This window comes from Nocardioides sp. JCM 18998 (assembly GCF_055391535.1).
On the sequence record NZ_AP043886.1, the window covers coordinates 2,772,555 to 2,827,961 of the forward strand.

Here is a 55,407-nt window from a genome sequence, read left to right on the forward strand (position 1 = left end):
GCCAGCGGCCGGTCGCCAGACAGAGGCCCGCGACGATCTGGACGCCAGCGTTGATCTTGACCAGCTTCTCCGGGTCTTGCGGGAGCGGGATGCCCGCTCGCTGGGCGAGCTTGACCAGAGGATCGGTGACCGGCTCGGCCTTCGTGGCAACGCCCTGCGAGTTGCGCAGGGTCTGGATCGGCCCGACCAGGAAGATCGAGGCCATGAGGGGACGCGCGATGGTGCGGCTGAGGCTCATGACGTCCGATTACCCGCCAGCGGCCCCGGGCATGCCCGGGGCCGCCCGCTCACTGTCCGAGCGGGACCCCGTCGGCGGAGTCGCGGTGGAACGTGGTGTCGCCCGGGCGGCTGTCGACGAAGCCCAGCGGCGAGAGGGTGGCGTCGACGCTCCACGACGCTGCGACGTCGAAGTCGAGGTGCACCAGCTCGACCTCACCTGCACCGTCCGTGGCGACGGTGCAGGTGAGGTCGAGCTGCCCGCTCGGCTCGTCCGGGAGCGTGCAGTCGGGCGAGTCGACGAGCGAGTGCGACTGGCCGGGCGCCCACCCGGTGATGCCGCTGATGCGCAGGTGGAACGTGGCGGCGTGGCCGGCCGGGATGCCGGCAGCGCTCAGCCGGACATGCTCGTACCCCTTGACGACGGCCCCCGTGCTGGTGAGCCGGAGGTCCGAGGCGAGCGGTGAGACGGTGACGACCACGGTCCCGCTCGAGCTGCCGCCCCTCCCGTCCGACACGCGGTAGCCGAACGTGTCGGCGCCGGCGTAGCCCGTGTCGGGCGTGTAGGTCGCGTGCCCGCCGGTGCCGATGGAGACGGTGCCGTGGGCCGGCGCGCTGCCGGCGAGGAAGCTGAGGTGGTCACCGTCCGGATCGGAGGCGTGCGCGGCGAGGTCGATCGGCGCCGCCGTCCCGTACGGGGTGGTGACGGTGACCGCCCCGGCCGTGGGGGGCCGGTCCGGCAGGGCACCGAGGTGGACCGTCACGGTCGCCCGGCTGGTGCCGCCGTGACCGTCGTGGACGGTGTAGCGGAAGGAGTCGCTCGTCGCACCGAGTCCCGCCTCCGGGGTGTAGCGGATGGCACCGTGGGCGATCGCCGCCCTCCCGTGGCGTGGCCGGGTCACCGCGGCGAGGGCGATGTGGTCGTGGTTGACGTCGGTGTCATTGCCGAGCACGTCGATCGTGATCGGGGACGGCGTCTGCCAGGCGCTCGCCGCGTGGGCGCCGTCGTTGCGGGCGACGGGCGCGGCGTTGGGCGTACGGACCTTCACCCTGCCAGCGACGGTGCCGCCGTGGCCGTCGGTGAGGACGTAGGAGATGGTGTCGGTGCCGCGCCAGCCGCGGTTCGGCGTGTACGTGATGGTGGTGCCGACCGCGCCGCGCGGCACGGCGACGGGTCCGGCGAGGACGATGCGGCCGGTGAGGGCGCGCGCCGTGGCGCGGTTGATCACGACGGTGCCGTGCGCGGGCGCCTCGACGGTGGCGGAGCTCACGGTGAGCGGGTCGCCGTTCGGATCGGTGGCGCCGCGGGTGAGGTCGATCGTCACCGGCGGGGACGTCGCGACCACCGGGGCGAGCGGAACGCGGATCTGCGGCTGCGTGCCCGCGCCGGATGAGTCAGGTGCCGTGGAGTCCGGTGTCGTGGACGGTGTCGTGGTGGACGGCGTCGTCGGGTGGGGCGGGCTCGCTGAGACCGGTGGCAGGAGGCGTGGGGGCGGGGTGGAGCCCGGATCCGCCGGCGCGCTCGCTGTGCCCGTCGCTGTGCCCGTTGCGGGGGAGCTGACCGTGGGCGTGGCCGTGGGCCGCGAGGCCTCCGGAGCGGCGCCACCGCCATGGGTGAGCGCGACAGCGGCGATGACCGCGCTCGCCGCGACGACACCGGTCGCGCCCGCCACGACCCGGCCGACGGGGTTGTGCAGGATCCAGTCCCGCGTCCGGTCGAGGAGGAGCAGCACGCCGCCCTCGGCCGCGCCGGCCGCGCCAACATGGACGGCCGCGAGATACCCGGCGCCGGCGCCGGCGAGCAGCATCGGGGCGAGCACGGCGCCGAGGTCGTTGTTGACCTCGGCGAGCTCGAGATAGATCGCGCTGCACTCGCGGCAGCCGGCGAGGTGCTCCTCGACCTTCGCACCGTCGCGCTTCGAGATGCCGCCGCGCAGGTAGGCACCGAGGTTGGCACGGGTGGTGGCGCAGGCGTCCTCGGTCGCGTCCTGGGCGTGCATCGAGATGAACGCCTGCCGCAGCCCCTCCCGGGCCCGGTAGGCCAGGGCGGAGACGGAGTTCGCGCTGATGCCGAGCAGCGGTGCGATCTCGGCCGGCTTCTGGCCCTCGACCTCGGTGTGCCACAGCACCAGCTGCCAGCGCTCGGGCAGGGAGGCGAACGCCCTGGCCGCGGCGGCGTTGTCGAACCCCGCGACGGCGGTGTCCTCGAACGCCGTCCCCGGGTCGTAGGTGGAGAGGTCGTCGGTGGTGGTCACGCGGGAACCGGCGCGCATCCGGTCGACATGCAGCCGTCGTACCGAGGTGAGCAGGTAGGCGCGGAACGCGAGGTCGGGTCCGCCGCCCCGCTGCAGCACCGTGAGCACCTTGGCGAAGGCGTCGGAGACCAGGTCGTCGACGTCGCCGGCCGGGACGAGCTGGCGCGCCAGCCGGCGGGCGGCCTCGACGTGGCGTCCGAAGAGCACGCCGTACGCGTCCAGATCCCCGCCCCGGACGGCGGAGATCAGCTCCGCGTCGCCCGACTCGCCGAGGGGCGCCACTCCGGAGGACTGGCCCTGGTGCGGATCACTCACAGCTCTATGACGTCGCCGCGTGAGCGTCATGACGCCGACCGCGCGATCCTGTCGTCCCCCGTCCGGATGGCTCGTGCAGATGATGGTCCGGTCGACGAGCGGGTCGGGAGGAAGTCTTGCGAGAAGAGAGGCTCCCTCACCGCGTCATGACCGTGCCGCTGCTGCGTCTCATCATCGTACGGCGCGACCGCGCCGTACATCCGCATGGATGGGGGAGGCTCGGATGGGGATCTTCGCCCGCAAGCGAACGCCCGCCGGGCCACGGCGCAACGGCGTGGAGCTGACCGAGGAGATGCGGAGCGTGCTCGCTCCGCACTTCGAGGCGGTAGGGGAGGCACTGGCCGCAGCGGCCCCGTCCATCGAGGCGTGCTGGGTGGTGGGACGTACGCATGCGGAGCTGGGCTCCTCCCTCGGGGAGAGCCTCGAAGGGCTGCGCGCCGCCACCCAGCTCGTCGCCGGACGCGACCCGGCCTTCGAGGAGTCGCACGCGCTCTCGCTGGCGTGGAGCGAGTCGGTGCTGGGCTACCTGCACGGGCTCTCCTGCGCCGACCCGCTGACCGGTCTGTCCACCCACGCCCACGTCCGCGAGCGGATCGCCGAGCTCTACCGCGCCGAGTCCCCGCCGCTCACCCCCGTGAGCCGCAGCCACGCCCTGGTCGTCGCCGACGCGGGCATCGCGCTGGACCCGGTCGCGGCGGCGCGCCGTCTGACGCTGGTCGGGCAGGCAGCCCGTACGGTCTTCGCCGGCAGCGAGACCGTCGGCCAGGTCGGTCATCACCGGGTGGTCGTGGTCGCTCCGCGCGCCGACGCGCTCGCCGAGCGGGTCGCGCTGCTGCGCCGGATGGTCGTACGGCAGTCGTCGCGGGTCTGGATCGAGGGTCTGCCCGCCAGCGACGCCTCGGCGGCCGCACTGCTCGACGAGCTCGCTCGCGCCTGACCGGGCCGCGACCCCACTAGTCTGGGCGCATGTGCGGCCGCTACGCGTCCAGCCGGGACCCGCTCGACCTCGCCGATGAGTTCGGCGTCGACGAGTCCTATCTCGCTGCGCCGCTGCCCGCCTCGTACAACGTCGCGCCCACCGACGAGGTGTACGCGATCCTCGAGCGGCCGGCCAAGGAGGAGCGTCCGCAACAGCGCCAGCTCCGTTCGGTCCGCTGGGGCCTGGTGCCGTCGTGGGCCAAGGACCCGGGCATCGGCAGCCGGATGATCAACGCCCGGATGGAGACGGTCGCGGAGAAGCCCGCGTTCCGCAAGGCGTTCGCCTCGCGCCGGTGCCTGGTGCCGGCGGACGGCTACTTCGAGTGGTACGCCACCTCCCAGACCACCGCCAAGGGCAAGCCGGTCAAGCAGCCGTTCTTCATCCGCCCGCGCGACGGCGGCGTCCTCGCGATGGCCGGCCTCTATGAGATCTGGCGCGACCGGTCCGTCGACGACGGCGACGCGCCGGGCGCCTGGCGCTGGACCTGCACCGTCATCACCACCACCGCCGAGGACGACCTCGGGCGGATCCACGACCGGATGCCGCTGATGGTCGAGCCGGACCGATGGGACGCATGGCTCGACCCGGCCCGTCCTGCGGCGCTGACGCTGCTGGAGCCCGCTGCGCCCGGCAGGCTCGAGGCGTTCCCCGTCAGCACGCTGGTCAGCAACGTCCGCAACAACGGCCCCGAGCTCGTCGAACCCCTGCCCCTCTCGTCCGCCGCCGAGGAGTCGCTGCTGTGAGTACCCCGAGTATCACCACGATCGCCACACCGTACGGCGAGGGCCGGCTTGAGGTGCACGAGGCGGACGCTCCGATCGCGACCGCGCTGCTGAGCCACGGCGCCGGCAACGGCATCGAGACCCACGACCTGCGTGCCCTGGCCGCCGCGCTGCCCGCCGAGGGCATCAGCGTTGCGCTCTTCGAACAGCCGTGGCGGGTCGCGGGCCGTCCGATCGCCTCCCCGCCGGCCACGCTCGACGGCGGGTTCGTCGCGGCGGCCGAGGCGTTGGCGGCGACCACGCCGCTGGTCGTCGGCGGCCGCTCCGCGGGAGCCAGGTCCGCAGCCCGTACGGCCGCCGGCCTGGGCGCCGTCGGCTGCCTGGCGTTGGCCTTCCCGCTGCACCCGCCCGGCAAGCCGGAGAAGAGCCGGCTCGACGAGCTGCTGCGTGCCGGCGTGCCGACGCTGGTGATCCAGGGGGAGCGGGACCCGATGGGGCGGCCCGAGGAGTTCCCCGGCCAGCAGGGGGCGGTCGACCTGGTCGTCGTGCCGGCAGCCGACCACTCCCTGCGGGTGGCCAAGACCGGCCCGCTGGACCAGGAGGAGGCCAACGCGATCCTGGTCGAGTCGACGCTGGAGTGGCTGATCCGGGAGATTGTCGGCGCCCGCGCCTGACCGCGGTGCGCGCCTGGTCCCTGACCAGGGAATGACCGGCCGGGGGTCGCTGTTGAGGCAGACATGATCGCCTGCCTCGACCGTCCTGCGGCAACCGCCGCCACTCCGGATCACACCGGCGTAGTCTTGGCCTCGATGTCTGACACCTTCGATGACCTGACCGCCTCGCTCGCCGTGGACCCGGCGACCGAGACGGATGCAGAGCGAGCACTGCGCTTCGAGACGGACGCGCTTCCCTTCCTCGACCAGCTCTACTCGGCCGCGATGCGCATGACCCGCAACCCGGCCGACGCCGAGGACCTGGTGCAGGAGACGTTCGCCAAGGCGTACTCCTCCTTCCACCAGTTCAAGCCCGGCACCAACCTGAAGGCCTGGCTCTACCGCATCCTGACCAACACCTTCATCAACAGCTACCGCAAGAAGCAGCGCGAGCCTCAGCAGTCGATGTCGGAGGACGTCGAGGACTGGCAGCTGGCCCGCGCCGAGTCGCACAGCTCCCACGGACTGAAGTCCGCGGAGACGGAGGCGCTCGAGCACCTGCCCGACTCCCAGGTCAAGGACGCCCTGCAGCGCCTGCCCGAGGAGTTCCGGCTCGCGGTCTACCTCGCGGACGTCGAGGGCTTCGCCTACAAGGAGATCGCCGAGATCATGGAGACGCCGATCGGGACGGTCATGTCCCGCCTGCACCGCGGGCGCCGCCAGCTGCGCGACCTGCTCTCCGACTACGTGAAGGAGTCGGTGGCATGAGCACGCATGCCGAGCACACCCACAGCGAGAGTGCCTACCCCACCTCCGCGGAGTGTGCCGACTATCTCGAGCAGATCGTCTACTTCATCGACAACGAGCTCGACGAGGCGGACTGCTCGGCGGTGCGCGAGCACCTCGACTCCTGCAATCCGTGCCTGGCCAAGTACGACCTCCAGCGCACCGTGAAGCAGGTCGTGGCACGTTCGTGCTCGGAGGTCGCCCCCGGTGAGCTGCGCGCCAAGATCATGCTCCGCCTGGAGCAGGTCCGCGTGGAGATCCGGCGGGACTGACCCAGATTCGCCCTCGGGTCGTCGATTTGAGAGACTGACCCCTGCCCCTCGTGGGCGACTATCGATCCACAGGAGGACACCATGGGCAAGACCGGCCGCAAGCGCCGCGCTCGCAAGAAGAAGGGCGCGAACCACGGCAAGCGCCCCAACGCCTGAGCGCATCAAGCAACCGAGCCCCCGGCCGTCCGGCCAGGGGCTCGCTGCATTTCCGAGCCGGTGTGGCCGCGGGTCGAGACAGGGGCTACGTCGCGGGGCACGAGTGGCCGCACCGACGCGAGGAGGTCGAGCGAGCGCACGCCCGAGCTTGCGCGGGTGTGACCGCGGGTCGAGACAGGCGGGACCCCTCAGCCCTTGCGCAGCTCGGGGTTGCGGCGCCGCAGCACGTCGACCATGACCAGCAGCAGATCCGCGCGTACGGCCGGCGGCTGCGGGCCCAGCGCGAGCTGGAGGTAGAGGCCGCGCAGGAACGCCTCGGCGTTGTCGCGCGCGATCGCACCTGCGTCGCCGCTCGCGCCGAGCCGCGCCACCCAGGCCTCGACGACGGGGAACGGCACCGCGTTGCGGCGCAGCACGGCGATCGTCGCGCGGGCGAGCTGGTCGCTGTCGTGCTGGGGGTAGGAGCCACCCACCGGGGCGAGCACGCGATCGGCGATGACGTCGAGCAGGACGGTCAGCTCCGGCATCGCCAGGTGCGGCGAGTCGGCGAGGGTCGCGAGCGCGCCCGCGCCGTGCGCCAGGGCCTGCGCGGTGCCCTTGCCGGGCACCTGGGAGCGCAGGTCCTGCTCGCGCAGCAGCCAGGTCGCCAGCCGGTCGCCCCACTCGAGCACCTTGCCGCCGGGCACCAGCGGCCGGTCGTTGTCACGGGCGATGCACTCGCGCAGCACCAGTGCCGAGAAGCTGCGCCGGAAGACGGTGTCCGTGCCCGACTCGCCCAGGCCGGCGGTGAGGCCGATGGCCATCCCGTCCCCGAGCCCGGCGAGCAGGTCGTCGTACACGCCACGGGCGATCCACGTCGACAACGTCGGATACGCGAGAGCGTCTCGCATGTCGGGATCGGCGTCGCCAAGCATGCGGGTGAGCTCGGTCGTGAGCTCCACCAGCGGGCGGTCAGAGGGGACACCGAGCCCCTGTGAGCGCACTGCTTCCCAATATGACCCGGACATAGCGACATCCTCTCAGGCCCGGTGAGCTTCCGCGAGCAGGGTCGCGACGCCTCGCTCCGGTCGCCGAGCCGCTGCGCGGCTGGCTCCCTCGCTCGGCAACCACGAGCAAGCTCGCGACGCCTCGCTCCGGTCGCCGAGCCGCTGCGCGGCTGGCTCCCTCGCTCGGCAACCACGAGCAAGCTCGCGACGCCTCGCTCCGGTCGCCTAGTCTCAGCCCCGTGCCGTCGCTGTTCGAGCTAGCCCAGAGCCACACCGACCTGGACGACGACGACGTCGCCTGGCTGCAGCTCCTCATGGCCGACTGGCAGATCGTCGCCGATCTGTCCTTCGCCGACCTCGTGCTGTGGCTGCCGGATCGCGAGGGAAAGGGCTTCTGGGCGGCGGGCCAGATGCGCCCGACCACGGGCCCGACGGCCTACGTCGACGACATGGTCGGCACCTTCGTCCCCGAGGGCCGCCGCCCGGTGCTGGACGAGGCGCTCTCCGCCGGCCGGCTGGTCCGCGAGGGCGACCCGGAGTGGCGTGACGACGTCCCCGTACGGGTCGAGACGATCCCGGTGCGCCGCCAGCAGCGTGTCATCGCGGTGATCAGCCGCAACACGAACCTGCTCGGCGTCCGCACGCCCAGCCAGCTCGAGCTGACCTACCTCCAGACCGCCTCCGATCTGACCCAGATGATCGCCGGCGGCCACTTCCCGGCCGCCGGGCAGCGCAGCGACCATGCCGACACCCCGCGGGTGGGTGACGGGTTCCTACGCGTCGACGCCGACGGCGTCGTCGTCTACGCCAGCCCCAACGCGCTCTCGGTCTACCGCCGGCTCGGGCTCTCGGGCGACCTGGCCGGCTCGTCGCTGGCCGACCTGACGCGGCAGCTGGTGCCGCCGCGCGATCGGCCCGACGAGGAGACGCTGAGCGCTGTCCTCGGCGGGCGCGCCTACCGCGACACCGAGATCGAGTCCCGGCCGGTCTCGCTGATCGTACGGTCGATCCCGCTGCGTCCCCAGGGACGGCACATCGGCGCGCTGGTGCTGGTCCGCGACGTCAGCGACCTGCGCCGGCGCGACCGGGAGCTGGTCACCAAAGACGCCACCATCCGCGAGATCCACCACCGGGTGAAGAACAACCTGCAGACCGTCGCCGCGCTGCTGCGCCTCCAGGCGCGCCGGATCGGCGAGCCGGCCGCGAAGGCGGCACTCGACGAGGCCGTACGACGGGTCGGCTCGATCGCGCTCGTGCACGAGACGCTCAGCCTGCAGGCGGTCGAGCAGAAGGTGCTCTTCGACGAGATCGCCGATCGGCTGGGCGTGATGGTCACCGAGGTCTCCGCCGTGGGCGCGCCCGTCAGGGTGCGCCGCGAGGGGAGCTTCGGTGCGCTGCCCAGCGAGATGGCGACCGCCTTGGCGATGGTCCTCACCGAGCTGCTGCAGAACGCCGTCGAGCACGGCTACGCCGACCGCTCATCGGGCGACGAACCGGGGCGCATCGACCTGATGGTCGCTCGTCCGGCGGGCCGGCTGCTCGTCACCGTGGAGGATCACGGGCGCGGCCTGCCGGAGGGCTTCGACCTGGAGCGGTCGACGAATCTCGGGCTCTCCATCGTCAAAACGCTGGTGGAGTCCGAGCTCAAGGGCACACTGCGGATCGAGCACCGGACCGATGGTTCCGGTGCTCGAGCGGCGATCGACGTACCCCTGGATGAGTGAGGAGGAGCCTCAGACCGTCGAGCGGACGCGTGCGCGGGCGTTGCGGCGCTTCAGCGCGCGACGCTCGTCCTCGGAGAGGCCGCCCCAGACACCGTGGTCCTGACCGGCCTCGAGCGCCCACTGGAGACACTGCTCGCGGACGTCGCAGCGACGGCAGACGGCCTTGGCCTCCTCGATCTGCAGGATGGCCGGGCCGGTGTTCCCGATCGGGAAGAACAGCTCCGGGTCCTCGTCGAGGCATGCAGAACGATGGCGCCAATCCATGGCCGGGGGATCCCTACTTCCTACAAATGTCTGGGTGGCACGGTCAGTGCCTCAGCGTCGCACGGGCGTGTTTGTGAGCGCCTCCGAGTGCGACTGCCAAGGATTCCAATTATTGGAGCGTTAAACAAGGGCTGACGAGCGTGGGATTCCTCACCGCGACGAGGTGGCTCGTAGGCTTGCGCAGTGCCACGCCCGCTCTCTGTGACTGTAGCCGCTGCCCTCGTCGGACTCCAGGGAGTCGCCCTCGCCGTCTGGGGCGTGCTCGTCCTGGTCGACGTCTCGGCGATGTCGGTCAGCACCGCGATCTTCTTCCTCGCCTATGCCGCCGCGCTCGGCATCTGCACCTACGGCCTGCTCCGGCTCGAGTCCTGGTCGCGGGCCCCGATCGTGCTGACCCAGCTGATCACCCTCGGCCTGGCCTGGGACTACCGCAGCACCAACACGCCCGTCTCGATCGGACTCCTGGTGGTCGCCCTGCTCACTCTCGGCTGCGTCCTGAACCCCGCCAGCCTGGAGGCGCTCTCGACCGAGGAGCACGCCGGGGAGTAGCGCTGCGCTCCCGGCGTGCTCGCGTGCGGCTCTAGTCCTGGTCGAGCGCGCTGCGCAGGTGCGCGAGGGTCCGGTTGAGCAGCCGGGAGACGTGCATCTGGGAGATGCCGACCTCCTCGGCGATCTGCGACTGGGTCATGTTGCGGAAGAACCGCAGCATCAGGATGGTCTTCTCCCGGTTGTCCAGCGCGTCCAGCAGCGGCCGGATCGACTCGCGGATCTCGACGTTCTCGAGCTGCTCGTCCTCGGCGCCGAGCGCATCGAGCATCGTCGAGGTGCCGTCGGCGCCGTCCCCGGCGTCGAGCGAGAGGGTGGCGTACGCACTCGCGGACTCCAGCGCCTCGACGATCTCCTCGACGGTGCAGCCGAGGTGCTCGGCCAGCTCGCGCGGCGTGGGGGAGCGTCCCAACAGTTGGGTGAGATGCGCGCTGGCGGTGCCGATCTGTAGGCGCAGCTCCTGCAGGCGGCGCGGCACCCGGATCGCCCAGCCCTTGTCGCGGAAGTGCCGCTTGATCTCGCCGATCACCGTCGGTGTCGCATAGGTGGAGAACTCGACGCCGCGCGCCGTGTCGAACCGGTCGACCGCCTTGAGCAGGCCGATCGTGCCGACCTGGACGAGGTCCTCGTGCGGCTCGCCGCGGTTGCGGAACCGGCGCGCGCAGTGCTCGACCAGGGGCAGGTTGAGGCTCACCAGGTGGTCGCGGGCGAAGCGCCGCTCGCTGTCGCTGCTGTCGGCGGCCTGCAGGATGGAGAAGAGCGCGGCGTTGCGATGTCGGCTCTCCTCGATCGCCGCGCTGCGTGGGACGTTCGCGGCGCCGTCGCCCCGAGACGGATGGGTGGACATGTCAGGCGCCGACGTCGAGCGGCAGCGCCGTCAGCACCAGGGTCAGTGCCACGACGCCGTCGACGTGCTCGATCGCGGTCTCGGTGGCCAGCGTGTTGAGCACCTGCCAGCCGAAGTCCTCCTCCGGGGTCAGCACCGGCTGGTCGGCATCCGCCGAGACGCGAACGGTGATCGTGCCGGCACCGAGCCAGAACTCCGCCGTCAGGTCGGCTCCGTCGCTGGCGGCGGTGAGCACGATCGCGCACGCCTCGCCGACGGCCATGCGGAGGTCCTCGATGTCGTCGAGGGTGAAATCGAGACGGGCCGCGAGACCCGCGCTCGCGGTGCGGAGCACCGCGACGTAGGCCGAGTCGGCGGGGAGGCGCAGCTCCACGTGAGCGCGGCCGGTGGCCCCGAATGCTGTCGACATGGGCGTCATCCTTCCCCACGGGCGGCGTGGATACACCGAACTTGCTTCGAAATGCGCGGATGCCCCGGCCGTTGGCCGGGGCATCCGCATGGCTCTCGAGGAGAGAAGGCGATCAGGCCTTCTTGGTCTCCCAGAAGATCTCCGCGATCTCGTCGATCTTGGCGAGCAGCTGGTCGGCGACGGCGGCGTCCAGCGTGCCCTTGGTGCCGGAGGCGCCCGCGAGCTTGGTGGCCTCGTTGAAGAGGGTGTGGAGCTGCGGGTACTTCTCGAAGTGCGGCGCCTTGAAGTAGTCGGTCCACAGCACCCACAGGTGGTGCTTGACCAGCTCGGAGCGCTGCTCCTTGATGATCACCGCGCGGGTGCGGAAGTCGGGGTCGGTGCTGTCGTTGGCCTTGGCGATGACAGCCTTGATCGACTCGGCCTCGATGCGGGCCTGGGCGGGGTCGTAGACGCCGCACGGCAGGTCGCAGTGAGCCGAGACCTCAAGCGTGGGGGCGAACAGTCGCGCGAACATGCTGGTCCTCTCGTCGTCGAACGGATGCGTTCCGGCTGCGACACTACTCGCGTGTCGCAGCGCTCACTACGGGTACCCCTCTCCGGCCTGGGACTAGCCCGCGTCTCGGGAGAATCGATGCTTCCCACGCTGCGCCCCGGCGACCGGCTGCTGGTGGCCTACCGGCGCGCACCCGCCGCCGGCGGCCTGGCGGTCGCGCGGTTCGCCGACGGGACGGTCGCGGTGAAGCGGGCCGTCGAGGAGCGCGAGACCCGTACGGGCGAGGCGGGCTGGTGGCTGCTCAGCGACAACCCGGAGCAGGGCGTTGACTCCCGCCACCGCGGTGCCGTCCCCGCGACCGACGTGATCGCCGTACCGCTCGCGCGGATCTGGCCGCGGCCGCGGCGCCTCTAGCACGGATGCCGGCCGCCGAGATGTGATCCAGGCCATGAAAGGGGGTCCTCGGCAGATCCGTCGGGCCGTGCCAGACTGGCCGGATTCCCGGAGACGACCTCTCCAGGTGTCCTCCAGTCCCGCGCCTCACCCCTCTGCGCGCCGCCCCGCCCTGAGCCACGAGAAGTTGCGCTGCCATGACTGACACGACCCCTACCACCGGCCACCCCACCGGCCATCCCTTCGCCGGGGACCCCGTCTTCGACCTCCACGTCGGAGGCAAGATGGCGATCGCCGCCTCCGCCTCCGTCAGCGACCGCGAGTCGCTCTCCAAGGCGTACACGCCCGGCGTCGCGCGCGTCTGCACCGCGATCGCCGAGAACCCCGAGCTCAAGGAGCTCTACACGTGGGTGCCGAACACGGTCGCCGTCGTCACCGACGGCACCGCGGTGCTCGGCCTCGGTGACATCGGCCCGGCCGCCGCGATGCCCGTGATGGAGGGCAAGGCGGTGCTGTTCAAGGAGTTCGGCGGCGTCGACTCCATCCCGATCTGCTTGGACACGACCGACGTCGAGGAGATCATCGAGACCGTCGTACGGATGGCGCCCAGCTTCGGCGGCATCAACCTCGAGGACATCTCGGCACCCCGCTGCTTCGAGATCGAGGACCGGCTCAAGGAGCGCCTCGACATCCCGGTCTTCCACGACGACCAGCACGGCACCGCCGTGGTCACGCTGGCCGCGCTGATGAACGCGCTCAAGCTGACCGGCCGCAACCCCGAGTCGACCCGCGTGGTGATCTCCGGTGCCGGCGCCGCAGGCGTCGCCGTCGCCAAGATCCTGCTCGAGTACGGCATCAAGGACCTCGCCGTCCTGGACCGCAAGGGCGTCCTCAACGGCGTGCGCGACGACCTCACCGAGTCGAAGCGGGCACTCGCCGCGCTCACCGCCGACCAGACCGGGCGTACGGGCTCGCTCGCCGACGTGATGGCCGGCGCCGACGTCTACGTCGGCGTCTCGGGCGGCACCGTGCCGGAGGAGCTCGTCGCCACCATGGCGAAGGACGCGATCATCTTCGCGATGGCCAACCCGGACCCGGAGATCCACCCCGACGTCGCGCACAAGTACGCGCGCGTGGTGGCCACCGGCCGCTCGGACGTCCCGAACCAGATCAACAACGTGCTGGCGTTCCCGGGCATCTTCCGCGGCACCTTCGACGTGCGCGGCAGCGCGATCACCGAGGGCATGAAGCTCGCCGCGGCCGAGGCGCTGGCCGCGCTGGTCGGCGACGAGCTGGCCGAGGGCTACATCATCCCGGCGCCGTTCGACCCGCGCGTCGGCCCGGCGGTCGCCGCCGCCGTCGGCGAGGCTGCGCGTCGCGACGGCGTCGCCCGCGCCTGACGGGGCCCTCCACGTTAGGTTGGATCGCATGTTCGCTGTCTATGCCGACAAGATCAGTCGTGAGGACCCGCTCGGCGGGCTGGTGATCGGGGAGCGCCCCGACCCGGTCGCGCCGGACGGCTGGACCACCGTCACGGTGAAGGCCGCGAGCCTCAACCACCACGACCTGTGGTCGCTCAAGGGTCAGGGCCTCCCGGCCGAGCGGCTGCCGATGATCCTGGGCTGCGACGCGGCCGGCCTCGACGAGGACGGGCGCCCGGTCGTGGTGCACGCGGTGATCAGCGACCCGTCGTGGGTCGGCGACGAGACCCTCGACCCGAAGCGCTCGCTGCTCTCCGAGCGGCACCAGGGCACCTTCGCCGACCGGGTGATCGTGCCGCGCAGCAACGTGGTCGCGCTCCCGGAGGGCTACTCCTTCGAGGAGGCCGCGTGCCTGCCGACGGCGTGGCTGACCGCGTACCGGATGCTCTTCACCCAGGGCGGCTGCAAGCCCGGCCAGACCGTGCTGGTGCAGGGCGCCGGCGGCGGCGTCGCCACCGCGCTGATCACGCTCGGCCGGGCCGCGGGGCTCAAGGTCTGGGCGACCTCGCGCGACGAGGCCAAGCGGGCGCGCGCCCTCGAGATCGGCGCGCACGAGGTCTTCGCCTCCGGCGAGCGGCTGCCGGCCAAGGTCGACGCGGTGATGGAGACCGTCGGCAAGGCGACCTGGGAGCACTCCATCCGCTCGCTCAAGCCGGGCGGTGCGCTGGTGGTCAGCGGCACCACGTCGGGCCCCGATCTCGACAACGCGATGCTCACCCACATCTTCTTCCTGCAGCTGCGGATCATCGGCTCCACCATGGGCACCCGCGGCGAGCTCTCCTCGCTGGTCGCGCTGCTCGACGCCACCGGCCACAAGCCGCTCATCGACCGGGTGCTGGCGATGGATCAGGCCCGTGAGGGCTTCGAGGCGATCGCCAGCGGCGACGTCTTCGGGAAGATCGTCCTGACCCGATGAGCCCCTCGACAGGCTCGGGGACCGTCTCGAGGCACCTGATCACCGGCGCCGGCTCCGGGATCGGCCGGGTCGTCGCCGAACGCCTGCTCGCGCGCGGCGACGAGGTCTGGGCGGTCGTACGCGCCCCGGGCCGCGCGCCCGCCGGCTGTGAGGAGGTCGTGGTCGACCTCTCCGACCCGGTCGCGATCGCGAGGCTGGCCCGCTGGCCCGAGTCGTTCGACAGTGTCGTGCACGCCGCCGGCGTGGTCGAGCTGGGCCGGGTCGAGGAGCTGACCGCTTCGGCCTGGCACGCCCAGCTCAACGTCAACCTGATCGCCCCGGCGCTGCTCACCCGCGCGGTGCTGCCGCAGCTGCGCGAGGCTCGCGGCACGGCGATCTTCGTCAACTCCGGCTCGGGCCTGCGCGCCAACCCGGAGTGGGCGGGCTACGCCGCCTCGAAGTTCGGCCTGCGCGCACTCGCCGACGCGCTGCGCGGCGAGGAGCCGCTGCTCCGGGTGACCTCGGTCTTCCCCGGCCGTACGGCCACGCCGATGCAGCAGAAGGTGCACCACCAGGAGGGCAAGGCCTACGACGCCACCCGCTGGATCCGGGCCGAGACGGTCGCCGACGCCATCGTCGGGGTGATCGACCTGCCGCGGGATGCGACGGTGCCGGAGATCAGCGTCCGGCCGAGCGCCAGTTGATCGCGCCGACCAGGACCATCCGCAGGCGCACCCGGATCACCTCGGCGACGGCGGCCTCGCGCGCCTGAGGCGCCGAGACCAGCTCCTCGGCGCAGGCCACCATCAGCGAGACGATGAGGCCGGACAGCGCGGCCAGGTCGGCGGTGGAGAAGGCGCCGGTCTCCGGGAGCCGCGCCAGGTCGGTGGCGAGCTCGTGCTCGCACAGCGCGATCTCGTGCCGGATGGCGCTGCGGACGGCGGCCGGCCCGGCGAGCCGCTCCCGGGCGATGAAGCCGAAGTGCGCGCGCTGGGCGTGCACGTGCTCGGTGAGGATCCGGACCGAGGAGTCGGCGATCCCGACCACGCTCTCGTGGGCGTCGGGCTGGCGGACCGCACGCAGCATCGCGCGCAGGGAGACGAAGGACTCGTCGACCAGGGCCAGGCCGAGGGCGTCGAGGGAGTCGAAGTGCCGGTAGAAGGCGGTCGGCACGACCCCGGCCTCCTTGGCCACGCTGCGCAGCGAGAGCGTCGCCAGGCCCGACTCCTCGGTGAGCTCCAGCGCGGCGTCGAGGATGGCGCGGCGGGTGCGCTCCTTCTGCTCGGCGCGGGACTCGGTCACGGTGGAACTCTAGCCAGTACCCGCCAGAGTCAGTGCACGCCTGTGCACTGAAGTGGCATGAGTCACGCCTCGAACAGTTGCGCCGGCATCGCGCGAGGGGGGATGGTTTCAGTGTACGCATGTACACCGAAACGAAAGGAAGTGCGATGAGCCTGGCCAGCACGCTGCTCCGCTCCCGAGCCGTCGCCGCCCTGACCTCGCCCCACGGTGTCGACCGCTACCTGGAGATCGTCAACCCGATGTGGACCGCGCACGAGGTGCGCGCCCGTCTGGTCGAGGTCCAGCGCGAGGTCGACGTACCGGGCGAGCCGCCGGTCGCGACCCTCACCTTCCAGCCCACCAGCACCTGGGGCGGTCATCGCCCGGGCCAGTACGTCCAGCTCTCCGTGGACCTGCCCGGCGCCCGCCGCCTGACCCGCTGCTTCACCCTGTCGAGCCACAGCTCGCGCCCGGGGGAGCGGTTCACCATCACGATGCGCGCCAACCCCGACGGGGAGGTGTCGCGCTACCTCGTCGAGCAGGCCCGGGTCGGCCAGGTCGTCCACCTCTCCCAGGCCGCGGGCGACTTCGTGCTGCCCGATCGGGTGCCCGACCACGTCCTGTTCATCACCGGCGGATCCGGCATCACTCCGGCGATGTCGATGCTGCGCAGCCTGCTCCTGCGCACCCACCGCGGCCGGATCACGTTCCTGCACTACGCCCGCTCCACCGAGCACCAGATCTTCCGCGAGGAGCTCGAGGAGATCCGGACGGCCGGCTATGGCATCGACATCCACCTGATCTACCCCGAGCAGGGTGGGCGCAACGTCTCCGCACTCGAGCTGGAGCGGCTCGTCCCGGGCTTCCGCGACGTCGACACCTGGCTCTGCGGGCCGCCCGGCCTGGTCGAGGCGGTCCGGACGGCGTACGAGGTCTCGACAGGCTCGACCACCGACTCGACAGGCTCGACCGCCGGCTCGAAGCTGCGGGTGGAGTACTTCAAGCCCCCGCGGGCGAGCGGCGTCGCCGGAGGAAGACTCTCCTTCGACCGTACGGGCGCCTGTGCCGACAACGACGGCGCCAGCATCCTGGAGCAGGCCGAGGCCGCCGGGCTCACGCCCGCCTACGGCTGCCGGATGGGCATCTGCTTCAGCTGCGTCGCCACCAAGACCGAGGGGACGGTCCGCAACGTGCTGACCGGCGAGTCCTCGTCCCTGCCCGATGAAGAGATCCGGATCTGCGTGAGCTCGCCCGAGGGCGACTGCTCCGTCGACCTGTGACCCGACCCAGCGATCCGCTGAAGGAGACCGACATGTCCCACCAGATCACCCTCACCCCCGAGCAGCTCGAGGAGTTCGGCGCCGAGATGGACGCCATCCGGCGCCGTGTCGTGGCCGACCTCGGCGAGGCCGATGCGGCGTACCTGCGCAAGGTCGTGAAGTACCAGCGCGGCTTCGAGGTCGCCGGCCGCGCCCTGTTCTACCTGCCCGTCATCGGCTGGTTGCCCGCCGTCGCTGCCCTCTCCGTGTCGAAGATCCTCGACAACATGGAGATCGGCCACAACGTCATGCACGGCCAGTACGACTGGATGGGCGACCCGGCCCTCAACTCCCGGATGTTCGACTGGGACAACGTGTGCCCGGCCGATCAGTGGAAGCACTCGCACAACTACATGCACCACACCTTCACCAACATCGTCGGCAAGGACCGCGATGTGGGCTACGGCATCCTCCGGATGGACGAGGACCAGAAGTGGAATCCCTACTACCTGGGCAACCCGCTGTACGCGTTCCTGCTGATGACGTTCTTCGAGTGGGGCGTCATGCTGCACGACCTCGAGGTCGAGGAGATCGTCGCGGGCCGCCGCACCTGGGCGGAGACCAAGAGGCTGCGCGGCGGCATGCTGCGCAAGGCGAAGAAGCAGGTCATCAAGGACTACCTGCTCTTCCCGCTGCTCACCGGCCCGCTCTTCCCGCTCACCATCGCGGGCAACGCGACGGCGAACCTGATCCGCAACATCTGGGCCTTCAACATCATCTTCTGCGGCCACTTCCCGACCGGCGTCGCGACCTTCTCGGTCGAGGAGACCGAGGACGAGACCCGTGGGCAGTGGTACTACCGCCAGCTGCTCGGCTCGGCCAACATCAGCGGCAGCGAGCTGCTGCACGTGATGAGCGGCAACCTGTCGCACCAGATCGAGCACCACCTGTTCCCGGACATCCCGGCGCGCCGCTACCCGGAGATCGCGCAGGACGTACGCGCGATCTGCGATAAGTACGACCTGCCGTACAACACCGGCCCGCTGCACAAGCAGCTCGGCAGCGTCTTCGCCAAGATCGTCCGGCTCGCCCTGCCGGGGCGGCGCAAGGCGGCCGTGCCGGCGACGTCCGCCGAGCAGACGGCGCTGGCGGCCTGACCGCACGGTCATGGAGACTGATGTCGTGACGAACCCACGCCTGAGCAAGCTCGAGATCCGCAAGGACGTCCTGCAGAGCGCTGTCGAGTCGGTGGCGTCCACGGTGGGCGAGGTGACCGGCATCGTCACCGGTGCGGTCAAGGACGTGGCCGCCTCGGTCGGCGGGCTGGCCACCGAGTTGTTCGAGCTGCGCGACTCCGCGCGGCGGGCGGCCGAGGACGCGGACCAGGACTGACCCAGGACTGACCCGAGATTGCAGCCAGGACCGCCGAGTTTGCACCTACAGGTGCAAACTCGGCGGTCCTGGCTGCAGATTCGGCGTCAGTCCTCGGGGTCGTCGAGGCGGGCCAGCCAGGTGGCGAACCGCTCGATGGGGGTCTCGAACTCCGGGTAGGTGTCGACGAACGCCTGGAGCTGCTCGGCCAACCAGGCCAGGGTGACCTCGTCGTCACCCCGCCTGGTGATGAGCTCCTCGATGCCGCGATCGGTGAAGTACATCGCCGCGTCGCCGTCGGCTCAGACGCCGAACGCCTGGTCGAGCAGCTCCTGCTGCTCGGCGAGATGACGCTTCGAGGTGCCGACGGCGGTGGTGGTCGAGGCCGAGCGCGAGACGACCTCGACCGGTACGCCGAGCTCGGGCGCGACGTTCAGTGCGAATGTCGGCCACGGACCCTGGTTGAAGGGCTCGTCCTGGACCCACTTGACCCGCTTGAGGTTGGGGTAGGAGGCGATCTCCGCCTTGAGCTCCTCGATCGGCCACGGGTAGAGCTGCTCGGTGCGCGCGATCGCGACCTTCTCCTCGAGGCCGCGCTTGGCGCGGTCCACGACGATGTCCCAGGTCAGCCGGCCCGAGACCATCAACAGGGTCTCGACCTGCGACTTGTCGGCCATGTCGTCGCCGATCACCGGGCGGAACGTGCCGCTGGTGAAGTCCTCCGGCTGCGAGGCCGCCTCCTTGCGCCGCAGCATCGACTTCGGGGTGAAGATGATGAGCGGGCGGTGGTCCTCGGAGTGCGCGTGGGTGCGCAGCAGGTGGAAGTGCGAGGCCGGGCTCGACGGCTGCGCGATCTGGATCGCGTCGTCGGCCGCCATCTGCAGGAAGCGCTCGATCCGGGCCGAGGAGTGGTCCGGGCCCTGGCCCTCGTACCCGTGCGGCAGGAGGAGCACGACGCCGGAGTCCTGCTGCCACTTGGTGCGGCCGGAGGTGATGTACTCGTCGATCACCGACTGGGCGCCGTTGACGAAGTCACCGAACTGCGCCTCCCACAGGACGAGGGCGTCCGGGCGGGCGACGGAGTAGCCGTACTCGAATCCGAGGGCGGCGTACTCGCTCAGCAGCGAGTCGTAGACGTAGAACTTCGCCTGCTCCTCGGTGAGGTTGGACAGCGGCGTCCACTCGTCGGCGTTGGTGCGGTCGATCATGGTGGCGAAGCGCTGCGAGAACGTGCCGCGCCGCGAGTCCTGGCCGGCGAGGCGGACCGGGCGGCCCTCCATCAGCAGTGAGCCGAAGGCGAGCAGCTCGCCGGTGGCCCAGTCGATGCCGCCCTGGGTGATCTGCTTGGCGCGACGCTCCAGCTGGGGCATCACCTTCGGGTGGACGGTGAAGCCGACCGGCGGCGTGACGTAGGCGTCGGCGACCCGCTTGAGGACCTCGTCGCTGACCAGCGAGGCGGTGGCGCCGGCGGCCTTGGCGGGGTACTGCGGGACGGTCTGCCAACCGCGATCGGGCTGCGCGTCGGCCTCGCGGACCGAGGTGAAGACCCGCTCGAGCTTGGCCTGGTAGTCGGCCAGGACCTGCTCGGCCTCCTCCACGGTGATGTCGCCACGACCGATGAGGGCCTCGGTGTAGAGCTTGCGCACCGAGCGCTTCTTCTCGATCAGGTCGTACATCAGCGGCTGGGTGAACGACGGGTCGTCGCCCTCGTTGTGGCCGCGGCGGCGGTAGCAGATCAGGTCGACCACGACGTCCTTGTTGAACGCCTGGCGGTACTCGAACGCGAGCCGGGCGACGCGTACGCACGCCTCCGGGTCGTCGCCGTTGACGTGGAAGATCGGCGCCTGGACCATCCGCGCCACGTCGGTGGCGTAGAGGGTCGAGCGGGAGCTGCTCGGGCTGGTGGTGAAGCCGACCTGGTTGTTGATGATCACGTGCACGGTGCCGCCGGTGCGGTAGCCGCGCAGCTGCGACAGGTTGAGCGTCTCGGCCACGACACCCTGGCCGGCGAAGGCCGCGTCACCGTGGACGAGCAGCGGGAGCACCGAGAAGTCGCCCTTGTCGAGGACGTCCTGCTTGGCGCGGGCGATGCCCTCCAGCACGGGGTCGACGACCTCGAGGTGGGAGGGGTTGGCCGCGACGGTGACCTTGATCTTCTCGCCGGTGCCGGCGACCAGCTCGCCCTCGGCGCCGAGGTGGTACTTCACGTCGCCGGAGCCCTGGACGGTGCGCGGGTCGATGTTGCCCTCGAACTCGCGGAAGATCTGCGAGTACTCCTTGCCGACGATGTTGGCCAGCACGTTGAGGCGACCGCGGTGCGCCATGCCGATCGCGACCTCGTCGAGGCCGGCCTGGGCGGCCGCCTCACAGATCTCGTCGATCACCGGGATGGCGGTCTCGCCACCCTCGAGGGAGAAGCGCTTCTGGCCGACGAACTTCGTCTGCAGGAAGGTCTCGAACGCCTCGGCGTTGTTGAGCTTCTCCAGGATGCGGAGCTGCTCGTCGCGCGGCGTCTTGTCGTACGGGCGCTCGACGCGCTCCTGGATCCAGGCGCGCTGCTCCGGGTCCTGGATGTGCATGTACTCGATGCCGGTCGTGCGGACGTAGGAGTCGCGCAGCACGCCGAGGATGTCGCGCAGCTTCATGAACGGCTTGCGGCCCGCGGCGAAGGAGCCGACCGGGAACTCGCGCTCGAGGTCCCACAGTGTGAGGCCGTGGTTCTCGATCTCGAGGTCGGGGTGGGTGCGCTGCTTGTACTCGAGCGGGTCGGTGTCGGCCATCATGTGACCGCGCACCCGGAAGGCGTGGATCATCTCGCCGACGCGGACCTGCTTGGAGACCTGGTCGTCGTGGCTGGTCGCGATGTCCTGGTTCCACCGGATCGGCGCGTACGGGATGCGCAGCGAGCGGTAGATCTCGTCGTAGAAGCCGTCGCCGCCCATCAGGAGCCTGGCGACGGTGGCGAGGAACTCGCCCGACTGCGCGCCCTGGATGACCCGGTGGTCGTAGGTGGACGTCATCGTCATGATCTTGCTGACGCCGTTGGCGGCGATGGTGCTCTCCGAGGCGCCCATCCACTCCGGCGGGTACTCCATCGAGCCGACGCCGATGATGGCGGCCTGCCCGGCCATGAGGCGCGGGACGGAGTGGCTGGTGCCCAGGCCGCCGACGTTGGTCAGGCTGACCGTGGTTCCGGAGTAGTCGGCCATGGACAGCTTGTTGTCCTTGGCCTTCTTGACGATGGCCTCGTACGCGGCCCAGAACTCCGCGAAGTCCATCGCCTCGCAGCCCTTGATGGACGGGGCGACGAGCTGGCGGCTGCCGTCGGGCTTCTGCTGGTCGATCGCGAGACCGAGGTTGATGTGCGGCTGGCCGACGAGGTTCGGCTTGCCGTCACGCTCCTCGTACGTGTTGTTCATGGCCGGCTGCGTCTTGATCGCCTTGATGATCGCGTAGCCGATGAGGTGGGTGAACGACACCTTGCCGCCGCGGGCGCGGCGCAGGTGGTTGTTGATCACGGTGCGGGAGTCCCACAGCAGCTTGACCGGGATGTTGCGCACGGAGGTCGCGGTCGGGACCGACAGCGAGATGTCCATGTTCTTCGCCGTCGCCGCGGGGATGCCCTTGAGGACGGTGTACGTCGGCTCGTCGGTGGAGGACGTGTCGGCCGGCGCGACCGGGGCGATCGGGTTCTCCTTGGGGAGCGGGGTGGTGGTGTCCTTCGCCGGCTCGGCGGCCTGGCCGGTCGCAGGACGGGGGGTCGCGACCGGCGTCACGCCGGTGGACGGGGTGCCGTTGGCCGACGGGGTGGCATCGGGGGCCTTGACCGGCTCGGGGGCGAGCCCGGCCTTCGGGGCGGCGGGAGCGGCGGCAGCCTTCGGGGCCTCGGCGGCCTTCGGGGCAGCGGCGGCCGGCGTGTCGGTCGTCGGCGCGCCGTTCGTCTCGAAGAACTTCACCCACACGGGATCCACGCTCGCGGGATCCTTCGTGAACTGGTCGTACATCTCCTCCACGAGCCACTCGTTGGCGCCGAACTCGGCGGGGACGTCGGAGGTGCTGTGGGACGGGTTGCCTGAGGACACGGGCTGGGTCGCCTCTTCCGGATGAGCGCGTTTTTGGACTGGACTTCCGGTGGACAAGGCTAGCCCCCCGGTGGCCGCGAACCGATGGTTGGGTCAGAACTTCGGCCGTAGTGTTGCCGACACCACAGATCGACGGATCACTGGGTGGAATTAGGCGACCGGGTTGGCAACCTTGCGCGTGCCGTCGGAGCAGCTGGGGTAGATCGAGCGCGGGATGTCGGCCGCGACCAGGTCGTCGCACGCCGCGGTGCCCTCGCCCTTCAGCACGACCGACCAGTCGCCGCCGCCGTCGGAGCCCCAGACCTCCCACCAGCCCGGGTTGCCCGCGTACTGCGGACAGGTCGGGGTCAGGTCGCCCCAGCTCGCCTCGACGTACGCGCGGGTCGGAGTGGTGCGCTTGACCCGGACCTGGGCGATGCCCTGGCAGCCCAGCTCGTCCTGGAACTGGTCGTGCCACATCTGGGTCAGCTGGGTCTTGGCGAAGCCGACCAGGCCGGCCGGGGCCTCGGGGAGAGCCTCTTCGGAGACCGGGAGCTGGAGCAGGCTGGTCTTGTCGCTGTAGCGGGTCGCGGCCACCGAGGTCGCCGGGGCGCTCGACGCGGGCTCGGGGCTCTCGCTGGGCGTCGTCCCGGGCGTCGTCTCGGGCGTCACCTCCGGCGTCGCGGCGGCGCTGGTCGCGGGCGTGTGCGTCCGGTGGTGGGTCGGGCTCGACGCAGGGGTGGCGTCGGAGTCGGACGGGAGCAGCCCGCAGCCGGCCAGGACGCTGACGCCGGCGGCGACGCCGACCAGGGTGGTGACGGTGCGAGCGATGTGACGTACGGGACGCATGGGGTCAAGCATGACAGGTCCCGGGCCGCATTCAGGTGAGGTCAGGTCAGGTCGGGCAGGCGCAGGTCGAGGTTCGGCTGCTGGATGCCCCCGTCGACCTCGAGCAGCTTGCCGGTGACGAACCGGCCCGCGGGCGAGGCGAGGTAGAGGATGGCCGCGGCGACGTCCTCGGCCTCGCCGATCCTGCCCAGCGGTGTCGCGGTCTCCATCTCCTGCCTGGTGTCCGGGTTGCTCGCGACGTACTCCAGTGCGCTGGTCATCACCGAGCCGACGGCGATGGCGTTGACCCGGATCCGGGGCGCGAGGTCGGTGGCCGCCAGTCGCGACCAGTGCGCCAGGGCCGCCTTCGCGGTGCCGTAGGCGAGATAGCCGCGCGCCGCCGTACGACCGACCATCGAGCTGATCGAGACGATCGACTTCTCGCCCCCGGGGCCCTTCAGCATCAGGGGCACGGCGGCGGCGCTGAGGGCGTGGGCCGTCGCCACGTTGAAGTGGAACGCGTCCTCCAGGTAGGCGACGTCGGTGTCGAGGAACGCGTTGGGGATGGTGCCGCCGACGTTGTTGACCACGACGTCGAGGCGACCGAACGCGTCATAGGCGTGCTCGGCGAGGGCGGCGGCGGCAGCGGTGTCGTCGAGGTTGGCCGGTACCCGCAGCGCGCGGCGGCCGGCCGCCTCGATCCGGGCGGCCACCTCGTCGAGCTGGGCGGCCGTGCGCGCCGAGATGACGACGTCGGCCCCGGCCTCGGCGAGGGCGAGCGCGGTGGCCGCGCCGATGCCGCGGCCCGCGCCGGTGACGATCGCGACATGGTCGGTGAGGCGGAAGCGGTCGAGGATGCTCATGCGCCGGATCCGGCCGGGATCGGCGTGGCGGCCGCGACCAGCCCGCGGCCGGTGACCAGCGGCAGGTCGAGCGGCGAGAGCAGCCCGGGACGCCCGGCCACGACGGCGGGGACCGCGTTGATCAGCCGCTGGGCGGTGACGATCATGCCGGAGACGTTGTGGTCACCGTGCTCGCCGTGGTGGCTGAGCTCGAGCGACATCCGCGGCTCACCGGTGATCTCGACCCGGTAGCAGCCGTCGCCCGCGAGCGGGACCGGCCAGTCGGGCTCGAGGTCGGGCGCCGTGCGGGTGACGTGCTCGAGGACGATCCGGGGAACGCCGTCGACCGTGCCGATGACCCGGAAGCGGACCGAGGCCATCGTCCCGGTGGCGATGTCGACCGATGCGGTGGTGATGTCACGCGGCGCCGGGCGGCGCTCGACCTTCTCCGTCAGTGGCTCGTCGAGCGTGACACCGAGCCCTTCGGCGAGGAGCCGGACGACCGGGCCCCACGCCATCGAGAGCACGCCGGGCTCCCACAGCATCGGGTGGGCGTCGAGCGGCTCGCCGAAGCCGAAGATGTCGCGCATCACCACCGGCTGGCAGTAGGTGGAGTAGTCGGCGATCTCGCTGACCCGCAGCGTGTCGATCCGCCGGGACAGGCTGCTCAGCACCAGCGGCAGCACGTCGTTGGCGAAGCCGGGGTCGATGCCGTTGACGTGCAGGCTCGCCCCGCCCGTACGGCCGGCGGCGTCGATCTCCTCGACCATCGCCTCCGGCAGGGTGCCCCGCGGGTGGACCAGCACGACCGGGCCAGACGAGACGACGTTGACGCCCGCCCGCAGGAACGACGTCAGGTCCTCGATCGCCTCGAAGACCCGGTCGTCGGTCATCGCGGCGTGCACGATGCAGTCCGGCTGCAGCGCGAGCACCGCGGCCCGGTCGGTGGTCGCCGCGACACCGAGATCGCGGCTGAGCCCGGCCAGCCGGCCCGCGTCGATGCCGTCCTTGTCCGGAGTGGAGGTCCAGACCGCGACCAGCTCGAGGTCGGGGTGGGCGTCGATGCCCGCGATGGCGTGCCGCCCGACCGTGCCCGTCGACCAGACCGCGACCCGGAGCGGGCGCGCTGGGATCACCTGCGTCATGGCCGAACGTTAGAACAGGTTCTACCTCCTGGGAAGAGGCCGGTCTCCGCGCCGTCTCGCAGCCGGTAGGGTCGCCGACCGATGACTCCTGTTCTGCGCGATGCCTGGCGGCTCGCCGTCGGCACCCTGACGGCCGTGCCCGTCCGCCCACCCGCCGTCGTCGACCGGCGCCGCGCGGGCCTGGCGATGGTGCTGGCGCCGATCGCCGTGGTCCCGCTCGGGCTGCTCGTCGCCGTCGTGGTCAACGGCACGCACCGATGGGGGCTGCCGCCGCTGGTCGGTGCGCTGTTGGCGATCGGAGCTCTCGTGCTCGCCAACCGTGCCTTCCACGTCGACGGCCTGGCAGACACCGTCGACGGCCTCGCGGCGTCCTATGACCGCGAGCGCGCGCTCGCGGTGATGAAGACCGGGACGTCCGGCCCTGCCGGGGTGGTCGCCATCGTCGTGGTGATCGCGCTGCAGGCCGCCGGGCTCGCCGGGCTGATGTCCGGCCCCGATCCCGTGGCGCGGGCCGTGCTCGCCGGGCTGCTGGTCTGCGTCTCGCGGGCGGCCCTCGTGCTCTGCTGCGCACGAGGCGTGCCCTCGGCGCGACCGGGCGGGCTCGGCGACACGTACACCCAGACGGTGCCGGTGGCGCTCGCGGCCGCGATCTGGGCGGTTCTCGCGCTCGCGCTGGCCTGGCTCGTGCCCCTCGTCGAGATCGACTGGTGGCGCGGCCCGCTCGCCGTGGCCCTGGCCGCCGGGGTGGTCCTGGTGCTCATCGGGCGGACGACGCGCCGACTCGGGGGAGTGACCGGCGACGTCTTCGGCGCCGGCGTCGAGCTCGCGCTCGCGACCCTGTTCGTCACGCTGTCCTGATCCGGACGTCATACGCTGCGTGCCCCGCCACGGTGGCGGACGGATGACGTCCCGCTAGAGCTTGAGCACCCGGCCCGCGATCACGAGGTGCACCTCGTCACAGGCCACGGCCAACTCCTGGTTCACCAGGCCCAGCAGGTCGCGGAAGAGCCGCCCGGAGCGGTGCGACGGCACCACGCCGAGGCCGACCTCGTTGGTGACCAGCACGGTGTCGGCCGTACGGGCGACGAGCGTCGTGCGCGTCGCGGCGACCTGGGCACGGACGAGCCCGGTCACCTCCGCGAGCGGCGCCTCCCACAGCTCGTGCTGGTCCAGGACCGCGGTCAGCCAGGTGCCGAGGCAGTCGATCAGCACCGGACCATCGCTCGCCAGGCCGGCCGCGAGGTCGTGGGTCTCCAGCGTCGTCCAGGACGCCGGCCGGGCCGCGCGGTGGGTGGCGATCCGCTCGGCCCAGTCGCGGTCCTGCTCGGTGTCGACGGTCGGCCCCGGCGCCACGTAGGTGACGGCACCCGCGGACGCGAGCAGGCGCTCGGCGTGCCGGGACTTGCCGGACCGGACACCGCCGGTCACGAGCACCCTCACGCGCCCAGCTTCCAGGTGTGCAGCAGGCGGCAGTCGTCGTTGGCCCACCACTGCAGGTCGAGCCGATCGAGCCGTACGGCCACCGGAAGCGTCTCGCCCAGCCGCTGGCTGACGGTGTGCGGGGTGATGTGCGGCGTGGTCTGGTCGAGGGTCAGGTGTGGTGTCGGCTCCGGGTAGACGCCGCCGTACGGCGGATGCTCGGGGAACACCTCCCACAGCCGCGCCGTCAGGTCGCGGATCGGGTCCTCGGGCACCGGGCGCAGGTGGATCAGCCCGTCGGGGAACGCGTGCACCGCGCCCAGCGTGACGTCGAAGGGCTCGACCTCCTCGACGACCTCGGCGACCCGGTCCAGGTCCGTCGCGGTCGGCGCCGTCACCCACGGTCCGAGGACCGTGATGTGGGCGTGCACGAACCCCGGATCGGCGGAGACGAAGGAGGCGTCGTAGTGCTCGGTGCGCTCCCGCACCCACGCATCCAGCTCCGGCACCGGGAACGCGATCACCGTGTGGCCAGTCATCCGAGACTCCTCTCTGACCGCGTGGACGCTACCAGCCCGGCCCTGGCCGGAGCGTGGCTCGAACCGGGGTGCGGACCGCTTCCACCTGGGGCCAAGGTCCCAAAACCCTTGTCAACTGCCTGGTGATGGCCGACCCTACGGGTGCAACGACGCGTGACGTCCTTGCGATCGGGGAGGGTGGAGACGCGTGGCGGGTACGGCGGGGCGGCTCGGCGCACGCCTGCGAGGGTGGGCCGGGGAGCAGGCGGTCCGCGACCGCGCCTTCAAGACACTGGCTGCCGGCACGGACGTGCTTCTCAAGGCGCGCGACGAGGCCGACCTGATGGCGACGATGTGCGCGACGGTCGTGAACGCGGGCGGCTACCGCTCCGCCTGGTACGGCCGTCCCGGCAGCGACGCCGAGGGGACGGTCAGCGTGGTCGCCGCCGCCGGCGCCGCGATGTCCTACCTCGACGGCATCCGGATCACCGTCGCCGACGGCCCCTACGGCTGCGGGCCCACCGGGGTGTGCCTGCGCACCGGCTCGATGCACGTCCAGCCCGACCTCCAGTCCGCGGCGGCCACCACGCCGTGGCACGACCGGGCGGTCGCCTCCGAGATGAAGTCGGCGATCTCGCTGCCCATCTACTGCGAGGGTGAGCTCGACGGCGCTCTGACCGTCTACGGCCGCGAGCGCGACGAGTTCGACGCCAGCGCCTGCGAGCTGCTCAGCCGGCTCGCCGAGCAGTTCGGGTACGGCCTCGGGCGGCTGCGCGACCAGCTCCGCTTCCGGATGCTGGCCGAGAACGCCACCGACGTCGTCTACCAGTCCGACGCCGACGGCCGGGTCACCTGGATCTCGCCCTCGATCACCGGCGTGCTCGGCTACGGGCCGGCCGAGCTGCTCGGCACCGCCGGGCACCTGCTCGTCCACCCCGAGGACCAGCCGACCCTCGGTGCCGCCCTGCGTCGCGCCGCGCACGCGGGCGAGCTGGCGCCGGTGCGCTACCGGCACGCGGACGGCTCCTATCGCTGGATGGATCCGCGGGTGACGGTGACACCCGGCACCGGCTCCATCCCGGGCGGCGCGATCATCGGGCTGCGCGACATCACCGCCGAGCACGAGGCCCGCGAGGAGCTCGCCTACCGCGCCTTCCACGATCAGCTCACCGGGATGCGCAACCGGGCCTCGATCGTGGCGATCCTGGAGCGTGCCATCGAGCGCCCGCGCGACGACGGCCGTACGGTGGCCGCGCTCTTCATCGACCTCGACCACTTCAAGGTGGTCAACGACTCGCTCGGGCACGGAGCCGGCGACGTGGTCCTCGCCCGGGTCGCGGAGCGGCTGGCCGCGGCCCTGGGCGCCCACGAGCACGTCGGGCGCTTCGGCGGGGACGAGTTCGTCGTGGTGATGCCGGCGGTGGCCGACCGCGCCGAGGTCCGGCGGACGGCGGAGTGGATCCAGTCGGCGCTGGCGCCCGATCTGGTGGTGGGCGAGCAGAGCATCGCCTCGTCGGCCTCCATCGGCATCGCGCTCGCCGGACCCGACTCCACCGCGCAGAGCCTGCTGCGCGACGCGGACGCCGCCCTCTTCGAGGCCAAGGCCTCGGGCCGCAACCGCTGGCACTTCTTCGACGACGAGCTGCGTGCCCGCGCCCTGGAGCGGATGACGCTCGAGGCCGAGATCCGCGAGGGCGTGCGGCGCGGCGAGTTCGTCGCCTACTACCAGCCGATCGTCGACCTGCGCGACGGCCACGTGATCGCCCACGAGGCACTGGTGCGCTGGCACCACCCGGTGCGCGGGGTGGTCGGGCCGGTCGAGTTCATCGGCGTTGCCGAGGCGAGCGGGCTGATCGGCGAGATCGGGCAGCAGGTGCAGGACCAGGTGCTCGCCCTGCTGGCCGTCTCCGAGGTGCCCGGCTACATCAGCATCAACGTCTCGCCGGTGCAGCTGCGCCAGGCGGGCTGGGCGACGGCGCTCGTCGAGGCCATCGAACAGCGTGGCATCGACCCGCGCCGCATCGCGATCGAGGTCACCGAGACCGCCGTCCTCGACATCGCCGCGGACGTGGTCGAGGACCTGCACCGGCTCCGGGCGGACGGCATCTCGATCCTGCTCGACGACTTCGGCACCGGGTTCTCCTCGATCTCGGTGCTGCGCGACCTGCCGGTCAGCGGCCTCAAGCTCGATCGCTCGTTCGTCGCCGAGGTGCGCGGCGCCCGCGACACCGCGACCGTGCTGGTCCAGGCGATCGGCAGCCTCGCCGCGAGCCTGCACCTCTCGTCCGTCGCCGAGGGCATCGAGACCGAGGCCCAGCGCGAGGTCCTCCTGGAGCAGGGTTGGCTCGTCGGGCAGGGCTATCTCTTCGGGCGCCCCGCACCCCAGCCGAGACTGGATCAGGTCGTCCGGGCCTGACCCCGTACGGCCTGCCGGACCCGTCGCGGGAACGACCCGATCCGGCGGGCGAGCCCGTCGTGCTGCGGCAGGCACACCAGCACGATCCCGCCGGCCAGCCAGCCCCCGACCACGTCGGTGACCCAGTGCGTGCTGAGCAGGATGGTCGCCAGGCCGACGCTGACCGAGACCCAGGCGGTCAGGATGATCAGCTCGCGCCGGAAGCGGCGCGCGGTCAGGGCGAGCACGCCGAACAGGACGACCGCGTTGGCGACGTGTCCCGAGGGGAAGATGTCGCCGCCGGCGAGGATGTCGTGCACGTTGCGGGTGACCAGCGGACCCCAGCGACCGGTGGCGAGCTTGACCGCGCCGACCAGCAGGTTGTTCCCGAGCTCGGCCAGCACGAACAGGATGAGCGCGTCGGGAGTGCGCCGCACGATCCAGAGGCCGACGAAGTAGACGGCAGCGATCTTCACCGTCGGTCCGCGCTGCCCGAGCAGGACGTAGTGCCGCAGGAGGCTGCGCTCCTCGCGGAAGTACGTGTCCGCCAGGGATCGGCCGTCGTGGTCGAGCCCGCCGAACGGCCACCCCGCCATCACCGCCCAGGTCAGCGCGGCGAACGCGATCGTCAGAGTCGCGAGCAGCAGCAGCCGGTTGCCGTCGATCCAGGGCCGCCGCGGCAGGACCGTCGACTCGTGGAGCAGGGGGTGCGCGGGAGCCGCGCGAGGTGTGAGCGTGGCGGACATCGGACTCCCTCGTCCCCGGCGGCGGTGAGCGCGGTTCAGCCTACGAGGGCGCCAAAGCCTCGGTGTCGCCTCGCCGATCAGTTGTGCGCGTTCGGCCCCCGGAGGGTCCGTCGGGGCGGCATAGTGTCGCGTGGCGGTCGGCCACGGATCTGGCGAAGGTACGGGTCATCGCCGCCGATGAACTTCGCGATCCTGGTCGGGGCCGCACTCGTGGGAACGGGTAGGGCCGCTGCGACGGATCATCCGAGCCGCCGACCGATCAGGAGCCTCCTGGATGCCGACACCGTCCGCCCGCGTACTCGCGGCGCGTGAGTGGGCCTACCACCTGGTCATCCTGGTGATAGGCGTCGTCGTCGTCGCGCTGGTGGCGGCCCACCTCGTCCAGGACGGTCTGGAGCACCACTGGTTCCCGGCGGCGGTGCTTCTCGGCGCGCCGCTGATCGCCATCATCGCGCGGTTCCCGATGGTGCTGGACAGCGGCTCCGGCTACATCGAGGTCGGCTTCGACTCCTGCATCCTGATGTTCCTGCTGTGCGTGCTCGACAGCTCCGAGGCGCTCGTCGTGTGGGCGATCGGCGTGGTGCTGACCCAGACGCTCTCCGGGCATCGCGTCGTGGCGCGGATATTCAACGTCGGGGTCGGGATCATCGGCGGTGGGCTCGCCGCCGCGGTGTATGACGCGGTCAACGCCGGTGCGAGCATCGAGTCGCCGCGCGGCCTGCTCGGCGTCACCCTCGCGGCCGCCTGCTACTTCGTCACCGACTATGTGCTCTCCGCGCTCTCGCTGACGATCTCCTCGCGCGCCCCGATGCGGACCACGCTCGCCCAGCCCGGCACGCTGCTGGCGATCGCGTGCTTCGTCCCGCTGGACTCGCTCGGCTACCTCGGCGCCGTCGTCGCGCTCGCCGCCCCGTGGTGGACGCTGACACTGCTCGGCGTACCGCTCGTGACGCTCCTGATCGCGACCCGGGCGGTGACCCGCGGACGGGAGAACGCCCGGCGACTGACGGTGCTGTTCGGTGCGGCGGTCCATGCCCAGACGCTGGTGGATCGCCCGTCCGTCGCCGAGGCGCTGCGCCACGACGCCGCCGAGCTGCTGCGCCTGGAGAAGGTGCAGCTGCGCGCCACCGCCCCGGAGAGCGGTGAGATCGGCGTCCAGGTGCAGCTGGGACATGAGTCCCCCTGGCTGGTGGCCCGCGCCTCCCACCGGGCGCGCGCCACCATCGCCGACGACGAGCAGGCGCTGCGCGCCCTGGCCGCCGTCGCCTCGGACGCGATCGCGCGCCTGGAGCTGACCGACGGAATGGTGCACGTCGCGCGGCACGACCCGCTCACCGACCTGCCGAACCGCGGCATCCTGCTCGACCGGGTCACCCAGGCGCTGGCCAGCGCGCGCGAGCGGCGTACCGACATCGCGCTGCTCTTCCTCGACCTCGACGGCTTCAAACCGGTCAACGACCGCTTCGGCCACACGATCGGCGACATGGTGCTCGTCGAGATCGCCGGCCGGTTGCGTGACTGCGTGCGCGACACCGACATGGTCGCCCGCCTCGGCGGTGACGAGTTCGCGATCCTGATCGAGGACGCCGACCCCGACCAGATGCCGGCGCTCTGCCACCGGGTCCTCGCCGCGGTCGAGGCCGGCGCCGTGATCGGCGGTCAGCAGGTCCGCCTCGGCGTCAGCGTGGGCATCGCGTACGGCCGAGGCCACGACTCGGCCGCGAGCCTGCTGCGCGATGCGGACCTGGCGATGTACGAGGCCAAGGCCGGCGGCAAGGGCAGGTACGTCGAGTACCAGCCGGCGATGGGGCGCGCCCGGATCGACCGGCTCGAGCTCATCGACGATCTGCGCGCCGCGGTCGAGGCCCACCAGATCGAGGTCGTCTACCAGCCCATCGTCGAGGCCGACACCGGCCGCATCGCTGGCGCCGAGGCGCTCGCCCGGTGGTCCCGAGCAGGCACTCCCGTCCCGCCGGACGTCTTCATCGGGCTGGCCGAGGAGACCGGGCTGATCGTCGCGCTCGGCGAGTCGGTGATGCGGCAGGTGAGCCGGGACGCCGCCGCGGTTCGTGCGGCCGGAGGCGAGGGACGCTCGCTGAGTGTGAACGTCTCCGCGGTGCAGCTGCGTACCCCCGGCTTCATCGACACCGTCGCCCGCGCCGTCGAGGAGACGGCGGGGGTCTTCCTGGTCCTCGAGATCACCGAGCGGCAGGGCGTCGACCTGACCGGCGAGGTGCTCGCGGTGATGCGCGCCGTCGGCGAGATGGGCGTGCGCTTCGCGATCGACGACTTCGGCGTCGGGTTCTCCTCGATCAGCTACCTGCACGGCCTGCCGGCGCGCGTGATCAAGGCGGACGCTGCACTCTCCGCGGACATCGACCGCGACGAGCGGGCCCGGGGCCTGCTGCGTTCGGTCCTGGAGATGTGCCGCACGCTCGGGTTCCGGGTGGTCGTCGAGGGCATCGAGCGCGAGTCCCAGCTGGCGATCGTGCGCGAGGACGCGCCCTACGCGCTGGTGCAGGGCTACCTGATCCACCGACCGATGCCGCTCGGCGACCTGCTCGGGGTGCTGGAGCAGAGCCAGCCGGCCGGGCAACCCCGCGGCTGAGCGCCCACGCCGAGAACCGGGGCGGTCACGGCTGCCACGCCGACCACAGCCGGGCGTACGGTCCCCGTGCGGCCACCAGGTCCGGATGGCGGCCGTGCTCGATCACCCGGCCGTCGGCCATCACCAGGATGACGTCCGCGGTGGTGGCCTGGCTCAGTCGATGCGCGATCACCACGGAGCCGCGACCCGCCATGACGGCCTGCGCCGCCCGGTCGAGCACGCGCGCGGCATCGCTGCCGGCCTCGGCGGTCGCCTCGTCGAGGACCACGACCGCCGGGTCGAGCAGGAGCACCCGCGCCAGCGCCACCTGCTGGACCTGACCCGGGGTCAGCGCCTGGCCGCCGGAGCCGACCGGCGTCTCGAGTCCGTCCGGCAGGGAGGCGACCCACAGGGTTGCGCCGACCGTCGCCAGTGCCGCTGCCATCTCCTCCCGGTCGGCGTCGGGCCGTCCGAGCCGGAGGTTGTCGGCCAGCGTGCCCACGAAGAGATGCATCTCCTGGGTGACCAGCGCGACGTGCCGCTGGGGCACCGCCAACGTGCTCAGCGGCAGGCCGCCGAGCAGGACGCTGCCTTCGCCCGCCGAGCGCACCCCGGCCAGCAGCGCGGCCAGGGTGGACTTGCCCGAGCCGCTGGCACCGACCACCGCCACCCGACCTCCGGAGGGGACCGTCACATCGACGTCGTGGAGCACCTCGGGTCCCTCGCCATACCCGAATCGCAGGGACGTGGCGGCCAGGGTGCCGTCCTCGGCCGCGGGCTCGGCGGTACCGGTCGGCGGCGGCTCGAGGCGGGCGATGCCGACCAGTCGGGCGAGGCCGGCCGCCGCCTGCTGCACGGTGTCGAACACACCCAGGACGACGTTGATCGGGTTGAACAGCCCGGCGAAGAAGAGCGCCGCGGTGGTGGCCTCGCCGATGCTGGCCGCGCCGTGGCGGACCAGCACGTAGCCGGCCAGCAGGATGGCGCCGAGGCCGACCAGCTCGGCGGCGTTGAGCCGGCCGTAGAAGCGGGTGGCCGCTCGGGTGGCGGCCAGCTCGTATCCGATCGAGTCGTCGGAGGCTGCGGCGATCAGGTGATGCTGCCTCTCCTCGAGGTGCAGGGTGCGCAGCGTCGGCAGCGCGGTGAACGCTGTCAGCAGAGCGCCGGCGCGGCGCCCGTCGGCGGCGCGGCCCGCCGCGTAGATCGGCGCGGAGGTTCGCAGGTACCAGCGCAGGGTGTGCAGTTGGATCGGGACGGCCAACAGGCCGGCCACGGCGAAGCGCCAATCGAGCGCCAGCAGGCCGACCAGCGCCGAGAGGATGGTCAGGGCGGCGCTCAGGAAGGCGGCCAGGGCGCCGGTCGCGGCGTCCGTGACCAGCTCCACGTCGCCGGAGACCCGGGAGACCAGGTCGCCGGTGCCGCCGGACTCGACGGCGTCGATCGGCAGGTCGACGGCGGTGGCGACGGTCTCCTCGCGCAGCCGCGCCACGGCAGGGACGACCACACGGGCCAGGAGCACCGGAGACGCCCACGCAGCGGCGGCGGCCAGCGCCGCGGCGCCGGCGAGCACCGCGATCGGAACGACCAGGGCATCGGTGCCGCGGTGATCGGCGATCGCCTGGGTGATCCGGCCGATCGCGATCGGCGCCGCCAGCCCCGTCACGCTGGCGAGGATGGTCGCGAGGGCCGCGGCGAGCAGCGCCGGCGTACGTCCGCGCAGCAGCGTCCGCACGTGACGCCGCACCTCGCGGGCGGAGGCGACCGGCAGCAAGCGAGGATCGGGGGTGCTCATCGGGCGATCGCCTCCTGGTAGTCGCGCTCGGCGGCCAACAGGTCGGCGTGGCCGGCCGCCACCGCGCCATCGGCGCCCCAGAGCACCACCCGGTCGCACCGGGCCAGCCACGCCGGGCTGGTGGTGATCACCAGGGTGGTCCGGTCGGATCGCAGCATCCGTACCCGCTCCGCGATGCCGTCCTCGGTGACGGCGTCGACAGCGGTGGTGGGATCGTGCAGGACGAGCACTGACGGGTCGGCGGCGAGCGCACGGGCCAGGGCGACCCGTTGACGCTGGCCTCCGGAGAGGGTCTCGCCGCGGTCGCCGACATCGGTCGCGTCGCCGTCGGTGGCGACGTCGAGGACCTGGTCCACGAAGGCCGCATGCTCTGCCGCCGCGACGCTCGCCCCCTCGCGTGCCAGCACTGCGAGGTTCTCCCTGATCGTCCCCGGCAGGAGAACGGCATCGTGCAGGCCGACCAGGACCTCGCTCCGCAGAGCGGAGCGCGGAAGGGACTCCAGCGGCCGGCCGTCGAGCAGGATGCGCCCCCTCGGGGGTGCGGCCAGGCCGGCGATCAGGTCGGGCAGGAGGGCGGCATCGCCCGGATCGAGGCAGACCAGGCCGGTGAGGCCGCCGGGCTCGGCGCGCATGCTGAGCGGGGGGCCTCCCGACGGTGACACGTCGTCCAGTTCGAGGACGCCGCGGCCTGTGTACGTGCGGCCGGTCGCTTCGCGGTCGCTCGATCCGTCGGCGCTGCCCGGGACATGCGGGCAGCGCTCTGCGTCGGCGAGCATGAGCACCTCGTGCACCCGTTGCGCCGAGGCGTGGGCGCGGGCGTACGCGGCGGCACTGCCGGCGACGGTCGACATCGGTCCGATCACGAACGTCGCCAGGCCGAGTGCGGAGACCAGCGGCCCGAGGCCGAGGTCGCCGTGCAGCGCGAGCCAGCCGCCGATGGCGGCGATCAGGGTCAGATAGGCGCCCGACAGCAGGGTGCCGACCGCGTCGATCGTCGCCCCGGCGCTCGCCGCGTGCAGCGAGGCCGTCGCGGCACGATCACTGGCCACGGCATACGACGCCGCCGCGATCCGCTGCGCGCCGATGCCGCGAAGGACGCGTAGCCCCCGCACCAGGTCCTCGGCCAGCGCGGCGGCGTCGGCCTGCTGCTCCTGCTCGGCCACGCTACGGCGCTGCAGCAGCCTCGCGATCCGGTGCTGCGCGAGCAGCTGCAGCAGCGTGCCGAGCAGGATGATCGCGCCGAGCGGAAGGGAGAGGCTCAGCAGGATCACCGTGGAGGTCGACAGGACCACGACCGCCGCGATCGTGCTGGCGACCTGACCGGCGAAGGAGCCGATCCGGTCGGCGTCGCTGGAGGCCCGGGCGAGCAGGTCGCCGGGCGGGCGGCGGACGAATCCGGCGGGCTGCAGCATCCGCTCGACGAGCCACATCCGGGTGTGGTGGGCGGCGTACTGCTTCGCTCGCGCGCTGGCGCGTGCACCGAACCGGTAGGAGCCCGACAGGAAGGCGAAGTCCGCGGCGAGCAGCAGCAGCCACCACGCCATCTCGCGCGCGCCGCCGCCGGCGACCGCGTGCCCGATGGCCGCTCCCACGATCACCGGGACCAGTGATTCGCCCAGCTGATGACCGCTGTACAGCACCGAGGCGGCGAAGAGGTCGCGCCGACGGCTGAGCAGGGCGCTGCCCAGCAGCGTCCGGGGAGAGGAGGGATACGCCACAGGCTGAGGTTAGGATCGCCTTACCGTGGCGCGTAACACGGTAGGGCGACAGGCTATGTCGCGTACCGGACACGGCGTAGCGAGAAGGTGGGCGATGACGGCGGCGATCGGGCTGGAGCGGTTCGAGATGCTGTCCGGGCAGACGTTCGACCGCCACGTCCACGACGAGCACCAGCTCGCGTGGGCCAGCACCGGCGTGCTGATGGTCGACGTCGAGGATCGCTGCTGGGTGCTGCCTCCCAACCTGGCGCTCTGGATCCCCGGAGGCACCTGGCACGCGGTGCTTGCGATGCGCGCCTCCGTCCTTCAGGGCGTGTACGTGGACCCCGCGGCGCCGCTGGGCTGGGACGTCCCCACCGTGGTGTCGGTCTCCCCGCTGGCACGACACCTGATCGAGCACCTCGCCGGAGAGCTCGACGACGACGCGCGGCTGCACGCCGAGGCGGTTCTCGTCGGCGTGCTGCAACCGGTCGGTGCCGCCACCCTGGAGCTGCCCCTGCCGGCGGACCCCCGTGCCCGGTCCATCGCTGAGATCCTGCTCGGGGACCTCACCGAGCGGGCCGGCCTTGAGGTCCTGGCACGACGGGTGCACTCCAGTCCGCGCACGCTGCTGCGGCTCTTCCTGGCCGAGACCGGCATGACCTTCCACCAGTGGCGGCTGCATGCCAGGCTGCAGGCGGCGGTCGCGCTGCTCGCCGAGGGCGAGCCGGTGGCGAGGGTCGCCGAGCGGGTCGGCTACGCCACGCCGAGCGCGTTCGTGTCCGCCTTCCGGCGGGCGACGGGGAACACCCCGGCGGCGTACTTCGGGCAGATGGCGCCGGCCGCGGCCGGAGATGGCGGCTAGGCGACATCAACTGGCGTGCCCCGGGCTTGTCGATCAGCCTCGGCGCCACCTAGCCTCACTAAGGCAAGGCTTGCCTTAGCAACTCTTGCCCTCGGTGCGCGAAGGCCGCCGCACCGATCGAGGCTAGGAGCACGATGCACAACGCCGGGCCACCCCTGCACGGGGCGGACGGGAGGCAGGCATGAGCCGGTCCACGGCCATCGTCGAGCCGCTCTCCGAGGAGCAGGCCGCCCCCGCCGGCCGCTACGCCGCCACCCGCCTGGTCGGCCTGATCCTTGCCGTCGGCGTGCTCGTCCTCATGGTGCTGCTCAGCATCGCTGTCGGCGCCAAGCCGATCCCGCTGAGCGGTGTCCTGCACGCCCTCTTCAGCGCCCACGACTCCGCGGATCGGGTGGTCGTCCTCGATCTCCGGATGCCTCGGACCGTGCTCGGGGTGGCGGTCGGCGCCGCGCTCGCCGCGGCGGGCGTCCTCATGCAGGCACTCACCCGCAACCCTTTGGCCGATCCCGGCATCCTGGGGGTCAACGTGGGTGCCTCGGCCGCCGTCGTGCTGGCGATGTGGATCTGGCGCTTCACCGACCTCGCGGCCTACGTCTGGTGGGCCTTCCTCGGGGCCGGTGTGGCGTCGGTGCTGGTCTACCCGCTCGGCTCGCGCGGGCGATCGGGCGCCACCCCGGTGCGGCTGGCCCTCGCCGGCACGGCCGTGAGCGCCGTGCTCGGCTCCCTGATCTCCTTCGTGACGCTGCTCAACCCCAAGGTCTTCGACCAGTTCCGCTTCTGGGGCGTCGGCTCGCTCGCCGGGACGGACGGTCACACGGTCCGGCAGGTGCTGCCGTTCCTCATCCTCGGCGTGCTGATCGCACTCGGCCTCTCCGGGGCCCTGAACGCCCTCGCGCTGGGCGACGAGACCGCCAAGGCACTCGGCAGCAACGTCAACGTGACCCGGATCGTCGGCGCTCTCGCCGTGACGCTGCTGTGCGGCGCGGCCACCGCCGCCGTCGGCCCGATCGGCTTCGTCGGCCTGACCGTCCCGCACATGGCGCGCGTCATCACCGGCCCCGACCACCGATGGCTGATGCCGTACTCGCTGGTGCTCGGCCCGATCCTGCTGCTCGGCAGCGACATCGTGGGCCGGGTCGTCGCGCGGCCGGGCGAGATCCAGGTCGCGGTGGTGACGGCCTTCATCGGAGCACCGGTCTTCATCACGCTGGTCCGACGCCGCAGGATCGCCGAGCTGTGACAACGCCCTTCGTCGCCCCGCCCGAGGGCGAGACCGTCCTGCGAGGCCGGGTCGCCCGTACGCCCGGCGACCGCATCTCGGTGCGTTGGCACCCCCGGACCGTGGCGATGTGCTCGGTCCTGGCCACGGCCGTGGTCGCCCTGATCGCGCTCGGTCTCACGACCGGCGACTTCCCCGTGCCGCTGGGGCGCGTCCTCGACACGCTCTCCGGCGGCGGCACCACCATCGATCACTTCATCGTCGTCAAGCTGCGCCTGCCGCGGCTCGTCGCCGGCATCCTGATCGGGGCGGCGCTCGGCGTCAGCGGCGGCGTCTTCCAGAGCCTGTCGCGCAACCCTCTCGGCAGCCCCGACATCATCGGCTTCACCAGCGGGGCGGCGAGTGGCGCGCTCGTGGAGATCCTGGTGTTCCACGGCGGCCCGACGGCGGTCGCCATCGGCGCGATCTGCGGCGGCCTGGCTACGGCGACCGTCGTCTACCTGCTGTCGGTCAAGCACGGAAAGGTCGCCGGCTATCGGCTGGTCCTGGTCGGCATCGGCATCGGCGCGATCCTCGACTCCGTCACGACCTACCTCATGCTCCGCGCCACGCTGAGCGACGCGCAGGTCGCCCAGATCTGGCTGATCGGGAGCCTCAACGGCGTCGATTGGGGCACCGTCGTCCCGCTGGCTGCGGTCCTCGCGGTCCTGCTGCCCTTCACGCTGATCGTCGGACGGACGCTGAACTGGCTGGAGATGGGCGACGACGTCGCCAGGTCGCTCGGCGTGCCGGTGGAGCGGACCCGGCTGGGCCTGGTCATCGGCGCCACCGGCCTCGCCGCCGCCGCCACCGCCGCGGCGGGACCGATCGCCTTCGTCGCCCTCGCCGCCCCGCAGCTCTGCCGTCCGCTCACCCGCGGCTCCGGCCCGCAGCTGGTGCCGGCGGCGTTCATGGGAGCGGCGCTGCTCGTCGCGAGCGACTTCGGGGCGCAGCGGCTCGTCCCTTCGACCCAGCTGCCGGTCGGCGTGATGACCGGCGTCATCGGCGGTGCCTATCTGTGCTGGCTGCTCGCCCACGAATGGAAAGCAGGACGTTCATGAGTGACCGCACCGACCCGCGGGCCGGCGAGCCCGCCCGCGGTCGGCTCTACGCGGCCGACCTCACCCTCGCGTACGACGATCGAGTCATCAGCGAGGGCCTCGACGTGGTCGTCCCCGACCGGTCGTTCACCGTCATCGTCGGCGCCAACGGCTGCGGCAAGTCGACGCTGCTGCGCGCCCTGGCCCGGATGATCAAGCCCGCGCAGGGCGCCGCGTACCTCGATGGCAGGGCCGTGACCTCGATCCCGTCCAAGGAGCTCGCGCGCCAGCTCGGGCTGCTGCCCCAGAGTCCGATCGCCCCCGACGGCATCACTGTCGCCGACCTGGTCGCCCGTGGTCGGTACCCGCACCAGAGGCTGCTGCGGCAGTGGTCGCGGGACGACGAGCGCGCGGTGGTCGAGGCGATGCGGGCCACGGGGGTCGAGGATCTCTCCGAGCGGTACGTCGACGAGCTGTCCGGTGGCCAGCGTCAGCGTGTCTGGGTGGCGATGGCGCTGGCCCAGCAGACCGACATCCTCCTGCTCGACGAGCCGATCACCTTCCTCGACGTGGCCTTCCAGGTCGACGTCCTCGACCTGTGTGCCGACCTCCACGAGCACCGCGGCTACACCCTGGTCGCGGTCCTGCACGACCTCAACCACGCGTGCCGCTACGCGACCCACCTGATCGCGATGAAGGACGGCGCCGTCGTCGCCCAGGGCCCTCCGGCCGAGATCGTCACCGCCGCGCTGGTCGAGGAGGTCTTCGGGCTGCCGTGCAGCGTGATCGAGGACCCCGAGACCGGCCTGCCCCTTGTCATCCCCGCCCACCGGCGCAGCCGCGACCGCGCGGCCTCGCCCGTCACCGAAGATCCCACCACGACCCCGCCGGTCCGGGCCGCCATGCCCGCCGGTCACATCGAAGGAGAACGATGAGCGTCCCCACCCCCAAGCACGCGCACCGGAGGACGGCGCGCACGATCCTCGCCGCCGGCATCGTCGCGGCTCTCGCGATGGCCCTCGCCGCGTGCGGTTCGGACGACAGGAGCGATGCCGCTGCGGACTCGACGCCGGCGCCGACCACACGGGTGGTGCAGACCGCCAAGGGCGAGGTCACCGTCCCGGCCGATCCGCAGCGGATCGTCGCCCTGGCCCCGCAGGTGCGCGGCACGCTCTACGACCTCGGCGTCGACCCGGTCGGCATCTACAACGAGGGCGACGAGTACATCTCGCCGCGCTACCGCGACAAGATCGCCGGCGCCGCGGTGATCGGTGGGGCCGGCGAGCTGGACCTGGAGAAGATCGCGGCGGCGAAGCCCGACCTGATCATCGGCGTCGACTACGAGTGGAACACCAAGGACTACAGCCAGCTCAGCCAGATCGCCCCGACGGTCATCGTCGACGGCACCACCTGGCAGGGGGCCGCCCAGGCCACCGCCGACGCGGTCGGCAAGGACGACGAGCTGGCAGCGCTGGACAAGCAGTTCGACGAGCGCGCCGCCGCGATCAAGAGCCAGTACGCCGATGTGCTCGCGAAGTACCGCTGGGACATTGTCCAGGGTGGCTTCGACGACGGGAAGTTCTGGCTCTACGGCCCGAAGAGCGACGTCGGCGCGATCCTCTCGGACGCGGGCGTGCAGTTCGCCTCCGCCTCGGCCGGCGTGACCGGTCCGGAGAACAAGGCGATCTCGTACGAGAACCTGGACACCCTGACCTCGGCCGACGCGATCGGCTTCTACGCCAACTACGACAACACCCCCACCAACAACGGTCCGCAGCTCTTCAAGCAGGAGGGCTTCCAGAGCCTGCCCGCGGTGAAGGCCGGACACACGGTGCCGATCCCCGACTTCCTGCCGGCCGGCTACGGAGACGCCCTGGCGGTGCTCGACCAGCTCGAGGCCGGTCTCAAGACGCTGGGGAGCAACGGGTGAGCACCGAGCTCCGTACCCGCCCGCTGCGCCGGACCGAGGTGGATCGGGAGTTCGCCGCCATCGTCGGCTCCCTGACCCGGCGCGGCATCCTGACCGGCGCGCTCGGTGCGACGGCGCTCCTCGGGCTGGCCGCGTGTGGCGAGGACGCCGGCTCGCCCGCAGCGGCGGAGCCGACGGAGCGAACCGTCACCACCACGGCGGGGACGTTCACGGTTCCGGCCCACCCCAGCCAGGTGGTGTGCATCGACTACTTCACCGCGATCTTCCTCGTCGAGCTCGGGCTCACGCCGGCCGGCGGGATCGACTACTCCTGGGTCGACGACGCCAGCATGTACCCGGCGTACGTGCCGATCCTGACGAAGCTGCCCAACATCGGCGAGATCACCTCGACGAACTACGAGAAGATCACCGCGCTGCGCCCGGACCTGATCCTGGGGCCGACGCCGGGCAGCCGCTACGACAACTCCCAGGGCGCGATGAAGACCCTGTCGGCGCTCGCGCCGGTGGCCTTGGTCGACTTCGGCCGGACCGGCGACTGGCGCGGACCGTTCGAGCAGGCGGCCCGCCTGGTCGGTCGGGAGGAGCAGCTGAAGCCGTTGGTCGCCGAGTACCAGAAGGCGGTGGCGACGACGAGGGCCACGTACGCCGATCTGCTGGCTTCCACGGTGGTGAGCGTCGTCGACTACAGCCAGGACGGCACGTTCGCCCTCGACCTGCCGAAGTCCAGTAACGGCGTCGTCCTGACGGATGTCGGCGTCCGGTTCGGCAAGGCGAGCGCTGACAACGGCACCAACAGCGCAGAGCTGTCGCTGGAGCGCCTCAGTGACCTCGCCGACTCCGACATCATCCTGTTCCGTGCCGACGCCACCGGGGCACCGACGAGCGGTCTCGGCGCGGTGATGAAGCTGCAGGCCTGGAAGGACCTGCCGGCTGTCAAGGCAGGTCACGTCTACCCGATCGGGTGGGTCGACCTGTGTACGTACCGCTGGGCGGGCGCCGCGCTCACCGATCTGGGCGACATCCTGGAGCGCTACCGCGCCGGTCGCTAGCCAGCCCCTCCGGGGCGTGCCGGACGAACGGAGAAGGGCCCGAACCTGGTGGGGTTCGGGCCCTTCCGCCGTCTCGCGACGTCCGCGCCTTCGGCAGGATTCGAACCTGCGGCACCTGGTACCGGAAACCAGTGCTCTATCCCCTGAGCTACGAAGGCATCCACCGACGAGCGGTGTGAACCAGACCCTACAGCCAGCGGGGGAGCAGGGTGAAACCGGGCCAGCCGATATCGGTGCGGGGGATCGGTGCCCGCGCCGATAGGCTTGCCGGGTGACCCCTGAACAGCTCTCCGCCGCGATCGTCGACGTCCTGACGGCGCTGTCCGAGGAGGGCTCGCTGAGCCTTCCCGACGGCGTCCCGACCAGCGTGATCGTCGAGCGCCCGCGCCAGAAGGGTCACGGCGACTACGCCACCAACGTCGCAATGCAGCTCGCCAAGAAGGCGGGCACCAACCCCCGCGCCCTCGCCGACCTGATCGCCGAGAAGCTGAGGGTGTCGCAGGGCGTCTCGGGCGTCGAGATCGCCGGGCCGGGCTTCCTCAACATCTCCGTCGAGGCCGGCGCCCAGGGCGCCCTCGCGGCGGACATCGTCGCCGCCGGTGCTGCGTACGGCCACACCGACACCCTCGCGGGCCAGAAGATCAACATCGAGTTCATCTCGGCCAACCCGACCGGCCCGCTCCACCTGGGCCACACCCGCTGGGCCGTGCTCGGCGACGCGATCGGGCGTGTCCTCGACGCGGCCGGCGCCGATGTCACCCGCGAGTTCTACATCAACGACCGCGGCGTGCAGATGAACAAGTTCGCCGCCTCGATCATCGCCTCCGCCACCGGCGAGCCGAAGCCCGAGGACGGCTACGCCGGCGCGTACATCGACGACCTGGCCACCGCCGTCGAGGCCGCCCAGCCCGGCATCTTCCAGATCTCGGAGACCTACGGCGAGACCGAGCGCCTCGCCGAGGTCCGCCGCGTCGGGTATGCCATCCAGCTCAAGGAGCAGCAGGACCAGCTGGCGTTCTTCAACACCCACTTCGACGTGTGGTTCTCCGAGCTCTCGCTGCACGAGGAGGGCCAGGAGAGCGGAGGGGTCCCGAACACGCTGAAGAAGCTCGAGGAGCTCGGCCACGTCTTCACCGACGGCGGCGCGCTGTGGATGCGCACCACCGACTTCGGCGACGACAAGGACCGCGTCCTCATCAAGAGCGACGGCGAGCTGACGTACTTCGCCTCGGACACCGCCTACTACCTCAACAAGCGCGCCCGCGGCTTCGACCACTGCATCTACCTGCTCGGCGCCGACCACCACGGCTACGTCGGCCGGCTCAAGGCGATGGCCTCCTGCGTCGGCGACGACCCGGCCCAGACCCTCGACGTGCTGATCGGGCAGCTGGTCAAGATCCTGCGCGACGGCCAGGAGCTCAAGCTCTCCAAGCGCGCCGGCACCATCGTCACGCTGCACGAGCTCGCCGAGGAGATCGGCGTCGACGCGCTGCGCTACTCGCTGGCCCGCTACCCGGCCGACAGTCCGCTGACCCTCGACGTCGCCGAGATCACCAAGGCGTCCAACGACAACCCCGTCTACTACGTCCAGTACGCCCACGCCCGTACGTGCCGGATGATCGCCAACGCCGGCGACCTGGGGATGACGCTGGATGACGCTCTGGCTTCGTTCGACCCGAGCCTGCTCGCCCACGAGCGCGATGGCGAGCTGCTGCGCGCGCTGGCCGAGTTCCCGCGCGTGGTCGCCAGCGCCGCCGAGCTGCGCGAGCCGCACCGGATCGCGCGCTACCTCGAGGACACCGCCTCGACGTTCAACAAGTGGTACGACACCAAGGAGTGCCGGATGCTGCCGCAGGGCGACGAGCCGGTCGCCCCGGCCAACCTCGCGCGCCTCGTCCTGGTCCACGCCAACCAGGCGGTGCTGCGCAACGGCCTCGAGCTGCTCGGCGTCACCGCTCCGGAGCGCATGTGATGGCGGGCAGGGTCCCGCCGGGCGACTTTGCCGGCACCTCCCCGATCTGGCTGCGCGAGCCCACCGACGTCAACACGCTCGTCCCGGTCCTGTGGCCCCGCACCGCCGAGAAGGTCGACGGCGTCCTGCACGTCGGCGGGATGTCGGTTGCCGACATCGTCGCCAACGTGAACACCCCGGCGTACCTCCTCGACGAGGCGGACTTCCGCACCCGCGCCGCCGCCTTCCGCGACGGCTTCGCCGGCTACGACGTCTACTACGCCGGCAAGGCGTTCCTGTCGGTCGCTGTCGCGAGGTGGGTGGCCGAGGAGGGTCTCTGCCTCGATGTCTGCTCCGACGGCGAGCTGACGGTTGCCCTGCGCGCCGGCGTCGACCCTGCCCGGATCGGCTACCACGGCAACAACAAGTCGGCGATGGAGCTGCGCCGCGCCGTGCACGAGGGCGTCGGGCGGATCATCGTCGACTCGTTCTTCGAGATCGACCGGGTCGCCGACGTGGCCGCCCAGCTCGGGGTCCGCCAGCCGGTGATGGTCCGAGTGACGGCCGGCGTCGAGGCACACACCCACGAGTTCATCGCGACCGCGCACGAGGACCAGAAGTTCGGCTTCTCGATCTCCTCCGGAGACGCGTACGAGGCCGCCAAGCGGGTGCTCACCCACGCGTCGCTCGACCTGCGGGGCCTGCACAGCCACATCGGCTCCCAGATCTTCGACACCTCCGGCTGGGAGGTGGCCGCGCGCCGCGTGCTCGCCCTCCAGGCGCAGATCACGAACGATCTCGGGCACACCATGCCCGAGCTCGACCTCGGCGGCGGGTTCGGCATCGCCTACACGACGCAGGACGACCCGGCCGACCCCGCCGACCTCGCGCAGCGGATCACCGCGATCGTCGAGGCCGAGTGCCACGCCCTGCGGATCGCCAAGCCGCACCTGTCGATCGAGCCGGGCCGGGCCATCGTCGGCCCCGCGATGTTCACCGTCTACACCGTGGGAACCGTCAAGTCGGTCGCCCTCGACGGCGGCGCCAGCCGGACGTACGTCTCGGTCGACGGCGGGATGAGCGACAACATCCGCCCCGCCCTCTACGACGCCGACTACTCCGCCACCCTCGCCTCGCGTGCCTCGTCGGCGACCCCCGTCCTGGCCCGGGTCGTGGGCAAGCACTGCGAGTCCGGCGACGTCGTGGTCAAGGACGAGTTCCTGCCCGGCGACATCGCCCCCGGTGACCTGGTCGCGGTGCCGGCGACCGGTGCGTACGGCCGCTCGATGGCGTCCAACTACAACCACGCCCTGCGCCCGCCGGTGGTCGCCGTCAAGGACGGCGCCTGCCGCGTCATCGTCCGCCGCGAGACGGTCGACGACCTGCTCGCCACCGACCTGGGCTGACCGAACTGTCACCGTGACAGTTCCAAACTGTCACGGTGACACTTCCCGACATGGGTGACACATCCGATGTGTCACCCATGTCGCGTTCTGTCACCGTGACACTTTGGTGCGATCCGGCCGCGGCGCGTGATCGACGACTGTTGTCGTGACCGAGCTGAGCAGTGTGGTCCTGTCCCCGTCGATGCCCCAGCCGGCCGGGAGGTCCGGATCGGTTCCGCGCTCGCCGACGTAGGCGCCGCTCGTCGCGTCGAAGACCATCTGGAAGCTCCCGGCGCCGATCGCGATGCCCTGCCTGCCGCTCAACGTGGTGACGTTCCCCCGGACCTCCATGCCCGGCGTCTTCGCCAGAGCGCTGAAGACGGCGCTCTTCACGGCGGCCGGCGCGAGCGGACTGCGGAGCACCTCGCTGTAGATCTCGGCGAAGTCGTACGCCGCCCCCGACCCCTCGCCGCCGATCTGCCTGCGGATCGCCTTCAGCATGACCGCAGGGTCCCGGGGGAGTGAGGCGTACCAGTCCGGGTCGTAGGTCTCCAGGTGCGCTCGCCCGTCCGCTGCCCAGCTCGCTCCCCGGTAGGTCCCGTCCCGGCCTCGGTCCGAGCCGTACCGGAAGCGCGGATCGGTGGTCCCGAAGGTGTCGTGCGTGCGCTCCCGGAACGTCCAGGTGGCATCGACGTCGTGCGGGATCCAGATGCTGCGGGTCCAGTGCTCGGTCGTCGTCGCGGGCTTGCCGTCCTTCCCCATCAGGACGTCGCCGTCCTTGCCCGAGGCCTCGCCCCAGGTCTGCTGGACCAGCGTCACCTTGAGGTACTGGCCGGGGCCGACCACCGGATCGTGCTGCGCGAGCGTGACCCGCGCGGCACGCTCGAGCACCGCGGCCGCGGTGGCCGACGACCCGCCGACGCGGTGATCTCCCACCCGGATCGTGACGGCCCCTGCGGCGACGACGGAGGCGGCGACGCCGAGCGCGACGGCGTACCGCAGGCGGCGGCGCCGGCGGACCTGCGTCACCCGGACCGCGAGCGTCTCGGTCGTGGCGGCTCGGCGGACCGCGACGCGGGCGGCAAGCAGCGCGTCCTCGGAGACCGGTGGCACGGCGCCGGCGCGCTCGAGCTCGGTCCACGGGTCCGTCGACGGGTCGGCGATGGTCATGACTGCCCTCCTCGGGCGACGGTGACGCAGTTCCAGGAGTCGGTGATGCGGGTGCGGGCCCGGTGGAGCCGGGAGCGGGCGGTGCCGGCCGGAATGCCCAGCACGGCCGCGGCCTCGCTGGGCGTGAGCTGCTCCCAGGCGACCAGCAGCAGCACCTCCCGCTCCTCGGCGGGAAGCGCAGCGAGGGCCGCCCGCAGCGCCGGGCTCGACCCGGCGGCGTCGAGGCGGCGGTCGACCAGGTCCCACTCGTCGAGCGACTGCTCGTGCCCCGGCGCGGTGCCGGGCGGCTCGGCGCTGCGCCGGCGCAGGTGGGCGAGCAGCACGTTGCGGGCCACGCCGAAGACCCAGGCGGCGGGCTCGCCCCGCTCGGCGTCGTACCGGTGCCGGGAGCCGAACGCCTCCAGCCAGGTCTCACTGAGCAGGTCGTCGGCGTGCTGGGGAGCGCGCCGCGCGAGGTAGGCGTGGATGCGGGGCCCGAGGGCGATGACGAGGCGCTCGAAGACGGGAGGGTCCTCGAGGGAGCCGACGATGAGGTCGCCGTCTGACACGGGCGACTCCTCTCTGGCGGTGGGGGCGGATCGGCTGATCGGCCTCACCTCGTACTTGGGCAGATCGGCGATCAGCGTTCGCGCGAGGCCGGCGGCTGCTCCCACCGCACCGCCCCGCTCCCGTCGGCGGCGAGCTCGTCGTCGGGGTTGTAGAGCGTGCACGCCTGCAGCGAGAGGCAGCCGCAGCCGATGCAGCCGTCGAGGGAGTCGCGCAGCCGCTCGAGTTGCCGGATCCGCTCGTCGAGGTCCGCCCGCCAGCCCGCCGACAGCCTCGCCCAGTCGTCGGGCGTGGGCGTACGGCCGTCGGGCAGCGTCTCGAGCGCGGCCCGGATCCGGGCAAGGGGGAGGCCCAGGCGCTGCGAGACCCGGATGAACGACAGCCGCCGCAGCACGTCGCGGTGGTAGCGGCGCTGGTTGCCGGTGGTGCGCTGCGAGCCGATCAGGCCCTCGCGCTCGTAGTAGTGCAGCGTCGGCACGCTCACCCCGGCGCGGTGCGCCACCTCGGCCGGCGTCAGCTCGTGGCGGCGGATCTGGTCGTGCTCGGTCATCGCTCCTCCTCGGCTTGACCTCAACTTAGCTTGAGGTTGTCCGATGGCGCCATGAGCATCGACGAGGCGTACGAACGACTGCACCGCACCGGCCCCGAGTTCGGCGGCGGGCTGAGCAACCACGGGCCGATGGCCGTGGAGGCTCTCGTCCGCAACGGTCACGAGGACCGCGTCACCCGATGGCTGGACGGCTACAGCCGCCGCCTCAGCGAGGTGCCCCGTGCCTCCGACCGGATCACCGGCGAGACCTGGCACGACGCGCTCGGCGACCGGAGCCGGCTGGGGGACTGGCCCGTCTGGTTCGAGGAGCAGCTCGCGCAGCGGCCCTGGACCGACGTGCTCGCCACCTGGTGGCCACGGCTGCTGCCCGGGATCGCCGCCGGGGCGACGCACGGCGCGATCCGTACCGGTCATGCCGTCCGCGCCCTGCGCGAGGGCGGCACCAGCCCCGCGCGGGTCGACGAGCTCGCCCAGGCGCTGGGCTACTGGGCGGCGCGCTGGCTGGCGGTGCCAGCGGCCACCGTGCCGAGTGGGGAGGCCGCGCTCGGCACCGCGCTCGCCCTGGTGCCCACCGTCCCCGAGCAGTACGGCGGCATCAGCCACCGGCTCGCCCAGCTCACCGCGACGCCTGGCTGGGCCGACGCGCAGCAGCGGGTGCGCGCCCCGGGCTCGCCCGAGGAGGCCGAGCCCTGGCTGGCCGCGCTCGTCACCGCCGCCGTGCAGCGCTATGCCACCCACGCGCATGGCAACCCGGTGATGCTGGTCCACGCCGCGACCGCGCCCAACGCGGTGCTGCGGACGCTGCCGTCGCTGCCGCGCGAGCTGTGGGTGCCCAGCGCGGTGACCGCCTGGTCGGCCTCGGCCGCCATCCATGCCGCGTACGCGCCCGTCGAGGGTGCGGTCGCGCCGCGTACGGACGCCGATCGCGACGAGATGTTCGCCCGGGCGGTGGCCCACGGCGACGAGCATGTGATCAAGCTCGCCGACACGGCCATGGACGTGCATGCGTGGGGCGGCGACCCGCTGGCGCTGTCGGCGGTGCTGCGCTCGCTCGACCTGATCGGGGCCGCCGCTTGACCGGGCCCCGGGGCAGGACGATGTGATGAGCACTGTGACCGAGACCGTCGTACGTCCCTCGCTGTGGACAGGCGTCCACCTGCGGACCACGATCGGGATCGGCGCGCTCGCCTTCCTGTTCGCGTTCGAGGCGCTCGCGGTGGCGACCGTGATGCCCCAGGTGGCCGAGGAGCTGGGCGGGCTGAGCTGGTACGCCGCAGCCTTCGCCGCGCCGTTGGCCTCCTCGGTGGTGGCCTACGCGCTCGCCGGGCGCTGGATCGACCGGCGCGGCACCCGGCCCGCGATCACCGCCGGTGTGGTCGTCTTCTGCATCGGCCTGGTCCTGGCCGGGATCGCGCCGGACATGCCGGTGCTGATGGTGGGCCGGCTCGTCCAGGGGCTCGGGGCGGGCGCGTGCGGGGTCGCGCTCTACGTCGTGATCGCGCAGGCGTACGACGAGGCGCTGCGCCCGGGCGCCTTCGCCGTCCTCTCGGCCGCGTGGGTGGTGCCGGCCCTGGTCGGCCCGGTGCTCGCCGCGGGCATCGCCGACCTGGCGGGCTGGCGCTGGATCTTCCTGGGCGTCCCGCTGATCGCGCTGCCGTCCTGGTGGCTGGTCCAGGATGCTCCCAGCGAGCCGGCCGACACCGGCGCGCCCGCCGCGGCCGGCACGGTCGGGTGGGCGCTGCTCACCGCGGTCGGCGTGATGGTGGTCAGTGTCGCCGGACAGCGTCACGTCGTCGCCTGGCCGGCCCTCGTCGTGCTCGGCTGCGCGCTCGTGCTCCTCGCGGGGCCGCGGCTGCTCCCGCCCGGCACCTGGCGCCTGCGGCGCGGCATGCCGAGCGCCATCCTCACCCGCGGCCTGCTCTTCGGCGCCTACTGCATCGCCGAGATCTACGTACCGCTCCTGCTCCGGCTCGAGCGTGGCCTCACCCTCGCTCACGCCGGCATCGTCCTGACCGGGGCAGCGGTGACCTGGTTCGCCGGCTCCTGGACCGCGGCGCGTGCCCTGCGGCTCGGCGATCGCCGGGTCTGGCTCGGCTCCGCGATCTGCGCCGTCGGGATCGGCGGCTTCGCCACCGTCGCCGTCGCGGCCGTCCCCACGGTGGTGCCGATGGCGTCGTGGGCGGTGGCCGGATTCGGGATCGGGTTGGTCTTCCCCACGATCTCGAACCTCACCCTCGAGCTCGCCCCGAGCGGATCCGAGGGCGAGGCGTCCGCCGCCCTCCAGCTCGACGACGCGCTCCTGGTCGCGTTCGGCCTGGCGCTGAGCAGCCTCGTCTTCGCCGGGTTCGCGGACAGCGCCCCCGCCTCGGCGGCGACGGCGCTCGTCCTGGCGGCCGCCGCGCTGGCAGCGGGCTCCGTCGTCCCCGGGCGCCGGCTGCGCCGATAGTGGCGAAGTCCACTCGGACCGCGTACATACGCGGGGCTGTCCACGGTTACAGGAACGGCTCCCGACGAGAAGGAGGAAGCCATGGGACTCGACGACAAGATCGGTAACAAGGCCGACGAGCTCAAGGGCGAGGCCAAGGAGCGGTACGGCGGCGCCACAGGTGATGAGTCGATGCAGGCCGAGGGCAAGCTCGACAAGGCCAAGGCCGACATCAAGCAGGCAGCCGAGAAGGTGAAGGACGCCTTCAAGGGCTGACCCGCCCCCAGCACGCGGCGAGGCCGCCACCTTCCGGGCTCTGTGGAGGTGGCGGCCTCGCCTACGCTTCGCGGGTGACGGAAGAGATCCAGCTCGAGGCGCTCGAGCGGCCGGATCCTTCTCGACCGGACTGGTCGTTCGTGGATGACGACTTCGTCATCAGGGTCGTGACGATGCCGGCCGCGCTTCCGGTCTGGTGCGGATGCGGGCGGCCCGGAGGTCTCGGAGAGCTGGTCGTGCAGGTCGCGGCCGCTCGGCTCGCTCTTCGGATCGATTGTCGCTGGAAGGTCGTCACCGTACGTTCTCGGCGCCGCATCCTGGCGTTGCCGCGGGTGATCGGGGTCGAGTTCGTGGGCGATGACGGCGCTGCCGAGTTCCGTCGGGTGGAGCTGCTCACCGCGTGGCGCGTGAGCCAGTCGAGCGAGATGCCCGCGATCGGCGCGGTCGACCGCGGCCGGATGCGACGGGCTCGCTAGGCGATCGTCTGCCGCTGGGTACACCGAAGTCGTGGGGAGGCGATCGGCGCCGGCGGCGACCGGTGCGAGAGACGGACTTCGGTGGACTTTCCGGTAGAAGTGTCCAGGCCCGACCGCCGGTTCAGTGGTCCACGCCACCCGCCGATACCCTTAGCGCGTGACAACTCCACCTGCCACCTCCGGTTCCGCGCGCCCGCTCGGCGTGGCCCTGTTGGGCTGCGGCGTCGTCGGCTCCCAGGTGGTCCGGCTGCTGCACGAGCAGGCCGACGATCTGACGGCCCGGATCGGCGCCCCGGTCGAGCTGAAGGGCGTCGCCGTTCGTCGTCTGGACGCGCCGCGCGACGTGGACGTCCCCGCCGACCTGCTCACGACCGACGCCACCGCCCTGGTCGCGCGCGAGGACGTCGACATCGTCGTCGAGGTGATCGGCGGGATCGAGCCGGCCCGCGGCCTCATCCTGAGCGCGCTGGAGAACGGTGCCAGCGTCGTCACCGCGAACAAGGCCCTGCTGGCCGAGGACGGCGCCGCGCTCTTCGCGACCGCCGAGAAGGCCGGCCGCGACCTCTACTACGAGGCCGCTGTCGCCGGCGCCATCCCGATCCTGCGTCCTCTGCGCGACTCGCTCGCCGGCGACAAGGTCACCAAGGTGATCGGCATCGTCAACGGCACCACCAACTACATCCTCGACAAGATGGACAGCTTCGGCGCGGGCTTCACCGAGGCGCTCGCCGAGGCCCAGGAGCTGGGCTACGCCGAGGCCGACCCGACCGCCGACGTCGAGGCGTTCGACGCCGCCGCGAAGGCGGCGATCCTGGCCAGCCTCGCGTTCCACACCAAGGTCGCCGGCACCGACGTCCACCGCGAGGGCATCACCGATGTCACCGCCGCCGACGTCGCCTCGGCCAAGGCGATGGGCTGCGTCGTCAAGCTCCTCGCGATCGTCGAGCTCAAGGACGGCGCCGTCAGTGCCCGCGTCCACCCGGCGATGATCCCCCGGGAGCACCCGCTGGGCAGCGTGCGCGACGCCTATAACGCCGTCTTCGTGGAGGCCGAGTCCGCCGGCCAGCTGATGTTCTACGGCCCCGGCGCCGGCGGCGCCCCGACCGCGTCGGCGGTGCTCGGCGACCTGGTCACCGTCGCCCGCAACCTGGTCGCCGGGACGCAGAGCGTCGCCGCCTCCTCGTACGCCGATCGTGCGATCCTCCCGATGGGGGAGACGCTGACCCGCTACCACGTCGCGATCGACGTCGAGGACCGCGCCGGCGTGCTGGCGACGATCGCCTCGGCCTTCGCCGAGCACGGCGTCTCGATCCAGACGATGCGTCAGGAGGGTCGCGACGACGAGGCTCAGCTCGTGGTCGTCTCCCACGACGCCACCGATGCCCAGCTCGCCGCGACCGTCGAGCACCTGCGAAATCTGGATGTTGTTCGCGACGTCACCTCGGTGATGCGCGTAGAGGGGATGAACGCATGACCACCACCAACGGCCAGTGGCGCGGGCTCATCGAGGAGTACCGCGAGCTCCTCGACATCCCGGCCGGCACCCCGTCGATCACGCTCGGCGAGGGCGGCACGCCGCTGGTCCACTCCGAGTGGCTCTCCGGTGTCACCGGCGGTGAGGTCTGGATCAAGGTCGAGGGCGCGAACCCGACCGGCTCCTTCAAGGACCGCGGCATGACCGCGGCGATCTCGGTCGCCGTGCACGAGGGTGCCAAGGCGGTCGTCTGCGCCTCCACCGGCAACACGTCGGCCTCGATGGCCGCCTACGCCGCCAAGGCCGGCATCACCCCGATCGTGCTGGTGCCGGACGGCAAGATCTCCGCCTCGAAGATGGCACAGGCGCTGGTCCACGGCGGTCAGGTCATCCGCGTGCGCGGCAACTTCGACGACTGCCTGCGGCTCTCCCGCGGCCTCGCCGAGCACTACCCGGTCGCGCTGGTCAACAGCGTCAACCCGGTCCGGCTCGAGGGCCAGAAGACCGCCGCCTTCGAGGTCGTCGACCGTCTCGGTGACGCCCCCGACTTCCACCTCATGCCGATCGGCAACGCCGGCAACATGAGCGCGTACTGGCTGGGCTACACCCAGTACCAGGCGGCTGGCCGCGCGGCCAGGACCCCCGTCATGCGTGCCTTCCAGGCCGAGGGCGCCGCCCCGCTGGTCCTCGGTCGCCCGGTCGAGAACCCGGAGACCCGCGCCACCGCCATCCGGATCGGCAACCCCGCCTCCTGGAAGCTCGCCGAGGCCGCCCGGGACGCCTCCGGTGGTCGCTTCAAGGCGCTCTCCGACGACCAGATCCTCTCCGCGCAGGCGCAGCTCGCCCGCAACGACGGCCTCTTCGTGGAGCCGGCCTCCGCCGCCGGCGTCGCGGGCCTTCTCGACGACGTCGCCGCTGGTGACGAGGTCGCGAAGGGCTACGAGGGCAAGGTCACGGTCATCACCGTGACCGGCCACGGCCTCAAGGACACGATCACCGCCCTCGAGTTCTTCGGCGAGGTCCCCGACGTCGTGGTCGACGCCGACATCGACGCCGCGGCCGCGGCCGCCGGCCTGGCCTGATCCCCACCGTCCGACCCGCGGAGACACGTAGATGACGTTCGTGGAGGGCCCGGTCACCGTCACGGTGCCGGCCACCTCGGCCAACCTCGGCCCCGGCTTCGACTCGCTCGGGCTCGCCCTCGACCTGCGCGACACGCTGGTCGGGGAGATCCTCGACTCCGGCCTGGTGGTCGAGGTCGAGGGTGCCGGCGCCGACGGCGTCCCGCGCGACGAGTCGCACCTGGTCGTCCGCGCGATGCGGGCTGCCTTCGCGGCGCTGGGGGAGCAGCCGGCCGGCCTGCGGCTCAGCTGCCACAACGTCATCCCGCACGCCCGCGGCATGGGCTCCTCCTCGGCGGCGATCGTGGGCGGCATCGTGCTGGCCCGCGCCCTGGTCGCCGACGGCACCGCCCGGATGGACGACGACGCCGCCTTCCGGCTGGCCGCCGAGATCGAGGGCCACCCCGACAACGTCGCGCCGGCGCTGTACGGCGGCTTCACCATCTCGGGTCACGAGGCCCGCGCGGACGGCTTCCACGATGACGGCGGAGCGTTCTACTCGGTCGGCTCGCCCGTCGACTCCTCCATCGGTGCGGTCGTGTTCGTGCCGCCGACCGGGGTCGAGACCAAGGTCGCCCGCGGCCTGCTGCCCGCCACCGTCCCGCACGCGGACGCCGCCGCCGACGCCGGCCGTACCGCGCTGCTCGTCGCCGCCCTCGCCGGACGGCCCGACCAGCTGCTGCGCGCCACCCGCGACTACCTGCATCAGGACTACCGACGCCCCGCCATGCCGGAGTCTCTCGCGCTGGTGGACGCGCTGCGCGCCGACGGCATCCCGGCGATCGTCTCGGGCGCGGGCCCCACCGTGCTCGCGTTCGCGGTCACCGACGAGAACGGCGACGACGACACCGCCGCCCTGCTCGCCCGTACGCCCGACGGCTGGGTCTCGCTCGCGCTCGGACTCGATCTCGACGGCGCGCGTCGCGAATTCTGACGTCCGGGAATGATCGGCACCACACCGGTGCTACATTGCTAGCGCTCCGGGTACCGGAGCAGCCAGCACCGTAGGTGCGCACTTCCCTCCACTTCCCGCACGGATCTGCTCTGTGCAACCGATGAGACCTGTGACGAGGTCCGCCGTCGGGGAGGGGAGTTCTGACAAGACAAGCCGTCGACGCACTTCTCGGTGCGCCCGGCTGTGATACGTGGGAAGGACCTCACGTGACGGAAACCATCACTGGGCTCGACGCCGGCGCCGCGACCGCGCCGAAGAAGAAGGCGTCCGGAGGGCTCAACTCCATGCTCCTCGCCGACCTCAAGGCGATGGCGAGCGGCATGGGGATCGCCGGCTCTGGTGCCATGAAGAAGGCCCAGCTCGTCGACGCGATCAAGGCTGCCCAGGGCAGCCGGCCGACCCAGCGGGCGACCAAGCCTGCGGCGGCCAAGGCGGAGAAGACCGCCGACACCACCACCGACGCCACGAAGGCGACCACCGCCAAGGCGCCCGCGAAGGCGACCGCCGCGAAGGCGGAGGCCCCCCAGACGGAGGCTCCCCAGGCGAAGGCCCCGCAGGCGGGCGACGCCGAGCAGGGCGAGAGCAAGCCGCGCCAGCGCCAGC

At 71.9% G+C, this 55,407-nt stretch carries 55 protein-coding genes and 1 tRNA gene (2 of these 56 running past the window's edge); 34 read left to right on the forward strand and 22 right to left on the reverse strand.

Going from position 1 to position 55,407, the window contains the following annotated elements; all coding sequences use genetic code 11:
* Positions 1-238 carry the beginning of a DoxX family protein gene (locus tag ACZ5L9_RS12960; protein ID WP_464528349.1) on the reverse strand. 893 nt of this gene lie to the left of the window's left edge, so only the first 238 of its 1,131 coding nucleotides appear in the window; the start codon lies at positions 236-238; the stop codon falls past the left edge of the window.
* Positions 239-287: 49 nt separating this feature from the next.
* Positions 288-2,786: a sigma-70 family RNA polymerase sigma factor gene (locus ACZ5L9_RS12965; RefSeq protein WP_464528351.1), complete on the reverse strand. Its 2,499-nt coding sequence runs from the start codon at positions 2,784-2,786 to the stop codon at positions 288-290.
* Positions 2,787-3,009: 223 nt separating this feature from the next.
* Here ACZ5L9_RS12965 and ACZ5L9_RS12970 point away from each other — a divergent pair, with 223 nt between their 5' ends.
* The 6 genes from ACZ5L9_RS12970 to ACZ5L9_RS12995 all read left to right on the forward strand — a co-directional run bounded on the left by ACZ5L9_RS12970 (position 3,010) and on the right by ACZ5L9_RS12995 (position 6,354).
* A complete protein-coding gene (locus ACZ5L9_RS12970) occupies positions 3,010-3,723 on the forward strand; it encodes a hypothetical protein (protein ID WP_464528353.1) in 714 nt (237 codons plus the stop codon).
* Between the two features lie 29 nt (positions 3,724-3,752).
* Entirely contained in the window at positions 3,753-4,508 is a 756-nt protein-coding gene (locus tag ACZ5L9_RS12975) for an SOS response-associated peptidase (RefSeq protein ID WP_464528355.1), read from the forward strand.
* Entirely contained in the window at positions 4,505-5,161 is a 657-nt protein-coding gene (locus tag ACZ5L9_RS12980; RefSeq protein ID WP_464528357.1) for an alpha/beta hydrolase family protein, read from the forward strand. Before ACZ5L9_RS12975 ends, ACZ5L9_RS12980 begins: the two co-directional genes overlap by 4 nt.
* 135 nt (positions 5,162-5,296) lie before the next feature.
* Positions 5,297-5,908 carry a sigma-70 family RNA polymerase sigma factor gene (locus ACZ5L9_RS12985; RefSeq protein WP_464528359.1) on the forward strand — a complete coding sequence of 204 codons (612 nt, stop codon included), beginning with the start codon at positions 5,297-5,299 and terminating at the stop codon, positions 5,906-5,908.
* Complete coding sequence (gene rsrA, locus ACZ5L9_RS12990) at positions 5,905-6,198, forward strand: mycothiol system anti-sigma-R factor (RefSeq protein ID WP_464528361.1); 294 nt, start codon at positions 5,905-5,907, stop codon at positions 6,196-6,198. The genes ACZ5L9_RS12985 and rsrA overlap by 4 nt, the downstream gene beginning before the upstream one ends.
* Before the next feature lie 81 nt (positions 6,199-6,279).
* Positions 6,280-6,354: a 50S ribosomal protein bL37 gene (locus ACZ5L9_RS12995; RefSeq protein ID WP_369759046.1), complete on the forward strand. Its 75-nt coding sequence runs from the start codon at positions 6,280-6,282 to the stop codon at positions 6,352-6,354.
* 188 nt (positions 6,355-6,542) lie between these two features.
* On the opposite strand, the gene ACZ5L9_RS13000 is transcribed toward ACZ5L9_RS12995, so the two are convergent.
* A complete protein-coding gene (locus ACZ5L9_RS13000) occupies positions 6,543-7,295 on the reverse strand; it encodes a DUF2785 domain-containing protein (protein ID WP_464528363.1) in 753 nt (250 codons plus the stop codon).
* A 284-nt stretch (positions 7,296-7,579) separates the two neighbouring features.
* Between ACZ5L9_RS13000 and ACZ5L9_RS13005 the strand changes: the two genes are divergently transcribed.
* Complete coding sequence (locus ACZ5L9_RS13005) at positions 7,580-9,064, forward strand: sensor histidine kinase (protein WP_464528365.1); 1,485 nt, start codon at positions 7,580-7,582, stop codon at positions 9,062-9,064.
* Positions 9,065-9,073: 9 nt separating this feature from the next.
* Here ACZ5L9_RS13005 and ACZ5L9_RS13010 read toward each other — a convergent pair whose 3' ends face one another.
* Positions 9,074-9,328 (reverse strand): WhiB family transcriptional regulator, encoded by a 255-nt coding sequence (locus tag ACZ5L9_RS13010; protein ID WP_225284082.1) that lies wholly within the window; start codon positions 9,326-9,328, stop codon positions 9,074-9,076.
* 201 nt (positions 9,329-9,529) lie between these two features.
* Between ACZ5L9_RS13010 and ACZ5L9_RS13015 the strand changes: the two genes are divergently transcribed.
* Positions 9,530-9,877, forward strand: coding sequence for a hypothetical protein (locus tag ACZ5L9_RS13015; RefSeq protein WP_464528367.1), 348 nt, complete (start codon positions 9,530-9,532; stop codon positions 9,875-9,877).
* Positions 9,878-9,908: 31 nt separating this feature from the next.
* Here ACZ5L9_RS13015 and ACZ5L9_RS13020 read toward each other — a convergent pair whose 3' ends face one another.
* The 3 genes from ACZ5L9_RS13020 to sodN form a co-directional block, all read right to left on the reverse strand.
* Positions 9,909-10,721: an RNA polymerase sigma factor SigF gene (locus ACZ5L9_RS13020; RefSeq protein ID WP_464528369.1), complete on the reverse strand. Its 813-nt coding sequence runs from the start codon at positions 10,719-10,721 to the stop codon at positions 9,909-9,911.
* Between the two features lies 1 nt (position 10,722).
* Positions 10,723-11,130, reverse strand: a complete 408-nt coding sequence (locus ACZ5L9_RS13025) for an ATP-binding protein (protein ID WP_464528372.1) — start codon at positions 11,128-11,130, stop codon at positions 10,723-10,725.
* 112 nt (positions 11,131-11,242) lie between these two features.
* The gene (gene sodN, locus ACZ5L9_RS13030; protein ID WP_464528375.1) at positions 11,243-11,644 is read right to left on the reverse strand and encodes a superoxide dismutase, Ni; all 402 of its coding nucleotides are present in this window, start codon (positions 11,642-11,644) and stop codon (positions 11,243-11,245) included.
* Positions 11,645-11,695: 51 nt separating this feature from the next.
* Between sodN and ACZ5L9_RS13035 the strand changes: the two genes are divergently transcribed.
* The 4 genes from ACZ5L9_RS13035 (at position 11,696) to ACZ5L9_RS13050 (ending at position 15,096) form a co-directional block, all read left to right on the forward strand.
* Complete coding sequence (locus ACZ5L9_RS13035; RefSeq protein ID WP_464528377.1) at positions 11,696-12,037, forward strand: S24 family peptidase; 342 nt, start codon at positions 11,696-11,698, stop codon at positions 12,035-12,037.
* A 176-nt stretch (positions 12,038-12,213) separates the two neighbouring features.
* Positions 12,214-13,416: an NAD(P)-dependent malic enzyme gene (locus tag ACZ5L9_RS13040; protein WP_464528379.1), complete on the forward strand. Its 1,203-nt coding sequence runs from the start codon at positions 12,214-12,216 to the stop codon at positions 13,414-13,416.
* A 28-nt stretch (positions 13,417-13,444) separates the two neighbouring features.
* Positions 13,445-14,413, forward strand: coding sequence for a zinc-binding dehydrogenase (locus tag ACZ5L9_RS13045; protein WP_464528381.1), 969 nt, complete (start codon positions 13,445-13,447; stop codon positions 14,411-14,413).
* Positions 14,410-15,096, forward strand: a complete 687-nt coding sequence (locus ACZ5L9_RS13050; protein WP_464528383.1) for an SDR family oxidoreductase — start codon at positions 14,410-14,412, stop codon at positions 15,094-15,096. Before ACZ5L9_RS13045 ends, ACZ5L9_RS13050 begins: the two co-directional genes overlap by 4 nt.
* On the opposite strand, the gene ACZ5L9_RS13055 is transcribed toward ACZ5L9_RS13050, so the two are convergent.
* Positions 15,071-15,694 carry a TetR family transcriptional regulator gene (locus ACZ5L9_RS13055; RefSeq protein ID WP_464528384.1) on the reverse strand — a complete coding sequence of 208 codons (624 nt, stop codon included), beginning with the start codon at positions 15,692-15,694 and terminating at the stop codon, positions 15,071-15,073. The genes ACZ5L9_RS13050 and ACZ5L9_RS13055 overlap by 26 nt on opposite strands.
* 146 nt (positions 15,695-15,840) lie before the next feature.
* On the opposite strand from ACZ5L9_RS13055, the gene ACZ5L9_RS13060 reads away from it, so the two are divergent.
* The 3 genes from ACZ5L9_RS13060 to ACZ5L9_RS13070 are packed head-to-tail and all read left to right on the forward strand — an operon-like array spanning position 15,841 to position 18,324.
* Positions 15,841-16,953, forward strand: coding sequence for a ferredoxin reductase (locus tag ACZ5L9_RS13060; protein WP_464528385.1), 1,113 nt, complete (start codon positions 15,841-15,843; stop codon positions 16,951-16,953).
* Positions 16,954-16,985: 32 nt separating this feature from the next.
* Positions 16,986-18,089, forward strand: a complete 1,104-nt coding sequence (locus tag ACZ5L9_RS13065) for a fatty acid desaturase family protein (protein ID WP_464528387.1) — start codon at positions 16,986-16,988, stop codon at positions 18,087-18,089.
* A gap of 25 nt (positions 18,090-18,114) precedes the next feature.
* Positions 18,115-18,324, forward strand: a complete 210-nt coding sequence (locus tag ACZ5L9_RS13070) for a hypothetical protein (RefSeq protein ID WP_464528388.1) — start codon at positions 18,115-18,117, stop codon at positions 18,322-18,324.
* Between the two features lie 86 nt (positions 18,325-18,410).
* Here the strand turns inward: ACZ5L9_RS13070 and ACZ5L9_RS13075 are convergent, their stop codons facing one another.
* The 5 genes from ACZ5L9_RS13075 to ACZ5L9_RS13095 all read right to left on the reverse strand — a co-directional run bounded on the left by ACZ5L9_RS13075 (position 18,411) and on the right by ACZ5L9_RS13095 (position 25,179).
* Complete coding sequence (locus tag ACZ5L9_RS13075; protein WP_464528391.1) at positions 18,411-18,587, reverse strand: DUF6104 family protein; 177 nt, start codon at positions 18,585-18,587, stop codon at positions 18,411-18,413.
* Positions 18,588-18,605: 18 nt separating this feature from the next.
* Positions 18,606-22,385, reverse strand: a complete 3,780-nt coding sequence (locus ACZ5L9_RS13080) for a multifunctional oxoglutarate decarboxylase/oxoglutarate dehydrogenase thiamine pyrophosphate-binding subunit/dihydrolipoyllysine-residue succinyltransferase subunit (RefSeq protein ID WP_464528393.1) — start codon at positions 22,383-22,385, stop codon at positions 18,606-18,608.
* A gap of 150 nt (positions 22,386-22,535) precedes the next feature.
* Positions 22,536-23,213 carry a hypothetical protein gene (locus ACZ5L9_RS13085; protein WP_464528395.1) on the reverse strand — a complete coding sequence of 226 codons (678 nt, stop codon included), beginning with the start codon at positions 23,211-23,213 and terminating at the stop codon, positions 22,536-22,538.
* Positions 23,214-23,254: 41 nt separating this feature from the next.
* Positions 23,255-24,055: an SDR family oxidoreductase gene (locus ACZ5L9_RS13090; protein ID WP_464528398.1), complete on the reverse strand. Its 801-nt coding sequence runs from the start codon at positions 24,053-24,055 to the stop codon at positions 23,255-23,257.
* Complete coding sequence (locus ACZ5L9_RS13095; RefSeq protein WP_464528400.1) at positions 24,052-25,179, reverse strand: NAD(P)H-dependent amine dehydrogenase family protein; 1,128 nt, start codon at positions 25,177-25,179, stop codon at positions 24,052-24,054. Before ACZ5L9_RS13095 ends, ACZ5L9_RS13090 begins: the two co-directional genes overlap by 4 nt.
* Positions 25,180-25,260: 81 nt before the next feature.
* Between ACZ5L9_RS13095 and ACZ5L9_RS13100 the strand changes: the two genes are divergently transcribed.
* On the forward strand, positions 25,261-26,037 hold the full coding sequence (locus tag ACZ5L9_RS13100; RefSeq protein WP_464528401.1) for an adenosylcobinamide-GDP ribazoletransferase: 777 nt from the start codon (positions 25,261-25,263) through the stop codon (positions 26,035-26,037).
* A 54-nt stretch (positions 26,038-26,091) separates the two neighbouring features.
* Here the strand turns inward: ACZ5L9_RS13100 and ACZ5L9_RS13105 are convergent, their stop codons facing one another.
* A complete protein-coding gene (locus ACZ5L9_RS13105) occupies positions 26,092-26,619 on the reverse strand; it encodes a bifunctional adenosylcobinamide kinase/adenosylcobinamide-phosphate guanylyltransferase (protein WP_464528403.1) in 528 nt (175 codons plus the stop codon).
* The gene (locus ACZ5L9_RS13110; protein ID WP_464528405.1) at positions 26,616-27,137 is read right to left on the reverse strand and encodes a 2'-5' RNA ligase family protein; all 522 of its coding nucleotides are present in this window, start codon (positions 27,135-27,137) and stop codon (positions 26,616-26,618) included. The genes ACZ5L9_RS13105 and ACZ5L9_RS13110 overlap by 4 nt, the downstream gene beginning before the upstream one ends.
* Positions 27,138-27,324: 187 nt before the next feature.
* Between ACZ5L9_RS13110 and ACZ5L9_RS13115 the strand changes: the two genes are divergently transcribed.
* Positions 27,325-29,532, forward strand: a complete 2,208-nt coding sequence (locus ACZ5L9_RS13115; RefSeq protein WP_464528407.1) for a bifunctional diguanylate cyclase/phosphodiesterase — start codon at positions 27,325-27,327, stop codon at positions 29,530-29,532.
* Here the strand turns inward: ACZ5L9_RS13115 and ACZ5L9_RS13120 are convergent.
* Positions 29,514-30,257, reverse strand: coding sequence for a phosphatase PAP2 family protein (locus tag ACZ5L9_RS13120; RefSeq protein WP_464528409.1), 744 nt, complete (start codon positions 30,255-30,257; stop codon positions 29,514-29,516). The genes ACZ5L9_RS13115 and ACZ5L9_RS13120 overlap by 19 nt on opposite strands.
* Before the next feature lie 274 nt (positions 30,258-30,531).
* Between ACZ5L9_RS13120 and ACZ5L9_RS13125 the strand changes: the two genes are divergently transcribed.
* On the forward strand, positions 30,532-32,865 hold the full coding sequence (locus ACZ5L9_RS13125) for a putative bifunctional diguanylate cyclase/phosphodiesterase (RefSeq protein WP_464528410.1): 2,334 nt from the start codon (positions 30,532-30,534) through the stop codon (positions 32,863-32,865).
* 25 nt (positions 32,866-32,890) lie between these two features.
* Here ACZ5L9_RS13125 and ACZ5L9_RS13130 read toward each other — a convergent pair whose 3' ends face one another.
* Complete coding sequence (locus tag ACZ5L9_RS13130) at positions 32,891-34,636, reverse strand: ABC transporter ATP-binding protein (protein ID WP_464528412.1); 1,746 nt, start codon at positions 34,634-34,636, stop codon at positions 32,891-32,893.
* Positions 34,633-36,354 (reverse strand): ABC transporter transmembrane domain-containing protein, encoded by a 1,722-nt coding sequence (locus tag ACZ5L9_RS13135; protein ID WP_464528414.1) that lies wholly within the window; start codon positions 36,352-36,354, stop codon positions 34,633-34,635. The genes ACZ5L9_RS13130 and ACZ5L9_RS13135 overlap by 4 nt, the downstream gene beginning before the upstream one ends.
* Before the next feature lie 94 nt (positions 36,355-36,448).
* Between ACZ5L9_RS13135 and ACZ5L9_RS13140 the strand changes: the two genes are divergently transcribed.
* The 6 genes from ACZ5L9_RS13140 (at position 36,449) to ACZ5L9_RS13165 (ending at position 42,475) form a co-directional block, all read left to right on the forward strand.
* The gene (locus tag ACZ5L9_RS13140; RefSeq protein ID WP_464528416.1) at positions 36,449-37,198 is read left to right on the forward strand and encodes a helix-turn-helix transcriptional regulator; all 750 of its coding nucleotides are present in this window, start codon (positions 36,449-36,451) and stop codon (positions 37,196-37,198) included.
* Between the two features lie 181 nt (positions 37,199-37,379).
* Entirely contained in the window at positions 37,380-38,438 is a 1,059-nt protein-coding gene (locus tag ACZ5L9_RS13145) for a FecCD family ABC transporter permease (protein ID WP_464528418.1), read from the forward strand.
* The gene (locus ACZ5L9_RS13150; RefSeq protein ID WP_464528420.1) at positions 38,435-39,517 is read left to right on the forward strand and encodes a FecCD family ABC transporter permease; all 1,083 of its coding nucleotides are present in this window, start codon (positions 38,435-38,437) and stop codon (positions 39,515-39,517) included. Before ACZ5L9_RS13145 ends, ACZ5L9_RS13150 begins: the two co-directional genes overlap by 4 nt.
* The gene (locus ACZ5L9_RS13155; protein WP_464528421.1) at positions 39,514-40,431 is read left to right on the forward strand and encodes an ABC transporter ATP-binding protein; all 918 of its coding nucleotides are present in this window, start codon (positions 39,514-39,516) and stop codon (positions 40,429-40,431) included. Before ACZ5L9_RS13150 ends, ACZ5L9_RS13155 begins: the two co-directional genes overlap by 4 nt.
* Positions 40,428-41,426, forward strand: a complete 999-nt coding sequence (locus tag ACZ5L9_RS13160; protein ID WP_464528423.1) for an ABC transporter substrate-binding protein — start codon at positions 40,428-40,430, stop codon at positions 41,424-41,426. The genes ACZ5L9_RS13155 and ACZ5L9_RS13160 overlap by 4 nt, the downstream gene beginning before the upstream one ends.
* A complete protein-coding gene (locus tag ACZ5L9_RS13165) occupies positions 41,423-42,475 on the forward strand; it encodes an ABC transporter substrate-binding protein (RefSeq protein WP_464528425.1) in 1,053 nt (350 codons plus the stop codon). Before ACZ5L9_RS13160 ends, ACZ5L9_RS13165 begins: the two co-directional genes overlap by 4 nt.
* 85 nt (positions 42,476-42,560) lie before the next feature.
* Here the strand turns inward: ACZ5L9_RS13165 and ACZ5L9_RS13170 are convergent.
* Positions 42,561-42,633: transfer RNA gene (locus ACZ5L9_RS13170), tRNA-Arg, on the reverse strand.
* Between the two features lie 113 nt (positions 42,634-42,746).
* Here ACZ5L9_RS13170 and argS point away from each other — a divergent pair.
* Complete coding sequence (gene argS / locus ACZ5L9_RS13175) at positions 42,747-44,447, forward strand: arginine--tRNA ligase (RefSeq protein ID WP_464528426.1); 1,701 nt, start codon at positions 42,747-42,749, stop codon at positions 44,445-44,447.
* On the forward strand, positions 44,447-45,832 hold the full coding sequence (lysA, locus tag ACZ5L9_RS13180) for a diaminopimelate decarboxylase (RefSeq protein ID WP_464528428.1): 1,386 nt from the start codon (positions 44,447-44,449) through the stop codon (positions 45,830-45,832). The genes argS and lysA overlap by 1 nt, the downstream gene beginning before the upstream one ends.
* A 90-nt stretch (positions 45,833-45,922) precedes the next feature.
* On the opposite strand, the gene ACZ5L9_RS13185 is transcribed toward lysA, so the two are convergent.
* The 3 genes from ACZ5L9_RS13185 to soxR form a co-directional block, all read right to left on the reverse strand.
* Positions 45,923-46,981, reverse strand: coding sequence for a CU044_5270 family protein (locus tag ACZ5L9_RS13185; RefSeq protein WP_464528430.1), 1,059 nt, complete (start codon positions 46,979-46,981; stop codon positions 45,923-45,925).
* Positions 46,978-47,529 (reverse strand): RNA polymerase sigma factor, encoded by a 552-nt coding sequence (locus tag ACZ5L9_RS13190; RefSeq protein ID WP_464528433.1) that lies wholly within the window; start codon positions 47,527-47,529, stop codon positions 46,978-46,980. Before ACZ5L9_RS13190 ends, ACZ5L9_RS13185 begins: the two co-directional genes overlap by 4 nt.
* Before the next feature lie 71 nt (positions 47,530-47,600).
* Positions 47,601-48,077: a redox-sensitive transcriptional activator SoxR gene (gene soxR / locus ACZ5L9_RS13195; RefSeq protein WP_464528434.1), complete on the reverse strand. Its 477-nt coding sequence runs from the start codon at positions 48,075-48,077 to the stop codon at positions 47,601-47,603.
* A 51-nt stretch (positions 48,078-48,128) separates the two neighbouring features.
* On the opposite strand from soxR, the gene ACZ5L9_RS13200 reads away from it, so the two are divergent.
* The 8 genes from ACZ5L9_RS13200 to rho form a co-directional block, all read left to right on the forward strand.
* Complete coding sequence (locus ACZ5L9_RS13200) at positions 48,129-49,154, forward strand: questin oxidase family protein (protein ID WP_464528436.1); 1,026 nt, start codon at positions 48,129-48,131, stop codon at positions 49,152-49,154.
* A 25-nt stretch (positions 49,155-49,179) separates the two neighbouring features.
* Positions 49,180-50,523, forward strand: coding sequence for an MFS transporter (locus ACZ5L9_RS13205; RefSeq protein ID WP_464528438.1), 1,344 nt, complete (start codon positions 49,180-49,182; stop codon positions 50,521-50,523).
* 81 nt (positions 50,524-50,604) lie between these two features.
* Complete coding sequence (locus ACZ5L9_RS13210; RefSeq protein WP_464528440.1) at positions 50,605-50,778, forward strand: CsbD family protein; 174 nt, start codon at positions 50,605-50,607, stop codon at positions 50,776-50,778.
* 74 nt (positions 50,779-50,852) lie between these two features.
* Positions 50,853-51,254, forward strand: a complete 402-nt coding sequence (locus ACZ5L9_RS13215; RefSeq protein WP_464528442.1) for a hypothetical protein — start codon at positions 50,853-50,855, stop codon at positions 51,252-51,254.
* Between the two features lie 157 nt (positions 51,255-51,411).
* Positions 51,412-52,728: a homoserine dehydrogenase gene (locus ACZ5L9_RS13220; protein WP_464528446.1), complete on the forward strand. Its 1,317-nt coding sequence runs from the start codon at positions 51,412-51,414 to the stop codon at positions 52,726-52,728.
* Positions 52,725-53,810, forward strand: a complete 1,086-nt coding sequence (thrC, locus tag ACZ5L9_RS13225; RefSeq protein ID WP_464528447.1) for a threonine synthase — start codon at positions 52,725-52,727, stop codon at positions 53,808-53,810. Before ACZ5L9_RS13220 ends, thrC begins: the two co-directional genes overlap by 4 nt.
* A 31-nt stretch (positions 53,811-53,841) precedes the next feature.
* Positions 53,842-54,783: a homoserine kinase gene (gene thrB / locus ACZ5L9_RS13230; RefSeq protein ID WP_464528449.1), complete on the forward strand. Its 942-nt coding sequence runs from the start codon at positions 53,842-53,844 to the stop codon at positions 54,781-54,783.
* A 227-nt stretch (positions 54,784-55,010) separates the two neighbouring features.
* Positions 55,011-55,407 carry the beginning of a transcription termination factor Rho gene (gene rho, locus ACZ5L9_RS13235; RefSeq protein ID WP_464528452.1) on the forward strand. It continues 1,559 nt past the right edge of the window, so the window shows 397 of its 1,956 coding nt (coding positions 1-397); the start codon lies at positions 55,011-55,013; the stop codon falls past the right edge of the window.

Bases quoted from the DNA above. Each gene is read 5' to 3' on its own strand.
- ACZ5L9_RS13120 (WP_464528409.1), bottom strand. From the start codon at position 30,257: ATGTCCGCCACGCTCACACCTCGCGCGGCTCCCGCGCACCCCCTGCTC.
- soxR (WP_464528434.1), bottom strand. From the start codon at position 48,077: ATGACCGAGCACGACCAGATCCGCCGCCACGAGCTGACGCCGGCCGAG.
- ACZ5L9_RS13045 (WP_464528381.1), top strand. From the start codon at position 13,445: ATGTTCGCTGTCTATGCCGACAAGATCAGTCGTGAGGACCCGCTCGGC.
- thrB (WP_464528449.1), top strand. From the start codon at position 53,842: ATGACGTTCGTGGAGGGCCCGGTCACCGTCACGGTGCCGGCCACCTCG.
- ACZ5L9_RS13025 (WP_464528372.1), bottom strand. From the start codon at position 11,130: ATGTCGACAGCATTCGGGGCCACCGGCCGCGCTCACGTGGAGCTGCGC.
- ACZ5L9_RS13200 (WP_464528436.1), top strand. From the start codon at position 48,129: ATGAGCATCGACGAGGCGTACGAACGACTGCACCGCACCGGCCCCGAG.
- ACZ5L9_RS13160 (WP_464528423.1), top strand. From the start codon at position 40,428: ATGAGCGTCCCCACCCCCAAGCACGCGCACCGGAGGACGGCGCGCACG.
- ACZ5L9_RS13065 (WP_464528387.1), top strand. From the start codon at position 16,986: ATGTCCCACCAGATCACCCTCACCCCCGAGCAGCTCGAGGAGTTCGGC.
- lysA (WP_464528428.1), top strand. From the start codon at position 44,447: ATGGCGGGCAGGGTCCCGCCGGGCGACTTTGCCGGCACCTCCCCGATC.
- ACZ5L9_RS13145 (WP_464528418.1), top strand. From the start codon at position 37,380: ATGAGCCGGTCCACGGCCATCGTCGAGCCGCTCTCCGAGGAGCAGGCC.
- ACZ5L9_RS13010 (WP_225284082.1), bottom strand. From the start codon at position 9,328: ATGGATTGGCGCCATCGTTCTGCATGCCTCGACGAGGACCCGGAGCTG.
- ACZ5L9_RS13040 (WP_464528379.1), top strand. From the start codon at position 12,214: ATGACTGACACGACCCCTACCACCGGCCACCCCACCGGCCATCCCTTC.
- ACZ5L9_RS13075 (WP_464528391.1), bottom strand. From the start codon at position 18,587: ATGTACTTCACCGATCGCGGCATCGAGGAGCTCATCACCAGGCGGGGT.
- ACZ5L9_RS13155 (WP_464528421.1), top strand. From the start codon at position 39,514: ATGAGTGACCGCACCGACCCGCGGGCCGGCGAGCCCGCCCGCGGTCGG.
- ACZ5L9_RS13185 (WP_464528430.1), bottom strand. From the start codon at position 46,981: ATGACCATCGCCGACCCGTCGACGGACCCGTGGACCGAGCTCGAGCGC.
- ACZ5L9_RS13100 (WP_464528401.1), top strand. From the start codon at position 25,261: ATGACTCCTGTTCTGCGCGATGCCTGGCGGCTCGCCGTCGGCACCCTG.
- ACZ5L9_RS13110 (WP_464528405.1), bottom strand. From the start codon at position 27,137: ATGACTGGCCACACGGTGATCGCGTTCCCGGTGCCGGAGCTGGATGCG.
- ACZ5L9_RS13205 (WP_464528438.1), top strand. From the start codon at position 49,180: ATGAGCACTGTGACCGAGACCGTCGTACGTCCCTCGCTGTGGACAGGC.
- ACZ5L9_RS12985 (WP_464528359.1), top strand. From the start codon at position 5,297: ATGTCTGACACCTTCGATGACCTGACCGCCTCGCTCGCCGTGGACCCG.
- rsrA (WP_464528361.1), top strand. From the start codon at position 5,905: ATGAGCACGCATGCCGAGCACACCCACAGCGAGAGTGCCTACCCCACC.
- ACZ5L9_RS13095 (WP_464528400.1), bottom strand. From the start codon at position 25,179: ATGACGCAGGTGATCCCAGCGCGCCCGCTCCGGGTCGCGGTCTGGTCG.
- thrC (WP_464528447.1), top strand. From the start codon at position 52,725: ATGACCACCACCAACGGCCAGTGGCGCGGGCTCATCGAGGAGTACCGC.
- ACZ5L9_RS13060 (WP_464528385.1), top strand. From the start codon at position 15,841: ATGAGCCTGGCCAGCACGCTGCTCCGCTCCCGAGCCGTCGCCGCCCTG.
- ACZ5L9_RS13210 (WP_464528440.1), top strand. From the start codon at position 50,605: ATGGGACTCGACGACAAGATCGGTAACAAGGCCGACGAGCTCAAGGGC.
- ACZ5L9_RS12970 (WP_464528353.1), top strand. From the start codon at position 3,010: ATGGGGATCTTCGCCCGCAAGCGAACGCCCGCCGGGCCACGGCGCAAC.
- ACZ5L9_RS13020 (WP_464528369.1), bottom strand. From the start codon at position 10,721: ATGTCCACCCATCCGTCTCGGGGCGACGGCGCCGCGAACGTCCCACGC.
- ACZ5L9_RS13125 (WP_464528410.1), top strand. From the start codon at position 30,532: ATGCCGACACCGTCCGCCCGCGTACTCGCGGCGCGTGAGTGGGCCTAC.
- sodN (WP_464528375.1), bottom strand. From the start codon at position 11,644: ATGTTCGCGCGACTGTTCGCCCCCACGCTTGAGGTCTCGGCTCACTGC.
- ACZ5L9_RS13085 (WP_464528395.1), bottom strand. From the start codon at position 23,213: ATGCGTCCCGTACGTCACATCGCTCGCACCGTCACCACCCTGGTCGGC.
- ACZ5L9_RS13130 (WP_464528412.1), bottom strand. From the start codon at position 34,636: ATGAGCACCCCCGATCCTCGCTTGCTGCCGGTCGCCTCCGCCCGCGAG.
- ACZ5L9_RS13140 (WP_464528416.1), top strand. From the start codon at position 36,449: ATGACGGCGGCGATCGGGCTGGAGCGGTTCGAGATGCTGTCCGGGCAG.
- ACZ5L9_RS12975 (WP_464528355.1), top strand. From the start codon at position 3,753: ATGTGCGGCCGCTACGCGTCCAGCCGGGACCCGCTCGACCTCGCCGAT.
- ACZ5L9_RS13050 (WP_464528383.1), top strand. From the start codon at position 14,410: ATGAGCCCCTCGACAGGCTCGGGGACCGTCTCGAGGCACCTGATCACC.
- ACZ5L9_RS13090 (WP_464528398.1), bottom strand. From the start codon at position 24,055: ATGAGCATCCTCGACCGCTTCCGCCTCACCGACCATGTCGCGATCGTC.